The organism is Thioclava atlantica (assembly GCF_000737065.1).
Classification (GTDB): Bacteria; Pseudomonadota; Alphaproteobacteria; order Rhodobacterales; family Rhodobacteraceae; genus Thioclava; species Thioclava atlantica.
In genome coordinates this window covers 108,948-163,796 of record NZ_AQRC01000008.1, presented here as the reverse complement: position 1 = coordinate 163,796, position 54,849 = coordinate 108,948, and the positions used below count along the sequence as shown (strand labels likewise).

Here is a 54,849-nt window from a genome sequence, read left to right as displayed (position 1 = left end):
GCTTCATCTTCCTCGGATTCGCGATCGGGGCGGTATTGGTAGGCGCATTGATCTGGATCGGCCTGCTCGGCCATTCCATACCGGTGACGCTCGTGGTCTTTGCGGTGCTCTCGATCCTCGCCTGGCTGATCTTGCGCCGCGTGATGGGGGTGCGCCCGGGCCAGACCAAGCATTGGGATCGCGACATCAACGAGAACTGAGGCGGCGCCGCACCGCTTTGCCCCTCCCGCCCACACGCCCGCGTGAGCACGGTTCCGCCGACCGATGGAACCGCCCGGAACCCGTGCAGCCTGATATCCGTTAGTGCCCCAGAAAGCAGTTTGCATGTGACGGGAGACAAACATGGCAGATACGGAAATTCATCACGAGAAGAGCGGCCTCGGTGGCGTCTATTTCGTCCTTGGCGCAATCGTCGTCGCGCTTGGCGTCGTCCTGTGGTTCATGATGGCCCCGGCCGATCACGATGCGGTCCCGGGTGATGCCGGCGGCAGCTCGACCTCGGTCACCATCGACAACACCGATACGACCCCGGCCAATACCGACAGCGCTCCGGCCACCGATTCGGGTGCTGCTGCCGGTGGCGCAGCCTCGACCGATGGCGCGGCCCAGACCGGCACCGCCAACTAAACCGCGAGCACTCACGCTCAAGTGAAGCGGCGCTCTCAGGGGCGCCGTTTCTCATGCGCCATCCGCCGCCTATCCTGAGACGCGAGGAGGAACGTGCGCCGAACGACACGCGTTTCGATTCGGACATCATGAATGACAGGAGCAGTCATGGCGCGCGACCCTTCCCGGCAAACCAGTCTCGGCGGACTGATCTTCACGCTTCTCGCGCTCGTGGTGGCGCTCGGCGTGGTGGTCTGGCTGGTGGCGGACACGCCCTTCGACGGCGGCTCCGATACGGCCACCGATCCGCCCCCCCTCACCCCGCTGAAGGATCCCAATGCCGCAGAGGTGAAAGTGGCGCCCTCGGCCAAAACCTCGGGTCCGGCCACGGGGGGCTCGGGGAACTGACCTAGCGGCGCAGTTCCGCGACGATTGCCTCGGCCGCCTCGCGCGGGTCGGACGCGCGGTGGATCGGGCGGCCGACGACGATATGGTCGGCCCCGGCTTCGATCGCCGCTGCCGGGGTCGCGATCCGTTTCTGGTCCCCGAGCTCGGCGCCCGCCGGACGCACGCCCGGCGTGACGATGAGCTTGCCCTCCGCCTGCGGCAGTTCGCGGATCATCGCCGCTTCCTGCGGCGAAGCAATCACGCCATCCGCCCCCGCCTCGAATGCGCGGCCCGCGCGCTCGGCCACCAGATCGCGGATGTCGCCGGGCTTGATCAGCGCACCGTCGAGATCTTCGCGATCGAGCGAGGTCAGGATCGTCACCGCGAGGATCTTGAGATTCTTGCCCGCAGCGCCCTCTTTCGCGGCCTTCACCACATAGGGGTCGCCATGGACGGTCAGGAAATCCAGGTCGAACTGCGCCAGCCCGCGCACCGCGTTCTCGACCGTCGCGCCGATATCGAACAGCTTCATGTCGAGGAAGATGCGCTTGCCCTGATCCTGCTTGAGCTCGGTCGCGAGTGCGAGCCCGCCCCCGGTCAGCATCCCGAGCCCGATCTTGTAGAAGGACACCGCATCGCCGAGCTGGTTGGCCAGGATCAGCCCTTCATAGGCGCTGGGCACGTCGAGGGCGACGATCAGGCGATCATCGGCGGGCGAAATCAGGTCGGTCATCGGGGCGCTCCTTTTTCGGTCCGCCCCCTGATGCGGATCAAACGCCCCAAGGTCAAGCGGCCGATCGGCTCAGAGCCCGCCGATCCCCCGGCGTTGCGCCTCGCGCGTCAGCACGCGGGCGAGTTGCCGGTGACTGATCCGCTGATCAGCTTCGACCCGGACCGGCACGCGCAACGGCTGCGCGATCCCGGGGGCGAAAAACTCCACCACCGCCTCGAAGCGGCGCTGTGCGGCGTTGTAGATCACGCGAACGATCCGCGTGGCGGTTCCGTGATGCATGGCGATGGCCTCCGAAGGCAGGGGTGTCGCAGGGTCAACGCAAAGTCTTGAGGTTTGGTTTCCCGATGCGGCGAAATGCTCCGCGAATGCCTCTTGAAGCGCCCCCGCGCTGCGCCCATTTTCATACCGAGACCCGGACAGATGGGCGCCTCTTCAGGGCCTGACGCATACCGGGGGCTTTGAAAAAAGGAGATTGCCGATGAACATGGAGAAGTTCACGGAACGGTCGCGCGGCTTTCTGCAGGCAGCGCAGACCATCGCGATGCGCGAGGGGCATCAGCGTGTGGTGCCCGAGCACCTTCTGAAAGCATTGATGGATGACGACCAGGGGCTGTCCGCCAACCTGATCTCGCGCGCGGGCGGCGAACCCAAACGCGTGCAGGAAGCGGTCGATCTGGCCGTCTCGAAACTGCCGAAAGTGTCCGGCGGCGACGGGCAGGTCTATGTCGAGCAGAGCCTCGTGCGGGTTCTCGACGAGGCCGAGAAACTCGCCAAGAAGGCGGGCGACAGCTTCGTGCCGGTCGAACGCATCCTGATGGCGCTGGCGATGGTGAACACCCGCGCCAAGGACGCGCTCGATGCGGGCGCGGTGACCGCGCAGAAGCTCAACGCCGCGATCAACGACCTGCGCAAGGGCCGCACCGCTGACACCGCTTCGGCCGAAGAGGGATACGACGCGCTCAAGAAATACGCGCGCGACCTGACCGAGGCCGCCGAGCAGGGCAAGATCGACCCGATCATCGGCCGCGACGAGGAGATCCGCCGCGCGATGCAGGTGCTCTCGCGCCGGACCAAGAACAACCCCGTGCTGATCGGTGAACCGGGCGTCGGCAAGACCGCGATCGCGGAGGGCCTCGCGCTGCGCATCGTCAATGGTGACGTCCCCGAGAGCCTGCGCAACAAGCGGCTTCTGGCGCTCGACATGGGCGCGCTGATCGCGGGCGCGAAATACCGGGGCGAATTCGAGGAACGTCTGAAGGCGATCCTCAAGGAAATCGAGGCGGCGGCCGGCGAGATCATCCTCTTCATCGACGAGATGCACATGCTTGTCGGCGCGGGCAAGACCGATGGCGCGATGGATGCGGCCAACCTGATCAAGCCGGCGCTCGCGCGCGGCGAGCTGCACTGCGTCGGTGCGACCACGCTCGACGAATTCCGCAAACATGTCGAGAAGGACGCCGCCCTTGCCCGCCGGTTCCAGCCGCTGGTGGTCGAGGAGCCCACGGTCGAGGACACGATCTCGATCCTGCGCGGCATCAAGGAGAAATACGAGCTCCATCACGGGGTGAAGATCTCCGACTCGGCGCTGGTCTCGGCTGCGACGCTGTCGCATCGCTACATCACCGACCGTTTCCTGCCCGACAAGGCGATCGACCTCGTGGACGAGGCCGCCTCGCGCTTGCGCATGGAAGTGGACAGCAAGCCCGAGGAGCTCGACCAGCTCGACCGCCAGATCCTGCAGCTGCAGATCGAGGCGGAGGCGCTGAAGAAGGAAGACGACGCGGCCTCGAAGGACCGTCTCGAGAAGCTCGAGAAGGAGCTGGCCGAGATGCAGGAGCGCGCCTCGGAGATGACCGCCAAATGGCAGGCCGAGCGTGACAAGCTCGAATCGGGCCGGAACCTGAAGGAGCAGCTCGACCGGGCGCGCGCCGAACTCGACCAAGCCAAGCGCGAGGGCAATCTCGCCCGCGCGGGCGAGCTGAGCTACGGCATCATCCCTTCGCTCGAGAAACAGCTGAACGAGGCCGAGGAAGCCGAGGGCGAGGACCTGATGGTGTCGGAATCGGTGCGTCCGGAGCAGATCGCCGAGGTGGTCGAACGCTGGACCGGCATTCCGACCTCGAAGATGCTGGAAGGCGAACGCGAGAAGCTCCTCAAGATTGAAGAGGAGCTGCACAAGCGCGTCGTGGGCCAGGATGCGGCGATCACCGCGGTGTCGAACGCCGTGCGCCGGGCGCGCGCGGGGCTCAATGACGAGAACCGTCCGCTGGGCTCGTTCCTGTTCCTCGGCCCGACCGGCGTGGGCAAGACCGAGCTGACCAAGGCCGTCGCGGAATATCTCTTCGACGACGATCAGGCGATGGTGCGGATCGACATGTCCGAGTTCATGGAGAAACACTCCGTGGCCCGGCTGATCGGTGCGCCCCCCGGCTATGTCGGCTATGACGAGGGCGGCGTGCTCACCGAGGCGGTGCGGCGCCGGCCCTATCAGGTGCTGCTCTTCGACGAGGTCGAGAAGGCGCATCCGGACGTGTTCAACGTGCTCCTGCAGGTGCTCGACGATGGCGTGCTGACCGATGGTCAGGGCCGCACGGTCGATTTCAAGCAGACGCTGATCGTGCTGACCTCGAACCTCGGCAGTCAGGCGCTCAGCCAGCTGCCCGAAGGGACCGATGCGGCGCAGGCCAAGGCTCAGGTGATGGACGCGGTGCGGGCGCATTTCCGTCCCGAATTCCTGAACCGTCTCGACGAGATGGTGATCTTCGATCGGCTGAACCGCGACGAGATGGACGGCATCGTGGCGATCCAGCTCAAGCGCCTCGAGAAACGCCTGGCGCAGCGCAAGATCACGCTCGTGCTCGACGACGCGGCGCGCAAGTGGCTCGCGGATGCGGGCTATGATCCGGTCTATGGCGCGCGTCCCCTGAAGCGGGTGATCCAGCGGTCGCTGCAAAACCCGCTCGCGGAGGCGATCCTCGCGGGCGAGGTGATGGACGGCGCGACGGTCGAGGTCACCGCCGGGCCCGACGGGCTGGTCGTGGGCGATCATGTGGTCCCGCCGGCCGGGACCAAACCCGCCGACGGCGTCCCGCTGCACTGAGCCGCAGACAACCCGAACGCGACGGGGCGGAGCGATCCGCCCCGTCTTTTTGACGAGAGGGGCTCCGCCCCCGCGCGCCCTGCGCGCTCCCCCGGGGTATTTGGCTCTAGGTGAAGAGGGCGATATAACACAGCTCTCGACTCCCGGAAGCCCGAGCCCATGCCCGCCCTTTGCCGCGATTGCCTCACCACGTTCGACACCGCCCCCGCCCGATGCCCGCGCTGCGGCAAGGCGCGGGTGATCTCGCATCCCGAGCTGTTCGATCTCGGCATCGCGCATATCGATTGCGACAGTTTCTACGCCTCGGTCGAGAAGCGCGACGATCCCTCCCTGTCCTCGCGGCCGGTGATCGTGGGGGGCGGCACGCGCGGGGTGGTGACCACCTGCTGCTATATCGCGCGGATCTCGGGGGTCCGCTCGGCGATGCCGATGTTCCAGGCGCGCAAGCTCTGCCCCGAGGCGGTGATCATCGCGCCGCGGCTGGAGCATTACGCCGCCGTCTCGCGCGAGATCCGGGCGAAGATGGCCGCGCTATCCCCCCTCGTCGAGCCGCTTTCGCTCGATGAGGCCTTCCTCGACCTGACCGGCACCGCGCGACTGCATCACGCGCCGCCCGCGGTGCTAATGGCGCGGCTGGCGCGCGAGATCGAGACCGAGATCGGGGTGACGGCGTCGGTCGGGCTCTCGCATAACAAGTTTCTCGCGAAGATCGCCTCCGATCTGGACAAGCCGCGCGGGTTCTCGGTGATCGGAAAGGCCGATACCGAGAGCTTCCTTGCCGAAAAGCCGGTCTCGATCCTCTGGGGGGTGGGCGCGGCGACGCGGAGCGCACTCGGGCGGGCGGGGATCCGGACATTGGCCGATATCCGGCGGGCTGGGCTTGTTCGCATGGAAGACCGGTTCGGCGCGACCGGGCGCCGGCTCCACGAGCTCGCGAACGGGCTCGATGCGCGGCGGGTCTCGCCCGATTCGCCGATCAAGTCGGTCTCCAACGAGACGACCTTCGACCGGGACATCGCGGATCGTGACACGCTTCTGGCGCAGCTCTGGCGGATGGCCGAGAAGGTCTCGGCGCGGATGAAGGCGCGCGAACTCGCCGGCCGGGGCGTGACCCTCAAGCTCAAGCGGGCCGATTTCTCGACCGTGACGCGGCAGAGACGGCTCGACGAGCCGAGCCAGCTGGCCGATACGCTCTACCGCGCGGGCGAGGCGCTTTTCGACAAGCTGCCTGCGGGCGTCGCCTATCGGCTGATCGGGATCGGGTTTTCCGATCTCAGCCCCGCAGACGGGCGCGACCCGGCGGGCGACCTGCTCGATCCGCAGGCGGGCAGGCGTGCGGGGGCGGAACGCGCCGCCGATGCGATCCGTGCGAAATTCGGCCCCGAGGCGATCCGGCATGGGCGCGGCTGGTCGGGCTCGGATGGCGAGGACAAGAAGCGGTCGTGAGCGCGGGCGGCGCGGCTATTCGGCGGCGTGGCGCAGCGGTTGCGACCCGATCGCGGCGATTCGCTCGGTGACGCGGCTCATCAGGGCCTTGAAGGCCATGAAATCCCCGTTCGGCGCGATCGCCTTCTGATCCATGTAGAGCGCCCGGTCGATCTCGATCTGGATCACATGCACGCCCTCGCGCGGGCGGCCATAACGCTGCGCGACGAAGGCACCGGCAAAGGGGCTGTTGCGCGACACGCGCAGGCCTTCTTCCTCGAAGGCGGCCTCGATCTCGCGCATCAGGGCACGGTCGGCGCTCGTGCCGTAGCGATCGCCGAGCACGATGTCGGGCCGATGGGGACCGAGCGCGTCGAGCGCCTCGGAGGGCATCGAATGGACATCGAGCAGGACCGCCTGTCCGAAGCGCCGATGGGCGGTGAGGAGAAGCTCCGCGATCTGGGCGTGATAGGGATGCCAGACATGCGCGAGGCGCGCCTCGGCCTCCATCCGCGGGATCTTGCCCCGATAGATCGCCCGTGCGCCGGACACCACCCTTGGGATGACACCGAGCCCGGCGGCCACGCGCGGGCCCGGATGCGAGCGCTCGAGCCCCGCGATCAGCGCCGAATCGAGCTCGTCCGGGGCGCGGTTCAGATCGACCCAGGCACGCGGGTAGCGTGCAGCGAGAAGCGGCGCCCCCTGCTCGGGCACGTCAGCGAGAAGCCGGTCGACGAAAGCATCCTCGGACGAACGCAGGCGCGCCATGTCGAGCACGGAGCGGTCGATGAGGCTTTGCGGATAGTCCGCCCCCGAATGCGGCGAGGCGAATACCGCGGCCGTGCGCAGCTCCGCGGGACGGATCAGCCGGAACGGCGGCGGAGAGGCGGGGCTGTCGCTCATGGAACCTCGTGCTATCGTCCCGTATCCTACACCGGATCGCTTTCGCGCCAAAAGCCTCTTGAAAGCCGATCCGAGTCTTTATATAGACCCCCAGACCGACGCGGCACCGCGCGCCTCGGCTCCCTTCCGGCAACTGGCCGTGAAAGAGAAACGGGCGCGGCAAACGGTACCGAACGGGCGTGGGCGGTTAGCTCAGCGGTAGAGCACTACGTTGACATCGTAGTGGCCACTGGTTCGATCCCAGTACCGCCCACCATTGTTTCGCCGCCCCCGGCAAATGCCCGGGGCATTCGTTTTTCAAGGCGCACGCGCGCCGCGAATAGGAGAAGACCGATGAAGGTCCGTAACTCGCTCCGCTCGCTCAAGCAGCGTCATCGCGATTGCCAGGTCGTGCGCCGTAAAGGCCGCGTCTACGTGATCAACAAGACGCAGCGTCGCTTCAAGGCCCGCCAGGGCTGAAGCAGACCGAGCCGAAACGAAAAGGGCCGCGCCAGGGATTTCCCGGCGCGGCCTTTTTCTTTGTCTCAAGACCTGCTGGCGCAGGGGATCAGCGGAAGCCGATCGCCCCGGCCAGAAGCTGCGCGACGGTCGCCTGATCGAGATAACCGGTCACGGTCAGCCCGCCCGCCTTCTGATAGCGGCGAATCGCCTTGCGGGTATTCTCGTCGAAGACGCCATCGACGCGGCCGGGGTCGAGCCCCATCTCGGCCAGCCGACGTTCCACGAGGGTCTTGGCGACACCGGGCAGACCAAGCGCGTCTTCGCGCGCCTTCGCGGCCGCGGCTTGATCGCTGTCGGCGCTCTGCTGCTGCAACTCCGCAATGCGCGCCTCGGCCTCGGCCTTGAAGGCCGGCTTGTCGCGGCTCGCGAGATAGTCGCGATAGGAGGCAATGGTGTCGGCCTTGCTCGCGGCATCCCAATCGGCGCGGTCGGCCGCCTGCGCCTCCGCGCGGCGATCGGCCTCGATCTTGTCGAGCCGCTCCTGCGCCAGATCGGCGAAGAGCCCGTCGGGATATTTCTTGAGATAGGTCCGCAGGCCCGCCTCGTCGCCCGCCTTGCCGGTCTGCTCCCAATAGGCGCGGTCCTGACGGTCGATCTCGGCCTGGCGCTCCTTGGCCTTGGCTTCGAGCTCCGCTGCACGTTTCTCGCCCTGGGCCGAGAGCGCGGTCATCTCTGGACGGGTCAGGTAGCCCGTGGCGTCGAAATTGTTCGCCTCCTGCCAGCGCTTGATCGCCCCGCGCGAGCCCGGACCGAAGATGCCGTCCACGCCTTTGGGATCGAAATTCAGGATGGTGAGGTTCTGCTGCACCTCGCGGCGCTGATCGCGCGTGAGGTTGAGCGCCTCTTCCGCCGCCTTGGCCTGCCGTTCGGGCTGGGTCTTGAGATCCGCGATGCGCGCGCGCGCCGCATCGGCATTCGGCCCGTCGGGATAGCGGTCGAGGTAGAGCTGATAGGCGTCCACGGTGTCGCGCGAGCGTGCGAGATCCCAATAGGGCGCAGACGGATCGGCCTGCGGGGTCTTCACCGGGGCGGGGGCCGGGGCTGCCGTCGCCTGGGCCATGATGAACGCATGGCTGCGCGGCAGATAACCGTTCGCTTCGAGCCCCGCATCCTGTGCCGCGCGGGCAAGCGGCGCGCCGGCCTTCGTCAGATGCCCGGCCATCAGCGACGCGACCTGCTTGGGCGAGCCGCGAAGGACGGTCACGCCCTGCGGAATGTCGAGAGTTCCGAGCCCGGGCTGGGTGAGCCCGTCACCGCTGCTCTTCTCGGCCTCCGAACCCAGAAGCAGGACGGCCTGCCCGGGATGCGCGGCCAACACGCTCATCACCGCCGAAAGCGGCAGCGCCTCGCTCACCATTTCGGGCAAGGTCGCATCGCGCGCGTCGACCGGGACGAACCAGGTCTCGGTGCCCGAATGAACGAAACGGCCCGAGAGCGCGACGGCGACCCGGTCGGCCCCTGCGGCGCGCGTGACGAAGTCGCGGAATCGCGCACGGATTTCGCCGGCATCGGCATCGTCCTCGGACAGGATCGAGAAGCCTGCATCCTGCAGACCCGATTCGGCCTTGGTGGGCGCGTCCGCGCCGCGCAGATCATCGAGGCGCTGGTAATCGGAATTCCCCAGCACCAAGGCGAGATCCCCGGCATGAGCAGGCAGTCCGAGCGCTGCAAGGGCAACGCCTGTAAGTAGCAACTTTCGCATTGCGGTCCTCCATCTCTCTTCCACGGGAAACCCGCGACGGAGGCGCAGGGTTCCTCAATCGTATTTCCGCTGGTCGTCGATCACCTTGCCATCATTGGGCAGACTGCCCGGTGCGACAAGCTCGATCACGCCCTTCATCTTCAGCGCCTCGCGGATCCCCGCCTCGTAGCGCGCGGGCTCTGCAACCTCGGTTTCGATCTGGACCGTCATCACGTCCATCTCGCCCTCGCGCGTCGCGACGACGCGGGCTTTCCGGACCTCCCCATGGGCGGAGACGAAGGCCGCGACCTGTTCGGGGCGCACGAACATCCCCTTGATCTTCGTGGTCTGGTCGGCGCGCCCCATCCATCCCTTGATGCGCATATTCGTGCGGCCGCAGGGGCTTGCACCCTCCAGAACCGCGCTCAGGTCGCCGGTGGCGAAACGCACCAGCGGGTAATCGGGATTGAGGGTGGTGACGACAACCTCGCCCACTTCGCCCGGCGCGACCGGGTCCCCGGTGCCGGGCCGGACGATCTCGACGATCACGCCCTCATCCACGATCATGCCCTCCATCGCCGCGCTCTCATAGGCGACGAGGCCGAGATCCGCGGTCGCATAGCATTGCAGGCAGGCGATGCCGCGATCGGCGTAGTCCTGCCGCAGAGAGGGGAACAGCGCGCCGCCCGAGACCGTCGCCTTCGCGATCCTGAGGCGCTCGCCCATTTCCTCGGCCTTTTCGAGGATGATTCGCAGATAGTCGGGCGTGCCCGCATAGACGGAGGTCCCGATATCGGCTGCCGCGCGCACCTGCAGCTCGGTCTGGCCGGTGCCCGCCGGCAGCACGGCCGCGCCCACGGCGCGCGCCGCGTTCTCGAACATCATCCCCGCCGGGGTCAGATGATAGCCGAAGCAGTTCTGCACGATATCGCCGGGGCCGACCCCCGCCGCATGGGCGAAGCGCCCGAGCCGCCACCAGTCGCGGCTCACATCGCCGGGTTCGTAGATCGGCCCCGGCGACTGGAAGATATGGGCGAAGGCGTGGGCGGGCTTCGTGGTCAGTCCGCCAAAGGGCGGGGCGCCTTTCTGCGCCGCCCCCAGATCGGATTTTCGCAGCACCGGAAGCGAGGCCAGCGCCTCACGCGAAGTGATCCGGGCCGGATCGACTCCCTCCAGATGGGACGCGATGCCGGGAGCCTCCATCGCCTTTGCAATCACGCCGGGCAGAGCCTCGGCGAGTGCCGCCTCGCGCGCGTCGGCGCTGCGGGTTTCCAAATCGTCGAAATGCTCGCCCATCTCTCGACCCTCTTTCATTCACCGGGCAATCCGCCCTCACGCCGCGCAGAAAATGCTGCGCAGCAATTGTTTTGTTTCAATGCGTTATCGTCAGGCCAGCCAGCGCTTGCGGCGGCGATAACTGCGCACGTCGCGGAAGCTCTTGCGCCCCTCGTCCGACATGCCGAGATAGAATTCCTTCACGTCCGGATTCTCGCGCAGTTCCGCGGCCGGACCGTCCATCACAATGCGCCCGCTCTCGAGGATGTATCCGTAATGGGCATAGCGCAGCGCGACATTGGTGTTCTGCTCGGCCAGGAGGAAGGTCACGCCTTCGTTCTCGTTGACCGATTTCACGATCTCGAAGATCTGCTCCACCAGCTGCGGCGCGAGACCCATCGACGGCTCGTCGAGCAGGATCGTCTCGGGGCGGCTCATCAGCGCGCGACCCATCGCGACCATTTGCTGCTCCCCGCCCGACGTATAGCCGGCCTGCGATCTGCGGCGCTCCTTGAGGCGCGGGAAATAGCTGTAGACCATCTCCAGATCTGCCTGGATCGCGGCGCGCCCATCCTTGCGGGTATAGGCGCCGGTCAGCAGGTTCTCCTCGACGGTCAGGTGTTCGAAACAATGCCGCCCCTCCATCACCTGGATCACGCCCTTGCGTACCAGATCGGCGGGGGAGCCATCCTGCACCCGCTCGCCGCGATAGGTGATCGAGCCTTTCGTCACCTCGCCGCGCTCGGATTTGAGCAGGTTGGAGATCGCCTTGAGGGTCGTGGTCTTGCCCGCCCCGTTGCCGCCCAGAAGCGCGGTGATGCCGCCCTTGGGCACGTTGAGGCTGACGCCCTTCAGCACGAGGATCACGTGGTTGTAGATCACCTCGATATTGTTGACCTCGAGAAGGGTCGTATCGGATTTCGACGCGTCCAGCATGGCTTTCTCCGGGACTTGGGTGTGGCTCCCGGCGCGCACGCCGGGAGCCCTGTCGCTTAGTTGCAGCGTTCGGTGATGTTGTTTTCCTTGGCGAAAGCCGCGGAATCCTCGGCGATCAGCGGGCCAAGCACGTCCTTGTCCGACTCGATCCAGTCCGAGGCCTCGGTCCATTTCTTCGCAGCGGCATCCCACTGGAAGACCTTGGCCGAACCCGGGCCGCCATGGTTGTCGCAGCTCGCCTTGATCGGCTGGGCGAAGTTCGGCAGGCCAAGCTCTTCGAGACGCGCCTCGGTCAGGTCGAGATTCTCGAAACCGTCACGCACTTCCGCCGCATTCACGTTCGACTTGCCGGACATCTCCTGCGCCTTGCGGATCGCTTCCGAGATGATCATCGCCGCATACATGCCGCGCGAATAGAGCATCGTGCCGACCTGATCGCCCGCTCCGCTCGCCTTTCCGGCGTCGATCACGTATTGCTTCAGATCCGCATAGACCGGGTAATCCATGCCGGTGCCGTGGAACGAGAGCGCCTTGTAGCCATTGGCCTTGTCGCCGGCCGGGGCCACGTCGTTCTCGGAACCCGACCACCAGACGCCGATGAAGTGATCCATCGGGAAGCGGATGTTCACGGCTTCCTGGATCGCGACCTGGTTCATCACGCCCCAGCCCCACATCAGCACGTAATCGGGCTTGTCACGACGGATCTGGAGCCATTGCGATTTCTGCTCCTGACCGGGGTGATCGACCGGGATGGTGCTGAGTTCGAAGCCATGCTTCTTCGCCAGCTCCTCAAGCGTGCGGATCGGCTCCTTGCCATAGGCGGAGTTGTGGTAGATCAGCGCGATCTTCTTGCCTTTGATGTCGCCGCCTTCCTGGTCGAGGATGTATTTCATCGCGACCGATGCGCCGTCCCAGTAGTTGGCGGGGAAGTTGAAGACCCACTCGAAGACCTTGCCGTTGGCGGCGGAGGTTCGTCCATAGCCGGGGGTATAGAGCGTGATGCCGTCGGCGGTCACTTTCGGGATCAGCTGGTAGGTGATGCCGGTCGAAAGCGGGTTATAGGCCAGCGCGCCGTTCCCCTTGGTCGACTCGTAGCATTCCACACCCTTCTCGGTGTTGTAGGCGGTCTCGCATTCCGGGTTCGCGACCTTCTCGCCGCCGATCCCGCCATCGCGTTCGTTCAGAAGCGTGAAATAGTCGTTGAAGCCGTCGGCATAGGGAATGCCGTTCGCGGCATAGGGGCCGGTACGATAGCTGAGATTGGGCACGACCAGCTCGGCGAATGCCGGGGCCGTGGTCAGCGTCAGCGCCGCTGCGACCAAAGCAGTCAAGGTCTTCTTCATTGGGTTCTCCTCCCAGAGCGGTATCGATTATGTGCCGGGCTTGTCCCGGTTCTTGGACTTGTTGGGCGGCCCCGCCTCAGTGCGGGAAGGGCCAAAGCCGGAGCTTCTCTTTCGCGACGCGCCAGAGCTGGGCGAGGCCATGCGGTTCGGCGATCAGGAAGACCACGATCAGCCCGCCCACGATCATCAGCTCGATATGGGCGGCAAGATCGGTCGGCCATCCGAGCGTGCCCACGAGCACGTTCTTGAGGAAGACCGGCAGCAGCACGAGGAAGGCCGCTCCCGCGAAGCTGCCGAAGATCGAGCCCAGGCCGCCGATGATCACCATGAAGAGGATGAGGAAGGACTTCTGGATGCCGAAGGCCTCGCCCACCTCGGCCGCGCCGAGATAGACCGCGAAGAACAGCGCGCCCGCGATGCCGATGAAGAAGGACGAAACCGCGAAGGCGGAGAGCTTCGTGGTCAGCGGATTCACCCCGATGATCTCGGCCGCGATATCCATGTCGCGGATCGCCATCCACTTCCGGCCCACGGTGCCGCGGGTGAGGTTGCGCGCGACCAGCGCCACGAGCGTCAGCATCACCAGGCAGAACAGGTATTTCGCCATCGCGGAAGTCTGTGCCCCCGTGACGAAGACGCCGAAGATCGTCCGGTCCGGGGCGTTGATCTGGCCCGAGGCCGAGTAGTTGTAGAACCACGGCACCTTGTTGAAGAGCCAGACGAGGAAGAACTGCGCCGCCAGTGTCGCCACCGCGAGATAGAAGCCCTTGATCCGCAGCGACGGCAGCCCGAAGAGCACGCCGACCGCGGCGGTGATGCCGCCCGCGAGAATCACATGGATGAAGATCGAGACTTCGGGGAAGGCGGTCATCAGCTTGTAGACGGCATAGGCGCCCACGGCCATGAAACCGCCGGTCCCGAGCGACACCTGCCCGGCATAGCCGACGAGGATGTTCAGCCCGATCGCCGCGATCGCGTAGATCAGGAAGGGCACCGCAACCGCGTTCGCCCAGTAATCGTTGATGAAGAGCGGCACGACACCGAAGGCGATGGCCAGCACCGCGAAGTAGCGGAGCCGGTCGAACTTGATCGGAAAGGTCTGGCTGTCCTCCCCGTAGGACGTCTTGAAATCACCTGCTTCGCGGTAGAACATCAGCCTCTCCCTTTCCCGAGGGAGAGTGCGATCCCTCCCGTCAGCAGCCGCGCCGAATCCTCAGCCAGGACCAGAGCCCGGCTCCGGCGCCGAGCGCCGCCAACGCGATATTGAGTGTTTGAAGTTGCGTGGGCTCCTCCGGCGGAGCGGCCAGAGCGATCCAGCCGAAGGCAAGCGCTGCCCCCCAGCCGATCGTGAATATGGTGGCACAGACTTTCACGGGTAACGGTCCTCCCAATGCTCGTCACGCGCACGCGACAGCGGGCTCCCTCCCCGTTTACGCCGCGGCATGTGACAGCTTGTCGCACCGCCATTAACCGATCAACATCTTTTTCACGCTGCAATTGCATCATCGCTCAGACCCTCTCGATGATCTTCTCGCCGAACAGGCCTTGCGGACGGAACACGAGGAAGACGAGGGCAAGCACATAGGCGAACCAGTTCTCGGTCGCCCCGCCGAGGAAGGGCGCGCCGATCAGCAGTTCGAAGAGCTTCTCGCCCACGCCGATGATCAGACCGCCCACGATGGCGCCCGGGATCGAGGTGAACCCACCCAGCATCAGCACCGGAAGCGCCTTCAGCGCGATCAGCGAGAGCGAGAACTGCACGCCCGATTTCGAGCCCCACATCACGCCCGCGACCAGCGCCACGAAGCCCGCGATCGACCAGACGAGGATCCAGATGAAGCGCAGCGAGATCCCGACAGAAAGCGCCGCCTGGTGGTCATCGGCCACCGCGCGCAGCGCCCGGCCCTGTTTCGAAAATTGCGAAAACAGCGTGAGCGCCGTCACCAGCAGCACCGCCACGACGGAGGCGACGATGTCGAGATTGTCGATGAAGAAGCCGTAGCCGAACCAGTTATAGGTGGTGTTGTCGATCATCTCGTTGAGACCCTGCGGCAGGCCGACGTCGAGCGTCTTGATGTCCGAGCCCCACATCACGTCCCCGAACCCTTCGAGGAAATAGGCCATTCCGATCGTCGCCATGAAAAGGATGATCGGCGCCTGGTTCACCAGGTGTTTGAGCACAAGCTTCTCGATGATGATCGCGAGAACCACCATCACCGCCGCGGTCAGCAGGATCGCCAGCAGAGCGGGAATCTCCCATGGGAAATTGGTGTAATGCTTGCCGGTCATCGCGTTGATGAGATGGGCGAAGGGCACCTGCCCCCTCTGGATGCCCACCAGCGTCAGCGCGGCGAAGAGGGCGAGCACGCCCTGCGCATAGTTGAAGATGCCCGACGCCTTGAAGATCAGGACGAAGCCCAGGGCCACGAGCGCATAGAGCACGCCCGCCATCAGCCCGTTGAGCGTCACCTCGGCGGCATAGAGAACGATATCAGGCATGGCGGGCCTCCGATGTCTGAGTTGCGATGCGGATGGTCTCAGTCATGGGCCACCCCCAGATAGGCGTCGATCACGTCTTGATTGGTGCGCACCTCGTCGGGTGTGCCGTCACCGATCTTCTTGCCGTAATCCATCACGACGACCCGGTCGGAGAGGTCCATCACGACGCCCATATCGTGTTCGATCAGGACGATGGTGGTGCCGAACTCGTCATTCACGTCGAGGATGAAGCGGCTCATGTCCTCTTTCTCTTCGACGTTCATCCCGGCCATCGGCTCGTCGAGCAGCAGGATCTTCGGCTCGGCGGCAAGCGCGCGCGCGAGTTCAACCCGCTTCTTGAGACCATAGGGAAGACGGCCCACGGGCGTTTTCCGGATATTCTGGATCTCGAGGAAGTCGATGATCTTCTCGACCTTCTCGCGATGCTCGTACTCTTCCTGAGCCGCGCCCGACCACCACCAAGCGGCCTGGCTCAGGAGCCCCTTCTTCATCAGGGTCAACCGGCCGGTCAGGATGTTGTCGAGCACCGACATGCCGTCGAAAAGCGCGATGTTCTGGAAGGTCCGGGCGATGCCGAGCCGGGCGACCTGATAGGGCCGCATCGGCCCGCGCTTGACGCCCTTGAACCAGACCTCGCCCTCGGTCGGGACGTAGAATCCCGAGATGACGTTCAGCATCGAGGATTTCCCGGCCCCGTTCGGGCCGATGATCGCGCGGATCTCGCCCGCGCGGACATCGAAGGAGATATCCTTGATCGCCGTCACGCCGCCGAATTTCAGCGTGATGTTCTTCATCTCCATGAGAACGCCACCGATCTGGCGGCCGTCGGCGGTGACGTAGCCGTCGCTCATATCGTTCATTCCGCAGCCTCCGCCATTGGTCCCGCCGGAACGGTCTTCGCATCCTCGATCCGCAGGGTGGCCTTGATCTTGCCCTTGCGGCCGTCCTCGTAGGTGACTTCCGTTTCGGTGTAGATCTCGTCGCGCCCGGCATAGAGCGCCTCGATCAGATCGCCGAACTTCTCGGCGATGATGTTGCGGCGCACCTTGCGGGTCCGGGTCAGCTCGCCGTCATCCGCGTCGAGCTCCTTGTGCAGGATCAGGAAGCGGTGGATCTGGCAGCCCGAGAGCATCGGGTCCTCGGCCACGCTCGCATTCACCTCCTCGACATGCTCGCGGATCATCTCGTAGACGCGCGGATGCCCGGCGAGCTCCTGATAGGAGGCGTAGGAGATGTTGTTGCGCTCGGCCCAGTTCCCCACCGCCGTCAGGTCGATATTGATGAAGGCGGTGCAGCGATCCTTGCCCGCGCCGAAGACCACCGCCTCGAGGATCGAGGGGTAGAATTTCAGCTTATTTTCCATGTACTTGGGCGCGAACAAACGGCCGTCGGCCAGCTTGCCCACATCCTTCGCACGGTCGATGATCCGCAGATGGCCGGTATCTTCCTCGAAGAAGCCCGCATCGCCGGTCGCAACCCAGCCTTCGGGATCCTTGGTCGAGGCCGTGCTCTCGGCATTCTTGTAATATTCCACGAAAGTGCCGGGCGAGCGGTAATAGACCTCGCCATTCTCGCCGATCTTCACCTCGACGCCCGGGCTCGGCACGCCGACCGTATCCGCGCGCACTTCGCCATCGGGCTGCTGGGTGATGAAGACCGAGGCCTCGGTCTGACCGTAGAGCTGCTTCAGGTTGATGCCGAGCGAGCGGTAGAAGGAGAAGATCTCCGGCCCGATCGCCTCGCCCGCGGTGTAGCCCACGCGGATGCGCGAGAAGCCGAGCGTGTTCTTGAGCGGCCCGTAGATGAAGAGATTCCCGAACGCGTAAGAGATACGTCTGCCGAAGCTCACCGGCTTGCCGTCGAGAATGTCGGGCCCCACGTCGCGGGCGACTTTCATGTAGTGATCGAAAAGCCGTTTCTTCAACTTGCCCGCATCTTCCATGCGGATCATCACGCTCGTGAGCTGGTTCTCGAAGACCCGCGGCGGAGCGAAGAAATAGGTCGGCCCGATCTCGCGCAGGTCGATCATCATCGTCTCGGGGCTTTCCGGGCAGTTCACGGTGAACCCGGACCAATAGGCCTGCCCGATCGAGAAGATGAAATCGCCCACCCATGCCATCGGAAGGTAGGCGAGCACCTCGTCATTGTGGTTGAGATGGTCGAATTCGCTCGACGCCTTCGCGGTCTCGATGATGTTGCGGTTCGACAGAACCACGCCTTTCGGCTTGCCGGTGGTGCCCGACGTGTAGAGCATCACGCAGGTGCTGTCGTAATCGAGCTCGGCGATCCGCTTGTCGAGTTCCGTCTCGTAACGGTGATGCCCCGCACGGCCTTCCCGCTGCACATCCTCGAGCGCGTTCATCCGGGCATGGTCGTATTTCCGCATCCCGCGCTTGTCGGTATAGGTCACATGGGTGATCGTGTGGATCCGGTCCTCGATCTCGACGATCTTGTCGACCTGCTCCTGATCGCCGCAGACCACGAAACGCGCGCCGCAATGCTCCATCACATAGGCCATCTCGTCGGCGGCCGCGTCCTGATAGAGCGGCACCGGCACCGCGCCGCACATCTGCGCCGCGACCATCGCCCAGTAATGCGCCGGACGGTTGCGTCCGATGATGGCGATGTAATCCCCGCGCTCCACGCCGAGACTCAGGAAACCGAGCGCCATCGCGCGGATTTCCTCCGCGGTCTCGGCCCAGGTCCAGCTTTGCCAGATTCCGAATTCCTTTTCGCGATAGGCGGGATAGCCGCCATATCGGGCTACGTTCCGCGCCAAGAGCGCAGGAATCGACTGGGCAGAATCCTGCCCCTTCGCGACTGCGTCAGCCAAATTTTCCTCCCTCGCGCCGGTTGACCGGCGTCCCTCTCCGCAACGGGGCGAATCCTCCGCGCCCAGTTCGGCATGGGGTGAGGCTGGCTGTCAAAGTTTTCGTGATCTTTTCGCGATTGTAACGAATTCTTTCCGCGCATCGCTGCGCAGCGAAACGGGCTTTGCGCGCGCGCGCCCCGGTGCTACGCAAACAGGATGCCGGGGAGGAAAAGGTGATCGAGACGAGCCGGGAAAGGCTGACCCAGGCGGGGTTGAACCTGATCGGGCAGGCCCTGTCGATCTTCGACAGCGACCTGCGGCTCGCGGTGTCGAACCGGCAGTATCAGCTGATGTTCGACCTTCCCGACGCGCTTACGCAACCGGGCGCCACCTTCGAGGATACGATCCGCTACCTTGTCACGCGCGGCGAATACGGCCCCGTGGAGGATGTCGAGGCGTCGGTGCGCGATCGCGTGGAGACCGCCAGCGCCTTCGAGCCGCATTACATGGAACGCACCCGCCCCAACGGCCGGACGATCTCGGTCGAGGGGGCGCCACTGCCGCAGGGCGGCTGGGTCACGGTCTATACCGACATCACCGAGATCAAGCGACAGGAAGCGCTGCTGCGCGGGCGTTCCGAGGAACTCTCGGACCAGCTTCTCGATCACGCGGAGGCGCTGGCGGCCGCGAACCGGGCGCTCGCGGCGACCAATGCGGCGCTTGAGGAAACCTCGCGGGAGCTGGCGCGAACCGAGGCCCGCACCCGGCAGGTGACCGAGATGATGCCGGCCCATATCGCCCATGTGGACCAGGACTTCGTCTATACATTCTCGAACCGGCGCCTGTCCTCGGTGATGCCGGGTTCGCTGGCCGATGTGGTGGGCCACCATGCGCGCGAGGCGCTCGGCCCCGAGACCTTCACCAAGGTCGAGGCGAATTTCGAGCGCGCGCTCGGGGGCGAGGCAAACGTCCTCGAGATCACCCACGACCCGTCGGGCCGCCGCATCCGCGTGGCGCTCACACCCGATCGCGGCGCGGATGGAGAGGTGCATGGCGTCTTCATCCTGTCGACGGACGTGACCCATGAGGCCCAGGCGCGCGCCGCGCTCGCGCAGGCGAGCAAGCGCGAACTGGCGGCGAAGCTTTCCTCGGGGCTCGCCCATGATTTCGCCAATCTCCTCACGATCATCCTCGGGCTTCAGGGCCGGCTCGAACGGATGGAGGGCCTGCCTGCGGATGCCAATGAAGCGATCCGCGCGACCCTTGCGGCGGCGCGCCGCGGCGGCACGCTTCTCGACCGGATCGCCGCGATATCCGGCCCGCGCGAGCTGCGTCCGCAAGCCGTGATCCTCGCCGATATGCTCGACGATCTGGCCGCGATGGCGGGGCCGACGCTGCACGAGCCGGTGACGCTCGATATCGAGATCGCAGGTCTCGAGGCGCCTATCCTGCTCGATCCCGGCCCGTTGCAGGACAGCCTGTTGAATCTCATCCTCAACGCGAATGACGCGATGCGCGAGACCGGCGGCACGATCCGCATCGCCGCGCATCCGGTCCGCGACACCTGGGTCGAGATATCCGTGCGCGACGAGGGGCCGGGCTTTTCGCCAGAGGCGCTCGCCCACGCGCTCGATCCCTTCTTCACCACCAAGGGCAGCGAAGGCTCGGGGCTAGGCCTGTCGATGGTCTATGACCAGACCAAGCTCGCCGGCGGTACGGTCCGGCTGCGCAACACCGCCGATGGCGCGCAGGTCACGCTACGCCTGCCGCTTCGGATCGCGGAGGCGCAACCCGCGCCGCTGCTGGTGCTTCTGGTGGAGGATAACGAGGAGATCCGCGCCGTGACCCGCGACATGCTGCGCGGGCTCGATCATACCGTCGTCGAGGCCGGCTCGGTGGCCGAGGCCGAGGCACTTCTGCAACTGCCCGATATCGGCGCGGTGCTCTCCGATATCCAGCTTCCCGGAGGTCGAACGGGGGTGGACCTCGCGCGCGCCATCGGCGATCAGATCCCGGTGATCCTGATGACCTCGCTGCCGCCCGGTGATGCCTTGCGCGCGCAGGCGCCCTGCCCGGTCATCCAGAAACCCTTCTCCGCGGGGCAGCTCGCCGCGCATCTGTCCGGAGTCCGTCGATGAGCGCAGACCAGCCTCTTGTCGCCATTCTCGATGACGAGCCGGAAATCCGCCGGATGCTCGCGGATGCGCTGGAGGAGGCGGGGTTCCGGACCACCAGCTATGCGCGCGCGACCGAGTTCGAGGCGGGCCTCAAGCGCTCTTCGCCCGATGTCTGCCTCGTGGATCTCGGACTGCCCGACCGGGACGGGCTCGCGCTCGTGCACCGGCTGGCGCTCGAATCCGGAGCCGCGATCATCATCATCTCGGGGCGCGCGCAGGTGCAGGACCGGGTGACCGGGCTCGAACTGGGCGCCGACGACTACATCATCAAGCCCTTCGACCCGACCGAGGTGGTCGCCCGGATCCGGGCCCGGCTGCGCAAGGGACGCGGCGAGGCGCAACCCACCGCGCAAACCGCGCGCTTCGCCGGCTGGACCGCGCATTTCGACCGCTTCCTTCTGGTCGACGAGGCGGGCCACGAAACCTCCTTCTCCCATGCCGAGGGCGAGGTGCTGCGGCTGTTCCTCGAAAGCCCCAACCGCCTGATCACCCGGGCGCAGATGCAGGAGAGCCTCGGCGGGGCCGCGGGCGAGAGTTTCGACCGGGCGATGGATGTGCGGATCTCGCGGCTCCGGACCAAGCTCGGCGAGGACCCGAAGAACCCCCGGCTCATCAAGACGATCTACGGGGCGGGCTACATCTTCCTCGGCGATGTCCGCTGGGGCTGAGCCACGGCGCGTTAACTCTTTTTTCCTAGCCAAGCGCCGGCACGTCTGATTCAATTCACGAAACCGCGATCTCGGAGCACTGCCATGCTCAACCTCATTCTTCACCGGCCCGGCGCACGGCGTTTCTACCGCGTCGAGGTCTCGGACAATCTCTTCGGGGAATACACCGTGCTGCGCGAATGGGGCATTCGCGGCCATGACGGGCGGCAATGCCTGCGCTGGTTCTCGAATCTCCGCGACGCGGTCGCGGCAGCCGAAACCTTCCGCCGCAAGGCCCAGAGACGCGGCTATTGCCTGAGCGAAGCGCTGGCAGCGCAAGGGCTCCGGCGCGCGCCGCGGTGACGCCTGCGGCAGCCCTGCGGCCTCACTCCTTGCCCTTTTCCTCGCGCTTGATCTTGGAGCGGATCTTCTCGAGCCGCGCCTTGAGCCGCGAACGGCGGCGGTTCTGATAGGCGGTGATGATCGGCAGCGAGACGTAATAGCAGACCGTCGCCGCGATCACGCCGGGGATGATCCCGCCCACCAGATAGGGCAACCAGACATCCGCGAAGAACCGTTGCAACCCGCCCCATTCGGCGCGGTCGGGCGTGAACATGGCCCAGAAATTGTGGAGCAGATCGTGGCTTGCGGCCTGGAAGGTCTGCAACAGCCCCTCGGGCGGGCCGCCGCGATCGAACCGGTCACCGAGGATCTTGTGGCCGAGCTTGACCGAGAAGACCGCGATGATCGGAAAGGTGATCGGATTGCCGAAGAAGGTGGCAAGGATCGCCGCGAGGATGTTGCCGCGCATGATCCAGGCAACCGTGGCGGCGGTCACGAAATGGAAGCCGAAAAGCGGTGTGAAGGACACGAACACCCCGGCCCAGACGCCGCGCGCGATACGGTGAGGCCGATCGGGCAGCCGGTTCACGCGATGCTTCACATATTGGAAGGCACGCGACCATCCCGAACGGGGCCAGACCGCCTCGCGCAGGTTCGCCCATAACCCCCTCTTCTCGCGCCGCCTGAAGACCAAGTCTTGTGTCCTTTCCCCCCTCCCCCGACGGCGTTTTGCGTCAGGGTTTGCGCGACAGCTCCCTGACGCGCTCCACCTGCGCGACGTCGCTCTCCGCCTCGAGCGCCGTCAACAGGCGGTGCATATGCTCTGCATCGCATAGCTCGACCTCGGCCAGAAGCGAATAGAAATCGGGCTTCCGGTCGGTAAATTTGAGGTCCGAGATATTGGCCTTCTGCTGGCCGATCAAGGTACAGATCCGCCCCAGCACCCCCGCGTCGTTCGCGATCGTGATCTTGAGCATCGCGGTATAGACCGGCGGATGGCGGCCCGTCTTCCAGTGCAGATCGACCCAGCGTTCCGGCTGGTCCTCGAATTCCTCGAGCGCCGGACAGTCGATCGCGTGGATCACGACGCCCCGCCCGCGATAGGTGATGCCCACGATCCGCTCACCGGGCAGCGGCTGGCAGCAATCGGCGCGGCGGAAGGTCTGGTCGGCGCCGAGACCGAGCACGGCGCGGGTCGGCTCGACCTCGGTCTCGCTCTGGCTCGAAGCCAGTTCGGGATAGAGCGCCTCGAGCACATCCGATGCCGCAAGCTCGGCGGAACCGAGCCGGGCGAGCACCTCGTCCTCGTCGGCGAGCCCGAGCGTTTTGGCCGCGGTGCGCAGCGCCTTGTCCGAGACCTTGCGCCCGACATGTTCGAAAGCCACCCGCGCAAGCTCGTGGCCGAGCTTGATGAAGCGGTCGCGGTCTTCCTCGCGCAGGCTCTTGCGGATCGCGGCCTTCGCGCGACCCGTCGCCACGATGTCGAGCCAGGTCAGCTGCGGGCGCTGACCGGCGGCCGTGATCACCTCGACGGACTGGCCGTTCTTGAGCCGGGTCCAGAGCGGCACGCGGATCCCGTCGACCTTCGCGCCGACGCAGGAATTGCCGATCCGCGTATGGATCGCATAGGCGAAGTCGATCGGGGTCGCGCCCTTGGGCAGTTTCACCACGTCCCCCTTGGGGGTGAAGCAGAAGACCTGATCGGAATACATCTCGAGTTTGACGTTCTCGAGAAATTCGTCGTGGTCGCCCTCGCCCTCGGAAAACCGTTCATTGAGAGAGGCGAGCCATTTCGCCGGATCGACCGCGAAGGGGTTCTGGGCCCGCTCGCCATCCCGATAGGACCAATGCGCGGCGACGCCTGCCTCGGCCACCTCGTGCATCTGCCGGGTGCGGATCTGCACCTCGACGCGCTTGCCGTCGCGCCCCGACACGGTGGTGTGGATCGAGCGGTAGCCGTTCGATTTCGGCTGGCTGATGTAATCCTTGAACCGGCCGGGCACCGCGCGCCAGCGATGATGGATCAGGCCGAGCACCCGGTAGCAATCCATCTCGGTCCGGGTGATGACGCGGAAGCCGTAGATGTCGGACAGGCGCGAGAAGGTGAGCTGCTTCTCCTCCATCTTGCGCCAGATCGAATAGGGGCGCTTCGCACGGCCGAAGACATCGGCGTCGATCCCTTCCTCTTCGAGCAAGTGCCGGATATCGGCCGTGATCTTCGGGATGACGTCACCCGCATCCTTCTGCAGGCTCACGAAGCGGCGAATGATCGAGGTGCGCGCCTCGTGGTTGAGCACCTTGAAGGCGAGATCCTCGAGCTCCTCGCGCATCCACTGCATACCCATCCTACCCGCGAGCGGCGCGTAGATCTCCATCGTCTCGCGCGCCTTCTGGGCCTGCTTCTCGGGCCGCATCGCGCGGATCGTGCGCATGTTGTGCAGCCGGTCGGCGAGCTTGACGAGGATCACCCGCAGATCCTTCGACATCGCCATGAAGAGCTTGCGGAAGTTCTCGGCCTGCTTCGAGGCTGCGTTCGACAGTTGCAGATTGGTGAGTTTGGTAACCCCGTCGACCAGTTCCGCGATCTCCTCGCCGAAGATCCGCGCGACCTCGGAATAGGTCGAACGGGTATCCTCGATCGTGTCGTGCAGGAGGGCGGTGACGATGGACGCATCGTCGAGCCGCTGTTCGGTCAGGATCGCGGCGACCGCGACGGGGTGGGAGAAATAGGGCTCGCCGGAATGCCGGAACTGCCCGTCATGCATGTCCTTACCGTAGGCATAGGCCTTGCGGATCAGATCGGCATCGGTCTTCGGATTGTAATTGCGAACGAGCGCGATCAGGTCTTCGACGTCGATCATGCGCGCTCGTTCCGGATCGTAAGAGGATTACTCGCGGCCCTGCGCGTCCATCAGGGCGCGCAGCATGCGCTCTTCGGACATGTCGTCCTCGACGGCGCGATCGGGGGTCTCGCCACCCATCAGCATCGCCATCGAATCCTCTTCGGGCTCGTCGATCTCGATCTGGGTCTGGTTGCTCTCGATGAGACGCTCGCGCAGATCCTCGGCCGACTGGGTCTCGTCGGCAATCTCGCGCAGGGCGACGACCGGGTTCTTGTCGTTGTCGCGATCGACGCTGATCGGCGCGCCGGCCGCGATCTCGCGCGCGCGGTGCGACGCCAGCATCACCAGCTCGAAGCGGTTCGGAACCTTGTCAACGCAATCTTCAACCGTCACGCGGGCCATGGGTCTCTCCAGAAGAACTCGGATTGAACCGCCTACTTAGGCGCTGCAGGCGCGAAACACAAGCGGTCATTGGGCCGAATGGGCCTCGAGAAGCGGCCGGATCGCGGCTTTTTCATTCTCGGGCAGCGCTTCGAGCATCTCGACGACGCTCAGGCCGGACACGGGATGACGCCAGAGCGGGGCGATATCGGCGAGGGGAATCAGCACGAAGGCGCGATCCTGAAGCCGCGGATGCGGCAAAACAAGGTGATCGGGCGCCTCGACGAGCTGCGCCTGCGGTGAAAGGTCACGCCATTTCGCATAGACCGTCGGATCGGGCAGAACCGCGTCACCCATCGCGATCAGATCGAGATCGATGCCCCGCGCCTGCCAGCGTCCCTCGCGTACCCGGCCGAATTCCGCCTCGATTTCATGCAGGATCTGGAGCACCTCGCCCGGGGACCTGTCGGAGGCCAACCTGCAGCAGGCATTGAGGTAATCCGGCCCGGACCCCGACGGGACCGCGGGTGTGGCGAAGAACCGACTGACCGCCTGCAGGGACAAGCCGCGCGCTGCCATTTCGCCCAACGCGGCCCGGAGCGTCGCGTCGGGCAATCCTGCATTGCTCGGCATATTCGCGCCGAGCGCAATATACAAATCATTGTCCATATAGACAGTTTTCGCTCCGGTCGCAAAATGCGATATGTCGAATGTTAAATCGTGGAGCGCCCAGCTCATACGTGCTGAGTTGATTATGTTCAATTGGTTCGCACATTCAAACTGATTTCGGGCGCCGACTTCACCTGTGTATGAGGACTTAATGTTCTACAAGGACGAACGGCTGGCCCTGTTTATCGACGGCTCCAATCTTTACGCGGCGGCGAAAGCCCTGGGTTTCGACATCGACTACAAATTGCTGCGGCAGGAATTCGAACGCAGGGGCAAGCTCCTGCGGGCCTTCTACTATACCGCGCTTCTCGAGAACGAAGAGTATTCGCCGATCCGCCCGCTGGTCGACTGGCTGAACTACAACGGCTACGCGATGGTGACGAAGCCTGCCAAGGAATACACCGACTCGATGGGACGCAGGAAGGTGAAGGGCAACATGGATATCGAGCTGGCGGTCGATGCGATGGAACTCGCACCGCGCCTCGACCATATCGTGCTGTTCTCGGGCGACGGCGATTTCCGCCCGCTGGTCGAAAGCCTCCAGCGTCAGGGCTGCCGCGTCTCGGTGGTCTCGACCATCCGCAGCCAACCACCGATGATCGCGGATGAGCTGCGTCGCCAGGCCGACAACTTCATCGAACTCGACGCGCTTCGCGAAGTGATCGGTCGCCCGCCGCGCGAGACGCGCGAAGAGGAAACCGCCGAAACGGTCTGATCGAGGCCTGACGCCGGATCAAAAACATGCTTGAAGGGGCGCGCGGGCAAACCGCGCGCCCTTTTCGCTCAACCGGAGCCACGCTCGATGCTCGAGAACGCTTCCCTGATCGGCCTCTTCGTCTCGGCCCTGCTGGCCGCGACCCCGATCCCGTTCCAGTCCGAGATCGTCTTCGTCGGACTGCAGACGGCCGGAACCGCGCCGATCTGGCAGCTGATCCTCGTGGGGGCGGTGGGCAACACGATCGGCTCGCTCGTCACCTACGCGCTCGGCTATGGGGTGACGCATTGGCGCGACCGCAAATGGTTTCCCGCGACCGAGGCGCAGCTTGCGCGCGGGCATCGCTGGTTCGAACGCTGGGGCATCGGGCTCCTTCTGCTGAGCTGGGCGCCCGGCGGCGATCTGATCTGCCTCGTGGCGGGCATTTTGCGCATGTCGCTGTGGATCTTCGTGCCGCTGGTCTTTGTCGCCAAGGCGGGCCGCTACGCCGTTCTGGCCTGGTTGACCGCGGGTGCGATCGGCCTGGTGAACTGATCGAACACTGGACGCGGTGGCCTCGGCGTTTTAGGTCTGGGGCCAAGACAAAGGAGAGCGCGATGAAACCGTCCCTGACCCTCTATCTCGCCGCGCCCCGCGGATTCTGCGCGGGCGTCGATCGCGCGATCAAGATCGTGGAAATGGCGCTCGAGAAATGGGGCGCGCCGGTCTATGTCCGCCACGAGATCGTCCATAACAAATACGTCGTGGACACGCTGCGCAAGAAGGGTGCGGTCTTCGTCGAGGAGCTCGACGAATGCCCCGATGACCGGCCGGTGATCTTTTCGGCCCATGGCGTGCCGAAATCGGTGCCGGCCGAGGCCGAGCGGCGCGAGATGATCTTCGTCGATGCGACCTGCCCGCTGGTGAGCAAGGTCCACAAGGAGGCGGAGCGCCACTCGCAGAGCGGCCTACAGATGGTGATGATCGGCCATGCCGGACATCCGGAAGTTCTGGGCACGATGGGCCAGCTGCCCGAGGGCGAGGTGCTGCTGGTCGAAACGGTCGAGGATGTCGCCACGATCACCCCGCGCGATCCCGAGCAGCTTGCCTTCATCACCCAGACCACGCTCTCGGTCGACGATACCGCCGCGATCGTCGCCGCGCTTCAGGCGCGCTTCCCCGCGATCGTCGGCCCGGCCAAGGAAGACATCTGCTACGCCACGACCAACCGTCAGGCCGCGGTGAAGGAAATGGCGCCGCGGATCGACGCGCTTCTGGTGATCGGTGCGCCCAATTCCTCGAATTCGCGTCGTCTCGTCGAGGTCGGCCGCGCCGCCGGCTGTGCCTATGCGCAACTCGTGCAGCGGGCCGAGGATATCGACTGGCGCGCGCTTGAAGGCGCGAAGGCCGTGGGCGTGACCGCAGGCGCAAGCGCCCCCGAGGTCCTGATCGACGAGGTCATCGACGCGTTCCGCGCGCGCTTCGACCTGACCGTCGACCAGATCGAGACCGCGCGCGAGGATATCGAGTTCAAGGTGCCGCGCGTATTGCGGGAGGTCGCGTGATGCGCGGGCTCGGCCCGAAGATCCCGGGCACGGCGCTCGTGCTCGGCCTTGCCGGGCTGATCCCCTTCGTCTGGGGCGTGCTCGCGGTGCAGACCGGCGCCTTCGCGCTCGTGGCGCAGCCCCGCGTCGCGGTTCTGGCCTATGGTCTGATGATCTTCTGCTTCATGGCAGGAAGCCTCTGGGGCTTTGCCGCGAAGGGCGACTGGGACATGGCCTATATCCTCGCCGTCACGCCGGTCCTCGCCTTCATCGCTCTGGTCGCTTTCGGTGTCCCGGTGAATTTCGTGCTGTTGATCGGCTTTCTCGCACTGCTGCCGCTCGACTGGCTCTTCCAGCGCGAGGGGCTCGCGCCTGGCTGGTGGCTGAAACTGCGCATCGGGCTGACCGCGGTGGTCGTGGCCTGTCTGATCGCGCTTGTGCGGGTGTGATCCGATGAAACTCTATTCGATGCCCTCCTCGGGCAACAGCTACAAGCTGCGGCTGCTGCTCGCGCTGCTCGGGCAGGCATATGACCGGATCGACGTGGAATATGGCAGCGCCGCGCTGGCCGAGGCCCATGCGAGCGGCGCGCTCCCCTTCGGCAAAGCCCCCGCCCTGCATCTCGATGACGGGCGTGTGCTCGCGGAATCGAACGCGATCCTGTGCTATCTGGGCGAGGGTACCCCATACATCCCCGCGGATGCGTTCGAGAGGGCGCGGATGCTCAGCTGGATGTTCTGGGAGCAAAACCAGCATGAGGGCGTGATCGCGGTGCGTGCGGCGCTGCTCCAGTATCCCCATCGCAAGGCCGACGCGACGCCCGAGGCGCTCGCGCGCCTGCTCGATCGCGGCAACGGCCTGCTGCAGATCATGGACGACCGTCTGGCCCGGCACGACTGGCTTGCGGGGACCGCGCTGAGCCTCGCGGATATCTGCCTCTATGCCTATACCCACACCGCCGAGACGCGTGGCGGCTATGACCTCTCTCCCTTCCCCGCGCTCCGGAACTGGCTTGCGCGGATCGCTTCTCTCGACGGATATATCGGCCTTCATGACTAAACTCTTCGCCTGGACCGACGGTGCGTGCAGCGGCAATCCCGGCCCCGGAGGCTGGGGTGTTCTGATGCGCGCGATGGATGGCGACCGGATCGTCAAGGAGCGCGAGCTCTCGGGCGGCGAGGCCGAGACCACGAACAATCGCATGGAGCTTCTCGCCGCGATCAACGCGCTCGAAGTGCTGGCGCGTCCGGCCGAGATCACGATCACCACCGACTCCGCCTATGTGAAGAACGGGGTGACCGGCTGGATTCACGGCTGGAAGCGCAATGGCTGGAAGACCGCCGCCCGCAAGCCGGTGAAGAATGTCGATCTCTGGCAACGGCTCGACGAGGCGCAGCGCCGCCATCAGGTGACCTGGGAATGGATCAAGGGCCATGCCGGGCATCCTGAGAACGAGCGCGCCGACGAACTCGCGCGCGCCGGGATGGAGCCCTTCAAGCCGGGCAAGGCCGGATGAGCGCCCTGCCCGCCTGGGCGGCCGATCTGCCGATCGGAGCGGGGCTCGATTATGCGGCGGTTCTGGTCTTCGCGCTCACCGGGGCGCTGGTCGCCTCGCGCCAGCAGCTCGACATCGTCGGCTTCATCTTCATCGCGGCGCTCACCGCCGTTGGCGGCGGCACCCTGCGCGACCTGCTGCTGGGCCGCGACCCGGTCTTCTGGGTCGGCGATCCGACCTATGTTCTGATCGCGGCCGGCGCGGCGGTGGCCGTGTTCTTCACCGCGCATCTTCTGGAGAGCCGCTACCGCGCGCTGCTCTGGCTCGATGCCTGCGCGCTTGCGGTCGCGGTGCCTGCCGGGGTCGCGGTGACGATGCGGCTCGGCCACGGGCCCTCGATCGTGCTGATCATGGGCGTGGTGACCGGCACCTTCGGCGGGCTGATGCGCGATGTCGTATGCAACGAGGTGCCGCTGGTTCTCAAGCAGGGCGAGCTCTATCTCACCTGCGCCTTCGCGGGTGCGGCCTCGGCCTTGATCGCGAGCGGGGCGGGGCTGGACAGTTTCACCGCGCTCCTGATCTGCGGCGGGGTGACCTTCACCCTGCGTGCGGGCTCGCTGTGTTTCGGCTGGCGGCTGCCGGTCTACAAGGCGCGCCCGCCGCGGAATTTCTAACCGAACAGGCTGAGCAGGACGGGGGCGAGAAAGGCGGTCAGCACCGCGTTCAGCCCCATCCCGATCGAGGCGAAGGCGCCTGCGGTCTCGTGCACCTGAAAGGCGCGCGCCGTCCCGATCCCATGCGCAGCCACGCCCACCGCGAGCCCCCGCGCGCGCCAGTCGCGAAAGCGCAGCGCATTGAGCATCGGCGTCACGGTGATGGCCCCGATCATTCCGGTGAGGATCACGAGCGCCGCGGTCAGCGAGGGCTCGCCCCCGAGCTCCTGCGAGATCCCGATCGCGACCGGCGCGGTCACCGATTTCGGCGCGAGCGAGGCCAAGAGTTCCGGCCCCGCCCCCATCGCCTTCGCGATCGCGAGCACCGAGACGATCGCGGTGGCAGAGCCCGCCACCAGCGCCGCGAGGATCGGCAGGGCCGCGCGCCGCACCTTCGGCAGGTTCGCATGGAGCGGCACCGCCAGGCAGACCGTCGCGGGGCCGAGCATGAAATGCACGAATTGCGCGCCGTCGAAGTAACGGTGATAGGGCGTGCCGGTCGCCAGCAGCACGCCCCCGAGCAGGATCACCGCGATCATCACCGGATTGGCGAAAGGATTGCGCCCGACGGCGCGGAAGATCGTGTCGCCGATCCAGTAGGCGACCAGCGTGGCCCAGAGCCACAGGAGCGGCGTTGCGGACAGATAGGACCAGAGCTTGAACGGATCAGTCATCGGCCTTGCTCCCGGTCAGCTTCGCCACCCAGACGAAGGCCGCGGCGCCGACCACGATGGCGAGCATGGTCGAGCCGATCAGCGCGACCAGAACCCCCACCCCATGCGCGCGGAGCGCGTCGAGATGGGCGACGATCCCCACCCCCGCCGGCACGAACAGCAGCGACAGGTGCGAGAGGATGAATTGCGCCACCGGCCGGACGATAGCCTGTATCCGCTCCGAGACGCTCATCGCGACCAGCAGGAAGATCATCCCCAGAACCGGGCCCGGAAGCGGCAGGCCGAGCCCGCGCGAAATCGTCTCGCCGGCAAGCTGGGAGAGAAGGATCAGGGTCAGGGCGGGGATCATGGAAGCCTCCTTGCACGCTGTCCCGATGCTACGGCAGCCGCCGTAAAAGGAAAGGTCGAAGCGGCGCTCGTCTCCACCCGAGATCAAGCTTTCCTGCGCCGCGGCCGACCTTGCGTCACCCGCTCCTGAAGGCCGGTTTGGGCGGGAATACGCCAATATCTTGTGGATAACGGGCGGGGCCCTCCCAGATGAAGGGTGTTTTCGTTGACTCGAAGACCTGCTCTACGGACACTTCCCTAATCGCATCCGAGATTCGGAAAGGAACGGCATTTGCGCTTCACCCGGCTTCGTCTCAATGGCTTCAAGAGTTTCGTGGACCCCACGGATCTCGTGATCCATGACGGGCTGACGGGCGTGGTCGGCCCGAATGGCTGCGGCAAGTCGAACCTGCTCGAAGCGCTGCGTTGGGTGATGGGCGAGAACCGCCCCTCGGCGATGCGCGGCGACGGCATGGAGGACGTGATCTTCGCCGGCGCCTCGTCGCGCGGGGCGCGCAATTTCGCGGAAGTGTCGCTGCAGATCGACAATACGGAACGTCTCGCACCCTCGGGCTTCAACGACAGCGACGGGCTCGAGATCGTGCGCCGGATCACCCGCGATGCGGGTTCCGCCTACAAGGTCAACGGCAAGGATGTGCGGGCGCGCGACGTGCAGATGCTCTTCGCGGATGCCTCGACGGGCGCGCACAGCCCCGCGCTGGTGCGGCAGGGCCAGATCTCCGAGCTGATCAACGCCAAGCCGAAGAACCGCCGCCGCGTCCTCGAGGAGGCCGCCGGGATCTCCGGGCTCTACCAGCGCCGCCACGAGGCCGAGTTGAAGCTGAACGGGGCCGAGCAGAACCTGACCCGCGTCGATGACGTGATCGAACAGCTCGCCGCCCAGCTCGCGACGCTCGCGCGGCAGGCCCGGCAGGCCGCGCGCTATCGCACGATCGGCGAAGAGCTGCGCCGTGCCGAGGGAATGCTGCTCTATCGGCGCTGGCGCGAGGCCGAGAATGCCCGCGTCGAGGCCGAGGAAGGCCATCGCGAGAAGATCACGGCCGCGTCTCAGGCCGAACGCACGGCGCGCGAGGCCGCGACGACGCGCCAGACCCACGAGGACACCCTGCCGCCGCTGCGCGAGGAGGAGAATATCGCGACCGCGATCCTCCAGCGTCTCACCGTGCAGCGCGACGCGCTCTCCGATCAGGAGGATCAGGCGCTCGCCCGGATCGAGACCCTGCGCGGCCGCATCGAACAGCTGGTGCGCGACATGGAGCGCGAGGCCGGGCTCAACCGCGACGCGGGCGAGACGATCAGCCGTCTCGAATGGGAACAGGACCAGATCACCAAGGCGTCGGAAGGCCATGACGACCGGCTCGCGATGGCGGCCGATGCCGCTCATGAAGCGGCGCAGATCCTGCAGGAGCGCGAGGCCCAGCTTTCCGAGCTGACCGAAGACGTGGCGCGCCTCGCCGCCCGACACCAGTCGGCCCAGCGTCTTGTCACCGACAACCGCGCCACCGCGGAGAAATCCGAAGCCGCCGCGGCGCAGGCGAAAGCCGCGGCCGAAGCGGCCGAAGCCGCGCTTGCCACCGCGAGCGAGGATTACGCGACCGCCGAGGACGCGCAGGGCGAGGCGCAGGAGGCCGCCGAGGCCGCCGAAGAAGCTCTGGCCATCGCCGACGAGACCCGCGCCGAGGCGCAATCGCGCGAAAGCGCGGCCCGCGCCGCGCGGTCCGAGGCCGAGGGCGAAGCCGGCGCGCTGCGCGCCGAGGTCAACGCGCTGGCCCGCCTGGTCGAGCGCGAGGCCGCGAGCGGCCATCAGCTTCTCGACCGGGTGCGGGTGGACAAGGGCTTCGAGGCGGCGCTTGGCGCGGCACTTGCCGATGACCTTCGCGCGCCCGAGGTCGGCGAGGACACCCCCACCGGCTGGCGCGCCCTGCCCGATTATGCCGCGCCGCAACCGCTGCCTGCCGGGGCCGAACCGCTCTCGGCCCGGGTCGATGTGCCCGATGTTCTGGCGCGCCGGATTTCGCAGATCGGCCTCGTCGCGGATTACGCGGAGGGCGTGCGGCTCCAGCCCGAACTGCGCCCCGGTCAGCGGCTGGTCTCGCCCAAGGGCGATCTCTGGCGATGGGACGGGTTCCGCGCCGGAGCCGAGGACGCCCCGACCGCTGCGGCTCTGCGCCTGCAGCAGCTCAACCGGCTCGTCGAACTCAAGCACGATCTCGAGGAGGCGACCGCGCGCGCGGAAGGGGCCAAGCAGGCGCATGAGGCACTGACCACGCAACTGGCCGAGGCGACCCGGGCCGATGCCGCCGCCCGTGAAGCCCGCCGCGAAGCCGACCGGCGCCTTGCCGAGGCCGGACGCGCGCTGAGCCGCGCCGAGGCGGATCGCTCGATCGCAGGCTCGAAGCTCGAGAGCGCGCGGCTCGCGGTGGCACGCCACGAGGAAGAGGCGAGCGCGGCCCGGATGGCGCTGCGCGAGGCGCAGAACGCACAAGACGCCCTTGCCGATCTCGACGCCGCACGCGGCGAGGTCGAGGCGGTGAAGATGACCGTCGAGGCCGCGCGGATGACGATGCTCACCAAGCGCTCGAGCCATGACGAGATCCGCCGCGAAGGCGAGGCGCGGCTCAAGCGCCGGCAGGAGATCACCAAGGAGATCTCGGGCTGGCGGCACCGCCTCGAGACCGCCGAGAGGCGCTCGGCGGAACTCGCGACCCGCAAGGCCGAAACCGAAGCGGACCTGAAGGAGGCCAATGCTGCGCCCGAGGAGCTGGCCGCCAAGCGTGCCGAACTGTCCGAGGCGATCGCGGATGCCGAGGCGCGCAAGGCCGATGCGACGGACAAGCTCTCGACCGCCGAGAGTGCGTTGCGCGAAGCTCAGCTGGCCGAGCGCGAGGCCGAGCGTCTGGCCGGCGAGGCGCGCGAATCCCGCGCCCGCGCCGAGGCCCGGGTCGACGCCGCCCGCGAGACCGTCGCCTATGCCGCCGAGCGGATCGCGGAAGAGACCGAGAAGACCCCGAAGGAACTGCTCGAAAGCCTCGACACCGATCCCGACAAGATGCCCGATGCGGTCACGCTCGATGCCGATGTGAACCGCCTCAAGCGGCAGCGCGAAAGCCTCGGCGCGGTGAACCTGCGCGCCGAGGAAGACGCGCGCGAAGTGCAGGAAGAGCATGACGCCCTGGTCAAGGAAAAGGCCGATCTCGAAGAGGCGATCCGCAAGCTGCGCGCCGGGATTTCGGGGCTGAACCGCGAGGGCCGCGAAAGGCTGCTGACCGCCTTCGAGCAGGTGAACGAGAATTTCCGCACCCTCTTCACCCACCTCTTCGGCGGCGGGACGGCCAATCTGCAACTGGTGGAAAGTGATGACCCGCTGGAAGCGGGCCTCGAGATCATGTGCCAGCCGCCGGGCAAGAAGCTCTCGACGCTGTCGCTCCTCTCGGGCGGCGAACAGACCCTGACCGCGATGGCGCTGATCTTCGCGGTGTTCCTCGCCAACCCGGCACCGATCTGCGTGCTCGACGAGGTGGACGCGCCGCTCGACGACGCGAACGTGACCCGCTTCTGCGACCTGCTGGACGAGATGACCCGGCGCACCGACACCCGCTTCCTCATCATCACCCACCATGCGGTGACGATGAGCCGGATGGACCGGCTCTTCGGCGTGACGATGCAGGAGCAGGGCGTGAGCCAGCTCGTCTCGGTCGATCTGAAGAAGGCCGAAGCGCTGGTGGCCTGACGCCGCGCGCGGCTCAGAGCCGGGCGGCGAGCCGGGTTCCCTGGTCGATCGCCCGTTTCGCGTCGAGTTCGGCGGCCACATCCGCCCCCCCGATCACATGCGGATTGCGCCCCGCGGCGATCAGCGTATCCGCGAGGCTGCGCTCCGAGAGCTGGCCCGCGCACAGCACAACAGTATCGGCCTCGATCAGGGTCGGGTTCTCGCGCGCCTCGCCGAAACTGACATGGAGACCTTCGGGGGTGATCTTTTCGTAATTCACCCCTCCGATCATCTGCACGTTCTTCATCTGCAGCGCCGCACGGTGAATCCAGCCGGTAGTCTTGCCCAGCCGCCGCCCCAGCTTCTCGCGCTTGCGCTGCAGCAGGGTGACGGTCCGAGCCGGCGGTTCGGGATGGGGCTCGGTCAGCCCGCCGGGCGTGTGCGCCGGATCGCCCACGCCCCATTCGCGCTTCCACTCCTCGAGATCGAGCGTCGGGCTGTCGGTGACGGTCAGGAACTCGGCCACATCGAAGCCGATGCCGCCCGCGCCGATCACCGCGACACGCTTTCCAGCCGTGACGCGGCCCTTGAGGATGTCGATATAGCTCACGACCTGCCCTCCCTCGGTCGGGATCTCGGGATCGCGCGGGGTGACTCCGGTGGCGATGATGATTTCGTCGAAGGGCGCGAGGGTTTCAGCGGTCGCTTCGGTCTCGAGCCGCAGCGTCACCCCGGACTTCACGACCATCGTCGCGAACCAGTCTGTGAGCCCGTGGAATTCCTCCTTGCCGGGGATCTCGCGGGCCATCGTCAGCTGCCCGCCGATCTCCGAGGCGCGATCGAAAAGCGTCACGTCATGGCCGCGCTCGGCCGCGGTGATCGCCGCCGCAAGCCCCGCGGGACCCGCCCCGACCACGGCAATGGATTTCCGTACCTCGGCCGGACGGATCACGATCTCGGTCTCGTGCGCCGCACGCGGATTGACGAGACAGGTCGAGACCTTGCCCTGGAATGTGTGGTCCAAACAGGCCTGGTTGCAGGCGATGCAGGGCGCGATCTCGTCCGCGCGATCCTCTTGCGCCTTCACCACGAAATCGGGATCGGCAAGGAAGGGGCGCGCCATCGAGACCATATCCGCCGCCCCAGAGGCCAGAACCTCTTCGGCGACATCGGGCGCGTTGATCCGGTTCGAGGTGATCACCGGGATCGACACTTCGGGCCGCAGCCGCCCCGTCAGCCAAGTGAAGGCCGCGCGGGGCACGGAGGTCGCGATGGTGGGCACCCGGGCCTCGTGCCAGCCGATCCCGGTATTGAGGATGCTCGCGCCCGCCGCCTCGATCGCCTTGGCCAGCGTCACGACCTCGTCCCAGCTCGAGCCATCGGGCACCAGATCGATCAGCGAGATCCGGAAGATCACGATGAAATCGGGCCCCACGGCCTCCCGGACGCGGCGCACCACCTCGACCGGAAGGCGCATCCGGTTCTCGAAGGCCCCGCCCCAGCGGTCCTCGCGCTTGTTGGTGTGGCGCACGAGGAACTGGTTGAGGAAATAGCCCTCCGATCCCATCACCTCGACGCCGTCGTAACCCGCCTCGCGGGCGCGCGCGGCGGCGGTGGCGATATCGGCGATCTGCTTCTCGATACCGGACTCGTCGAGCGCCTTGGGCGGGAAGGGCGAGATCGGCGACTTGATCGCGGAAGGGGCCACGCAATCGGGGCCGTAGGCATAGCGCCCCGCATGCAGGATCTGCATCGCGATCCGCCCGCCATTGTCATGGACGCGATCGGTGATCAGCCGGTGGTTCGCGAGGTCTTCGGGAGTGAAGAGACCCGCAGCGCCGGGGAAAACGCCTCCCTCGGCATTGGGCGCCATCCCGCCCGTCACCATCAGCGCCACGCCGCCGCGCGCGCGCTCGGCATAGAACTCGGCCACCGCATTCCAGTCGCCGCGTTCCTCGAGATTGGTGTGCATCGAGCCCATAAGAACCCGGTTGGGCAAGGTCACATGGCCCAGCTCGAGCGGCGTGAAGAGATGCGGGTAACGATGCATGGTGTCCTCCCTCTTTGGCGGCACTGTGCGAAGCGCCCCGCGCCTTGTCACGTCAAACGCGGCGTCAGAATGCGGCAATTTTCGGGACGAACCACCCTCCCCCTCCGAGGCAGAGCGCCGGGTGATCGAGCAAACGCCTTTACGTTCTGGTCAGCTTCGGCGTTTCCGAGGAGTAACCAACGCATGACAATTCCCCCGTATTGTCCCCCCTAGGCCCCAATTGCGCCCGAATTCGAGCCCAGAACTTTCAGCCAAAGAGCAACAAAACCGAGTTCCGGATAGGTGCGCGTATGGATCGCCTGACTGAAATGGAAGCTTTCGCGATGGTCGTGGATCAGGGCGGCTTCACAGACGCGGCAAAGAAGATGGGCATCTCGAAATCGGCCGTCTCGAAACATGTCTCCGCGCTCGAGGCACGGCTTGGCGCCCGCCTTCTCAACCGTACCACGCGCCGCGTCTCTCCGACCGAGATCGGGCTCGCCTATTACGATCGCGCCCGCCGCGTGCTCAACGATGCGGGCGAGGCCGATGCGCTCGTCACCTCGATGCAGACCGCGCCCTCGGGCCTCCTGCGGATCTCGGTCGCCACCGATTTCGGCGTGAATCTCCTCTCCCCGGTGTTGGGTGACTTCCTTCAGGAATTCCCCGAGATCACCGTGAACATGGTGCTCAACAACCGCTATGTGGAACTGATCTCGGAAGGCTTCGACATGGCGATCCGCGTGGGCGAGCTGGAAGACAGCAGTCTGCGCGCGCGCAAACTCACCGACACCTCGCGCCGGATGATCGCCGCGCCCGGCTATTTCCAGAAATACGGGCGTCCGCAAAAGATCGACGATCTCAACGAGCACAAGCTCCTGCACTATTCCAGCCAGTCGGCGGGCAATGTCTGGAAACTGACCGCGCCCTCGGGCGAACGCCGGCAGGTGCGCTCGAATGGCTGGCTCACGGTCAATGACGGGCAGTCGCTGCTGCATGCCTGCATCGCCGGGCTCGGCATCGCCTACCTTCCCTCCTTCCTCTACGCCGACGCGATGCGCGAGGGGCTGGTGGAAGAGGCGATCCCGGATCTGCCGATGGAGACGCTCGGCATCTACGCGATCTACCCGCCGGGCCGGTTCACCCAGCCCAAGGTCCGCGCCTTCATCGACTTCCTCGCGACGACCTTCGCCGAGAAGGGCCCGGACAACTGGTGATCAGAGTTTCCGCGTGGCGACCGCTCCGTCCGGTCGCTGTCAACTGCGGGTCGAGGTGAGAACCGCCTCGACCCGTCTGTTTTTCTCGCGCCCCTCCTTCGTCAGGTTGCTGGCGCGCGGTGCGAGGAACCCGGCCCCTTCGGCGCTGATCTGGTTCGGGTCCACTCCGTAATCGGATACCAGCTTGCTGCGGACCGCTTCGGCGCGCTTTTTCGACAGCGCGATATTGGCCGCGAGCGAACCGACCGCATCGGTATGACCGACCAGCATGACCTGCATCGCGGAATTGGCCTTGAGATAGTCGGCAAGGGCCTTGAGCGAGCCGAATTCACCCGGGCCGAGATCCGCCGCGCCGGACGGGAAATCCAGATCGTCGAGCGCCACGGAGCCCTGCGCCTCGAGAGCCTGCGCGAATGCCGTGGGAGTCGTGGGGGCCTCGGCGGTCGTGGGCAGCGGCGCTGCGGTCTGCGGCGCGGCAAGCGGGTTGTCGGGCTGGGCGGGCGTGACGTCCTGCACGCTCATGTCGGTGACCTGCACGAAGCCCGATTCCGAGGAGCGCGAGACGGTGATCGCGACGTAATCGCTGCCGTTGCGCGCCGCGAGATAGCGGAAATCGCCGAGATCGACATGCATCGAAGGCTCGGGCAGCAGATCGAGCCGGTAGCGGAAATCGAACCCGCCGCAGGCATCGGTCGCGCATTCGAAGAGGATCGTGTAGCCGGCCTGCTGAAGCTGGTCGCGCAGCGGGGCGAGGATCTGCAGGGTCGTGTTCTGGTTCGACCGCAGCCGCCAGGCGGTGTCCGAGCGCGCCCCCTCCAGCGTGAGGCTCTTGACCTCGTCATCCTGCCAGGGCCCGATCGCCAGCTTGTAGCTCGTGGCGGGGCTCGCCTCCTGCGCGGACTGGGAGGCTCCGCCCGGAAGCTTGAGCGTGACCGGCTCGCCCTGTGCAGCGCTCGCGAGCAGCGCAAGCCCGAAGGCGATGGCGGCGCGCGCGTACATCACGCCGCTCCCTTGCAGCGATAGTGATAGCTTTGCCGGACCGTCATTCCGAGGCTTTTGGCCAGCGAGGTCGAGGCGTCGTTCGCCTCCACCACCAGCATCTCGAATTGCGTCGCCCCCTGCTCCTTGGCCCAGCGGGCAGCCTCGTAGATCAGCGCGCGGGCGAGCCCCTTGCGGCGGAACGCCGGCGCGACGGCCAATGCGTGCACCATCGCGATGCCCTCATGGAGCGTCACGAAGGCCGCCCCGGCGGCGCGATCGTCGCGGCGCCCCAGCACGCAGGCCTTGGGCTCCGTGATCCTCTCCATGATCGCCTGCCGCTCGGGGCCGACCTGCAATTCGGACCAGAGATCGCGCACGATCTGCAACGGCGGCCAATGCGCGAAAGCGGTCACCGGCGGCACCTCGCCCTGCACCCGCGCGATCGGCGCCGACCAGATCCGCGTGGGATCATGAGCCACATAGCCGCGCGCCGCGAGCGCCGCGTCGAGCGCCTCCTCGCCTCCCCGGATCATGAAGCGCGGGACCTGCCCAAGGGCAACATGCGCGGCCTCGGCGGCGGGAATATCGGCCTCCTCGAGCGGGACTTCGAGCGTCGCGCAGCTCACCCGCGAGCCGCCGCCCTTGCCCTCGCGGATCAGGAAACCGCCGGCCCGGCGCAGGCTCGCGGCCGGCCAGGACGCGTCGATGATCCCGAACGGCTCCGTCATTGCCCCTCCGGGAAGGCATCCTTGAGCGCCTGCCAGCCCGCCTCGACCAGCGCGGGATCGGTGCCGCGCGCGACGAGGTTGGTGCCGTAGCGCCCCTCCTGGATATAGGGGTAGGAGCCAAGGGAGAGATCGGGAAACTCGCCCGCGATCCGGCGCAGCTCATCGGCCACGGTGGCTTCGGGCCGCGGCACCTGCCAGTTGCGCGAGAGCAGCGGCGCCCCCCCGGTGAGGCGCGGCAAGAGCCCCTCGACCATCGCCTGGAAGATATTGGGAACGCCAGCCATGACATGGACATTGCCGCAGCTGAAACCGGGCGCGCCCGAGACCGGATTCTCGATCAGCGTCGCGCCCTCGGGGATCCGCGCCATCCGCAGCCGGGCGGCGGTGAACTCGACCCCGCGCGCGGCGTAATAGGCCGCAAGGATCTCGCGCGCATCCTCGCGCACATCGAGCGCCGCCCCCATCGCCTCGGCCACCGCATCGGCGGTGATGTCGTCATGGGTCGGGCCGATGCCGCCGCTCGTGAAAAGATGATCGTGGCGCGAGGAGAGCTCGCGCACCGCGGCGACGATCACGTCATTGTCGTCCGGCACGATGCGGATTTCGCGGCAGGTGATGCCCTGTTCGACGAGCTTTCCCGCCAGAAAATGCGCGTTCCCCTCGCGGGTGCGTCCGGTCAGGATCTCGTCGCCGATGATCAGGATGGCTGCGGTCGGATTGGGCATCTTCGGGCTCCTTTGCCTTTGGTATAGGGCGGGGCGCGGAGCGGGGAAAGAGCGGGCACTGGCCAAGCCCGGATTTTGTGACTATCTAAGGCGCGCAACTTCTAGGAGTGGACCCTTGGACGACAGCCAGGCCCGAGTGACCAAAGACGGCATCCGCATCTACGACGCGAGCGATTTCGCGGGGATGCGTGCAGCCTCTCAGGTGACCGCGCAAATCCTCGACGAAGTGGCCGATCTGGTGAAACCGGGCGTGAGCACCGGCGAGCTCGATGCCTTCATCGAGAAGCGCGTGGGCGAACTTGGCGCGACCTCGGCGACGATCGGCTATCGCGGCTATCAGCATGCGAGCTGCATCTCGGTCAATCACGTGGTCTGCCACGGCATTCCCGGCGACAAGCGGCTCAAGGATGGCGACATCCTCAATATCGACATCACCGTGATCCTCGACGGCTGGTATGGCGACAGCTCGCGCATGTATGTGGCGGGCAGCCTCAGCCGCAAGGCCGAGCGGCTGATCCAGGTCACCCATGACGCGCTGATGATCGGGATCGAACAGGTCAAGCCCGGCAATACTTTCGGCGATATCGGCCACGCGATCCAGAAATATGTCGAGGGCCACCGGATGTCGGTGGTGCGCGATTTCTGCGGTCACGGCGTGGGCCGGGTGTTCCACGCGCCGCCGAACGTGCTGCATTACGGGCGGGCGGGCTCGGGCGCGCGTCTCGAGGAAGGCATGATCTTCACCATCGAACCGATGGTGAATCTGGGCCGGCCCGAGACCAAGGTTCTGGCCGATGACTGGACGGCGGTGACGCGCGACAAATCGCTGAGCGCGCAGTTCGAGCACTCGGTCGGCGTGACCGCCGATGGCTGCGAGATCTTCACCAGTTCGCCCGGAAACCGCTTCCACCCCACCTGGCGCTGAGCGCACCCATCGGAGGGGGCGCTGCCCCCGCTCGCTTCCGCGAGCCCCCCGGGGTATTTCCGTCCAGGTGAAGGATCAGGGATCGAGCCCGATCAGGCGCGGCACCTGTCTCATATCGGAGAAGAGTTCGGCCCCTTCGGCCTCCAGACGCGGATTGGGGCCCTGCGGCGCATAGCCCAGGCACCGCATGCCGGCAGACTTCGCCGCGCGCGCGCCGGTCGGGCTGTCCTCGATCACGACGCAGGCCGAGGGCTCGGCGCCGAGCGCTCGGGCGGCCTTGATGTAGAGATCGGGGGCGGGTTTCGGACAGCCGAGATCCTGACCCGAGAACAAGAGCCCCTCGAGCCGCGCCCGGATCGTGGGGTGCTGGCCCAGTGTTGCCTCCATTTTCGCCATCCGGCCGTTCGAGCCGACCGCGAAGGGAATGCCGACCGCATCGAGCCGTGCGAGCAATTGCGGGATACCGGGCATCAGCTCGGTCCCTTCGCGCAGCCGCGCATAGAGGGTCTCGTAATAGGCGTCGATCCAGCCCTCGGGAAGGTCGGCGCCATGGGCCCGCCCCCATTCGGCCACGCGTTCCATCGTCGCGCCGATGAAGGCCTCCTCGAGTTCGGGGATTTCCTTGTGCAGACCGTGCCGGGCGAATTCCGCCTGGATCAGGTCGAAGGTCGCGGGCTCGCTGTCGACGAGCACGCCGTCGCAATCGAAGAGAACGGCCTGGGGGATCATTCGGGCATCCGTGCGAGGGTGACAAAGGTATCGCCGTAGCGGCGCTGGTCGAGCTGGATCAGCGGCGCGGGCAGGAGGGGCGGGGTGCTCTCTTCCCAGACGATCGTCGCGCCGGGAGCCAGCCAGCCGCCTTCGAGACACGAGGCGATCGCCTTCTCGCCCAGACCCATTCCGTAGGGCGGATCGAGAAAGACGAGATCATAGCCGGGGCCGCGATTGGGGCCCATCCGGGTCGCGTCGCGCCGCCAGACATCGGTCACGCCCATCGCCTGCATCGCCTCGATATTGCGGCGCAGCAGCGCGCGGGAGACCGCACCGTCATCGACGAAGGCCACGCGGGCGGCGCCGCGCGACAGCGCCTCGAGCCCGAGCGCGCCGGTGCCCGCGAAGAGATCGAGCACCCGGGCGCCGGGCACGGGATTGCCGTGGCTGCCATTGATCAGCAGGTTGAAGATGCTCTCGCGCACCCGGTCAGTGGTCGGGCGCAGATGGGCGTTTGTATCGCCCTCGCCCACATCCGCCAGCTTGAGCCCGCGCCGCGCGCCGCCGATGATCCTCATTTCATCAGCGCCTTCAGTTCGGGCGTGGTCTCGACCTGTTCGGGCGTGACGACCTTGCCGCCCTCGATCACCCGTTTGCCGACCATATAGGCGCGTGCGTCATTGATCGCATCGACCGCGATCAGCCGGCCGTCGCGGAAATACCAGAAGCTCTCGCCCTCGTCGTTTCGGGTGACGATCCGGTCGTATCCTGCATTGAGCCCCGCGATCTGGAGCTTCGCATCGAACTGATCCGACCAGAACCACGGTTTCGGGAGGTAGTCCTTGCCTGCGCCGCAGATGTTCTCGGCGACCAGTTCGGCCATGTCGATCGCATTGCCCACCGATTCGAGCCGCAGCCGCCCGTCGGCGCCGGGGCCGGGGAAGGAGGCGCAATCGCCCGCCGCCCAGACATGCGCGGCGGAGGTCCGGCCCTGCGCATCCGTCGCGATCCCGTTCTCGCAATGAATGCCCGCCGCGCGCGCGATCTCGTCCTCGGGGGTGACGCCGATCCCGATGATGACGAAATCGGCCGGGAGCGTGCGGCCGTCCTCGAGCAGGGCGCCGGTGACGCTGTCCTCCCCGGTGAGCCGGGAAAGCCCGATCCCTTCGAGGATCTCGACGCCCTGGCGGCGATGCAGGTCGCGGATCGCGGCGGCGGTCTCGGCGCAGGCGACGCGGCCGAGGATGCGCGGCGCGGCCTCGATTAGCGTGACCTCGAGCCCGAGCTTGCGCGCGACCGCGGCCGCCTCGAGCCCGATATAGCCGCCGCCCACCACGAGAAGGCGCTTGCCCGGCGCGAAGAGCGGGCGCATCGCATCGACATCGGCGAGGCTGCGCACGGTGAAGACATTGCCCAGATCGCCGCCGATCGCCGCGGGCAGACGGCGCGGGGTGGCGCCGGTGCAAAACGCGAGCTCGGCGTAATCGAGCGTGGCGCCATCGGACAGCGTGACGCGCTGCGCAGCGGTGTCGATATCGGTGACCGCGGTGCCGAGCCGCAGCTCCACGCCCTGTTCGGTCCACCAGTCTTCAGACCGCAGCGTCAGCCGCTCCACCCCCATCTCGCCCAGGAGATAGGCCTTCGAGAGCGGCGGGCGCTGATAGGGCGCGACGGGCTCATCTCCCACCAGAGTGATCTGCCCGTCATGTCCGAGCGCACGCAACTTGGCGGCCATCGAGGCCGCGGCCTGCCCTGCCCCGACGATCACGATCCGGTTCATCACTCTCTCCACTGGCGCGACACGCGCCCGACCCTATATCGTCGCAGGCAGGAAACGCAACGCGACAGCAACGGAGCACTTCATGACCATCACGACCGGCGATGCCCTTCCCGGCGCCACCTTCCTCGAAATCGGGGCCGAGGGCCCGCAACCCGTGAGCCTCGGCGAGAAGATGAAAGGCCGCAAGATCGTCGTCTTCGCCGTGCCGGGCGCCTATACCGGGGTCTGCACCACCGCCCATGTGCCGAGCTTCATCCGCACCAAGGACGAATTCGCCGAGAAGGGCGTGGCGGAAATCGTCTGCGTCGCGGTCAACGATCCCTTCGTGATGAAGGCCTGGGGCGAGTCGACCGGTGCGAGCGAGGCCGGCATCACCATGCTCGCCGATCCCGAAGCCGCGTTCACGCAGGCGATCGGCATGGATTTCACCGCGCCGCCCGCAGGGCTGATCAACCGTTCGAAGCGGTATGCGATGCTCGTCGATGACGGGGTGGTGAAGGTGCTGCACGTCGAGGAAAGCCCGGGCACCTGCGAGGCTTCGGCGGGCGAGGGCCTGCTGGCCGCGCTCTGAACGCGCGCCCCCTCATGCAATCGAAAACGCCCGGCGCAGGACCGGGCGTTTTTCTTTGCGGACGGCGTGAGGGTCAGTCGGCCCTGCTCTCGGTCAGCCGCATCAGGGGCCGGCCGATATCGCGATCCACCTCGGCCACCCCTTCGGCCAGCGCGTCGAGGGCGCGGGCGAGCTCTATATCGAGCACGCTCACGCCACCGCAGTCATGGGTCGAGAGCGTGATCTCGAGCTTGTTGTAGACATTGCGCCAATCGGGGTGATGCTCCATCTTCTCGGCGCAGAGCGCCGCTTGCGACATGAAGCCCCAGGCCGCCGAGAAATCCGGAAACAGCAGCCGTTTGACCATCGCGTCCGCCCCCTCGGCGGCGCGCCAGCCGGAATCTTCGAGCGCACTGAGCAGAGCCTTGCGTTCTTCGGCATCGAGCTTGTCGGTCATGGTTCACTCCCTTCTCGCATTCCCGCAAGGTAGCACCGCACGCGCGAAGAGCCAGATCAAACCGCTCCGCGCCCGTTCATCGCCGGCGCGGTCTCGATCTGCGGCACCTGCACCACTTCGAGCGTGCGCGTGGGGAAGGGAATGCCGATGCCGTGGGCGTCGAACTCTTCCTTGATCCTGCGGGTGATATCGGCCTGCAACTGCCAGTAATCGGCGGTGTTCGCCCAGACGCGGAAGGTGAAATCGACCGAGCTGTCGCCGAGCTGCTTGACCCGGATCGTCGGCGCGGGATCGGCCAGCGCGCGTTCGTCCGAGCTCGCGATCCGCTCGAGCACCTCCTGCGTCTTCTTCAGATCGGCGTCATAGGCGACCCCGATCGTGAGATCCATCATCCGCGTCGGGTTCGCCGAGTAGTTGATGATCGGCTTCGACCAGATATCTCCGTTCGGCACGATGGTCTGGATCCCGTCATAGGTCTTGAGCACGGTATAGAAGAGCTGGATCTCGGTCACCGTCCCGCTCTGGCTCCCTGCCGCGATGTAATCGCCCTGCCGGAACGGACGGAACAGGATGATCATCACCCCCGCCGCGAGGTTCGACAGCGTGCCCTGAAGCGCGAGACCAACGGCCAGACCGGCGGCACCGACGAGCGCGGCGAGCGAGGTCGTCTGGATGCCGAAGCGGTTGAGGATGAAGATCACCCCGATCGCGAGGATCAGGTATTTCACCATGTTGCCGAGGAAGCCGAAAAGCGTGTCGTCGAGCCGCGCATATCGGTCCGAGAGCGCGAGGATGCGATGCTTCGCCCAGGCGGACATGGCCAGCGCGATCAGCAGGATCACCAGCGCGGCCAACACATTCACCGCGGCAAGGATCGCCGCGTCGATGCGGTCCTGCGTGAGCCAGCCATTCAGATGCGTCAGGTCATTGAGATTCATTCATCGCTCCCTCTTGAAGTCATGTCCCAAACGTTACGTCAGGTATCGGGTTCCCGGTTCATTCTGAAGGGGCCGAGTTCGGTCAGGATCTCGATATCCTCGTCCACCGCGGCCCGCTCGGCTTCGAGATAATCGGCCACGGCCCGGCGCAGGCCGGGATGGCCGATCCAATGCGCCGAATGGGTGACGACGGGCAGGTAGCCGCGCGCCAGCTTGTGCTCGCCCTGCGCGCCCGCCTCGACCCGGCCCAGCCCCTCGGCGATCGCGTAGTCGACCGCCTGATGATAGCAAAGCTCGAAATGCAGGAAGGGGTGATCCTCGATGCAGCCCCAGTAGCGGCCGAACAGCGCGTCCCGCCCGATCAGGTTGAGCGCGCCCGCGATCGGGCGTCCCTCGCGCAGCGCCAGCACCAGAAGAACATCCTCGCGCATCTCGTGGAGCCGGTCGAAGAAAGCCCGCGTCAGGTAGGGGCGGCCCCATTTCCGGCTGCCGGTATCCTGATAGAAAGCCCAGAAGGCGTCCCAATGTTCGGGGCGGATCGCATCGCCCGTCAGCTGCACGATCTCGCCGCTGAACTCCTGCGCCTTGCGGCGTTCCTTGCGCAGCGCCTTGCGCTTGCGCGAACTGAGCTCGGCAAGGAAATCCTCGAAGGCGCCGTAGCCGTCGTTGAACCAGTGGAACTGCTGCCCGACCCGGTGCAGCCAGCCTTCGCCCGCAGCCAGTTCGGCCTCGCCCTCGGTGCAGAAGGTGACATGGACCGAGGATACCCCGGCGCCCTCGGCGATCTGCGCCATTCCGGCAAGTAGGGCGCGCCGCCCCGCCTCCTCGAGCCCCGGCAGCACCAGCAGCCGCCGCCCGGTTACCGGAGTGAAGGGCACCGCGCATTGCAGCTTGGGATAATAGCGCCCGCCGGCACGTTCGAACGCGTCGGCCCAGCCGTGATCGAAGACATATTCGCCCTGCGAATGGCCCTTCACGTAGAGCGGCGCCACCCCGATCACGCGCCCTTCCAGCCGCGCCACGAGATGCCGCGCGTCCCATCCGGTGCCGGGCCCGACGGAGCCCGAAGCCTCGAGCGCCGCAAGGAACCTATGCGTGGTGAAGGGATCGAATGCCCGCGATCCATCTGCCGTTTCGGGACAGGCGCAGGCATTCCAATCCGTTTCGCTTATTTCGGAAATATCCGAATAAAGCGTGATTTCAAAGCCTTGATCCATGTGCCCCGAGAGATTGCGGTTCGGTATGCCCTGAATCTGTGGCCGAGGGACGCCCGGTCAAGCAGGCAGCGCCGAAAGATAGCCCTCGAAGGTCACGTTGTCGGCCACCTGACGCGCCAGCGCCTCGTCATCGACCGAGCGGATCGTCCAGCACAGGATCGGGACACCGAGCGCCTTCAGCTCCGCCACGCGCGCCGCGCTCAGATCCTTCGCCTCATGCGAGATGAAGGCCGCCTTCACACGATCGAAATCGGGGATGTGACGCAGCTCCTCGCCGCGCGCGACAGGCAGCAAGGCCCAGTCATCCTGCAGATAGGCAGAGGTGGTCAGCCCGACCGGGATGTCGGGGGCGTATCTCGAGAAAGCCTCGACCGCATGCGGATTGAAGGACATCACCGCGACCGGACCCTCATAGTCCTTCAAGAGCGCGGCGGCCGCCTCCTCGAGCGCTCCGACCGAAAGGCCAAGCGCGCCATCCTGATCCTTCAGCTCCACCAGAAGCGGCACCCGCCCGCCGACAAGCTCGAGGATCTCGGCGAAGGTCGGGATGCCTTCCTCCCCGCCCTTGAGCCGGATCGCACCGAGTTCCGCGGCGCTGCGCCCGCGCACCGGGCCGGTTTCCTCGGTCAGCCGGTGGAGCGAATAATCGTGGAACACGACCGGCACGCCATCGGCCGAGAGCTGCAGGTCGATCTCGATGCCGTAGCCCGCCTCGATCGCGGCACGGATCGCGGCGCGGCTGTTCTCGGGCCGCCCCAGGGAAAGGTCATGCAAAGCGCGATGCGCGATCGGCAGGCGCAGGAAATCCGGATGAAGCGCCATCACTCGACCTCGAAAATCGCTTCGATCTCGACCGCGACGCCGAGCGGAAGGGAGGCCGCCGAGACCGCGGAGCGCGCGTGCCGCCCTGCGTCACCGAACACCTCGACCATCAGATCGGAACAGCCGTTGACGACCTTGGGCTGGTCGGTGAACTCGGCGGTGGAGTTGACGAAGCCCACCAGTTTCACGACCCGTTTCACCCGGTCGAGATCACCGAGCGCCGCCTTGGCCTGCGCGATCAGCGCGAGACCGCAGAACCGCGCCGCAAGCGCGCCCTCCACCACGTCCATGCCGGCGCCGAGCTTTCCGACGATCAGCCCTTCGGGACCGTTCGAGATCTGCCCGGAGACGAAGAGGTGCTGGCCGCTGCGCACATAGGGCACGTAATTGGCCGCCGGGGCGGGCGCTTCGGGAAGGGTGATGCCGAGCTCCGCGAGCCGCGCTTCGATCCTGGACATGAAAGCCTCCATCGCTGTCGCGGGGAAGCTAGGCATATGCAGCATTTCCCGCAAGCGGAAAGGGGGCGCTTCGAGACCTCTCGCGAAGGGGTGAGGTGCTCAGGCCTCGCTCTCGGCGCAATGCTGCCGGAACGCCCGCTTCAACAGGTCGAGCTCGGCCCGCAGCAGGTCGATCTCCGCGCGCAGATCCTCGGCCAGCGGGGCGCCGGCGACGAGGGTGAAGCTGTCGATCGGCTCGCTTTCGCCCTTGCGGCAGACGAGGAAGCTCAACACGCCCTCGTTGAGCGCCGAAACCGGGATCGGCTGGGTGATGCGCCAGTCTCCGGGTTTGCCCGAAACGGCAAGCCCCTCGAGCACCTCGCCCAGGTGGCGCACCTCGAGATCGGGGGATTCGGGCATGCGGCTCGTGGCCTCCCAACAGCCGCCCCGTATCCGTGTCGCTTCCAGCATCCGTCCTCCGTCACAACTCCGCACGCGGATAGCGCGCGAAGGTCATATCGCGCAGAACGACTTCGTTCATGCGCGGGCTTTCGAAGATGATATCCACCCAGGCCTTCTCGAGCCGCCGCTCGTTCATCCGGGTATAGGCGAGATCGAATTCCACGAATTGGCCACCGCCGCCGGGCGGCAATTCCCGCACGAGCTGCTCGCTATTGGGACCGTGCTTGATGTTGAGCCGGCAGAAGATCTCCAGCGGCCGCTCCATCGCGACATCCATCTCCAGACGCAGCAGGTGATTGAGCTGCAACCCGCGCAGCGCGCTTTCGGGCAGGTCGAGCACGAAGGAGAGAAACGAGCCCTCGAAGCGCAGCACGTCCATCCGCAACCCGTAGGGTGCGACCGTGCCGGGGCCGCTGGTGCGGATCTGGCGCAGGGTGATCTCGGAGGCGGGGCAATCGTGAAAGAGCGTCAGCTCGCGCCCGAGCATCGTGCGGTTTTCCGCCCCCGCGATACCGACCGGCTGCACCGGGACGCGCCAGATCTCGGGGCGCCAGACCCAGTCACTCCCTGAGGGCCGGGGAAGCGCGGCCGTCCCTGGAAAGGCGCTGCGCAGGCGCGCCTCGCTCTGGCGCAGAACATCTTCGAGGGCGTTGCGCAGGAGCCGGGCGCGGCCGCGCAGGCTGCGCAGGGCCTCGGCATCCATCTGCTTGGTGGCGCGGGCGGCCCGGTTCCAGCGTCGCAGGGCGCGGCGTTCGAGCACCCGATCGAGCAGCGATGAGCCACGCATCCCAGCCATTGCCCCGATCGTCCCCCTTCGCCTCGCCGCGTTCCGGGCCAACGGACCCGGCCCAACGACACCACTTATTTCTTATCAAGCCCCTCACGAAAAGGGCAAATCTGCTGCGGTGGCTGGTCTTGTCGGGGGGGCGCTCAGTTCGCGGCGCGGATCGCCGCGACGAATTCGCGCAAAAGGCGACGTTGAGCGTCATAACTCATCTCGCCATCCTTGAGCGGCATCACCGAGAGCGCGACGATCCGCCCGCCGATATCGCTGATCCCGCGCAGATAGGTATCGGCGACGGGCGGGCCGCCCTGCTTCGAGCGGTCGGTCACGCGCAGCATCAGCACGTCGCCCGAGATCTCGGACTTGTCGATCGTCACGTCGCCCGCTTCCCCCGACCGCGCGAGCGCTGCCCGGCCAAGCTCGGAGCGGAAGAAGGTTCCGTTCTGGGGGAGCCGGTCCTTTCCGAACGTGCCGCTCGCATCCGTGACGGCGGGCGGACCGACCGTCACGCTCAGAAGCGCGGGCAGCGGGGCATGGGCATCATCGGGATTGCGGGAAATCGCGGCGCAATTGCCGAAGAGCGCAAAGCCCCCCGCGCCGGAATCGCGCAGGCTCTTGGGGTCGATGCACCAGCCTTTCGGCGCGGTCACGGTCAGCGCGCCATTGGCGAGCTTGGTGCGCGACTGGGCGACCTGGGCCGTGCCGAACTCCCCCGGCACGCAGCCGGAAAGCGTGCCGATCAGCGCCGTGAGAACGGCAAGGGCGCGGGCGTGGCGGAAGACGGGGTTTGCGAACATGCCCTTGGGAATAAGGCCTGTACCGGGGTCTCGCAAGCCTGCATGCGCGGAGATCCGCCGGTGCGCTCAGCGCCGCAGGGTCACCACCCGCGCCGCGGCCTGCGCGTCGCTCTCGTCATGACTCACCATCAAGGCGGGGATCGCGCGGGCCCGGATATGACCGAGCACGAAGGCGCGGATCTCGGCGCGCAGATCGGCATCGAGCGCGGCGAAGGGCTCGTCGATCAGGATCGCGCGCGGCTCGGCCAGAAGCGCGCGCATCAGCGCGACTCGTGTGCGTTGCCCGCCCGACAGCGTCGCCGGGTCGCGATCCTCCATTCCGGCAAGCCCCGCCTGCCCGAGCGCTCGCGCCACCGCCGCCTTGCGCGCCGACCGGCCCTTGAGATGCGCTGCGAGGCCGAAGGCGAGATTGTCGCCCACCGAGAGATGCGGGAAGAGCTGCGCCTGCTGGAACAGCATCCCGATCCCGCGCCGTTCCGCCGGCAGCCGCATCACCTCTACCCCCTCGAGCCGCACCGAGCCTGTCGTGCGAAACCCGCGCGGCAGGTGGCCGCCGATATGCGCAAGAAGGCTCGACTTGCCGATGCCGGAGGGGCCCATCACGCAGACCACCTCCCCCGGCGCGACGCGCAAGGAGAGCGGAGCGAAAAGCGGGGCGCGCGCGTCCGGCGCGGTCAGGCTCACGTCGAGCAGTTCGAGGCTCATGCCAGTCCTCCCCGAAGGCCCTTGCGGTTGCGATGCCACCAGGCGGGGAGCGCGAGCGCCAGCGCGAACCCGGCCCAGGGAAGCGCCGCCTGCATCAGTGCGAGCACCGCGGCGAGCCGCCGATCCGCCCCCGAGGCGAGCGCCACCGCCTCCGTCGCGAGCGCCTGAACGCGTCCCGCCCCCGGCAGCAGCACGGCGAGATATTGCGCGACCGACACCGCCACCCCGATCGCCGCCGCCGCCGCGAGCGGCCCGAGAAGAACCGGCAGTTTCACCCGCCAGAGCCTGCGCCCCGGCCCCGCACCCAGGCTCGCGGCACTCGCCAGCAGCCCCGGATCGAGCGCGCGCCACGGCCCCGCCAGCGCGATCATCACATAGGGAAAGACGAAGAGCAGTTCCGCCCATGTCACCGCCACCGCCCCGGGCGGCAGGCCCAGCCAGAGAAAGCCGGTCGTCAGTCCTTGCAGGAAGCCGATCTGCGGCAGCAGAAGCGGCAGCACGATCAGCGCACCGAGCGGCAGGCGCCTTCCCGCGCGATCCTCGCTTTCGAGCCACAGGACCGCGAGCATCAGCGCCAGCGCGGTCGAGGCGACCGCCAGAGCGAGGCTCGTGGCGAAGGGTCCGGCCCAGTCCGCGGCGGCCCATCGTTGCAGGCTCAGGCGCGCCGGGACCGCTTCGGGGAAGCGCCAGATACTCGCGAGGCTCCAAAGCACCAGCGCGCCCAGCGATCCGAGCGTGAGAACACCGCCGACGGCGGCGGGCCACCCCCCGATCCAGTTGCGCCGGGCATGTCCTCGCCGCCCCGCCGCGACCGCGCGCCGCCCGAGCGCGGCGATCGCCCGCTCTCCCGTCAGCCAGAGGCCGGCGCATCCCGCCATCACCGCCAGCAACAGCACCGCCAGCGCCGAGGCCGGCACCGCCTGCGCCGGATCGGGCGCGCCATAGAGCCGCAAGATCCGCACCGCGAGAGTCGGCGGGTTCGACGGCCCGAGGATCAACGCCATGTCCACCACCGATAGAGAGAAGGCGAGCACGATCAGCACCGGCAGCCGCAGCGCGGGATAAAGCTGCGGCCAGACGATCCGGGCCCAAGCACGCCCCGGCGCGTAACCCAGCGCCCGGCCTGCCGCCATCTGGGCCGCCAGCGGCTTCTGCGCCGCCGCGACCAGAGTCATCAGGGTCAGGAACGGCACTTCCTTCAGCATCAGCCCGAGGATCAGCGTGAGCCCCCACGGATCGCCCACGGTGACGATCTGCGGCGGCAGATCCCATCCCGTCGCCCAGGGCGAGATCAGCCGCGCGGTCCAGCCCGAGGGCGCAATGAGAAAGGCCAGCCCGATCGCCAGCGCCGCATGGGGCACCGCCAGCAGCGGCGTCAGCCAGCGCGCCGACGCCTCCCGCGTCACCAACCAGCGCGAGAGCGGGATCGAGGCCGCGAGCGACAGCACCGTCGCCCCGATCCCGGTCACCAGCGTCAGCCGCAGCGAGGTGTCGATCCCCGGCAGGGAAAGCGCCTCCATGACCCCGCCCCAGCCCGGTGTCACCCGCCCCAGCCCCGGCTGCCAGCCGAAACCGGTCGCGACGGTCAGCGCCGTGCCCAGCGCGACCGGCCCGCCGATCACCAGCGTCAGGATCAGCCCGGCAAGCCGCATCGCAACCTCACTTCGTGTAGCGCCGCGCCCAATCCTCGGTGAGCCGGGTCATCCAGCTCGGATGCGGCTCGGGAAGGGTCGGGCCGAGCGCCTCCAGCGTGGGCAGCGCCGGCGCCGTGGGCAGCCCCACGAAGGCCGCCTTCGCCCCATCGTCCAGCTTCGCCGGATCGAGCACCGAGAAGCTGCCCAGGACGCTGATATCCTGCATATGCGCCTGCGTGGCCGGGTCGAGCAGGAAATTCGCCACCAGCTCCGCCCCCGCCTTGTGCGCCGCGTTATAGGGGATCGCGACGAAGGAGATATTGCCGATCGTCCCGCCTTGCGGCACCCAGACCCGCACCGAAGGCGGCAGCACGCCCTGCTCGATCAACGCCGCCGGCGCGGCCGGGTCGAAATGCATCCCGAAATCGACCTCGCCATCGGCCAGAAGCTGCGCCTGAGCGCTCTCGTTTTCCGGGAAGGCCTCGCCCTTGCGCCACATCAGCGGCCGCAACTGGTCATACCACGCCCAGAGCGGTGCGGTTTCCTTGTCATAGGCCGCATCGGTGACCGGACTGGCCAGAGCCTCCGGGTCGGGCGCCATCTCGACCAGCGCCTGCTTGAGGAAAGTCGCGCCGATGAAATTCGACGGGTTGGGATGGGTGAACCGGCCCGGATGCGCCTGTGCCCAATCGAGCAGCCCCGCCATGTCCGCGGGCGGCGTCGTCACCCGTTCGGAATCGTAGTCGAAGACGAATTTCGCGAGCCGCCACGGCGCCTCAAAGCCTTCGGTCGGCACGGTGAAATCGGTGCTCGCCGCCGCGCCTTCGGAAAGGTCGAGATATTTCGCATTGGGCAGATCCGCCACGAAAGGCCCATGCAGCAGACCCGCCTCTTTCATCGCGAGGAAATTCGGCCCGTTGATCCAGATGAGATCGACCGCGCCGCCCTCGTCCTGACCCGCCGCCTTTTCCGCCTGTACGCGCGACACCGCCTCGGCCGTATCGGTGAGCTTCACCTGCTCGACCGTCACGCCGTATCTCTCCTGCATCCGGTCCGAGACCCATTCGATGAAGGCGTTTGTGCGGGGATCCCCGCCCCAGGCGTTGAAATAGACGGTCTGGCCTTTCGCCTCCGCCTGCGTTTGCGCCCAATCGGCAAGCGCGGGGGTGGCGAGCATTGGCAAGGCCAGCAGGGATAGCGCGGCGGTTCTGGTTCTCATACTCACTCTCACTCCGATTTACGAAAAGGCCCGCCAACCCATCAGCCAACGGGTCGCGGTGGTCACGAAACAGGCGGCGGAAAAGATCGCCGCAAGGATCGGGAAGGCCTGCGGGAACAGGCAGATCGCGGCGAAGAAGAGGATCGTCTCGGTCCCCTCGGTCAGACCGCCCAGATAGTAGATGCCCTTGGTGGGATAGCTCTCGGCACTCATCCCGCGCTTGGCCGCGATCGAGGCGAAGGCGAGAAAGCTCGACCCGGTGCCGACGAAAGCGGCGATCAGGATCGCGGCGGGCAGCGCGTTGCGCGCAGGATCGGCCAGCGCGAACCCCACCGGGATCAGCGCGTAGAACAGGAAATCGAAGGCGATATCGAGGAAGGCCCCGCGATCGGTCGGGCCGTTGATCCGCGCGATCGCGCCGTCGAGCCCGTCCGCGATCCGGTTGAGCAAGATCAGGACCAGCGCCGGCCAATAGGCCCCGAAGGCCAGCGCGGGGATCGCGAGAAGGCCCAGCGCGAAGCCCGCCACCGTGACCTGATCGGCGCGAATGCCGCGCGCGGCCAGGGCCTCGGCGGGCGGCTGCATCATCGCGCGCTGCAGGGGCAGGAGAGCGGCGTCGATCATCCGCGCCTCCGGGTCATGAAGCGCTCCGCGATGCGCAGCGTGCGCGGGTTCACATGCGCCTGCCGCCAGCGCCCGGCGGCGTTCTTCGCCGCCTCCGACCAGCTCGGATAGACATGCGGCGTGGCGAGGATCTTGCCCAGACCCAGCCCGTGACGCATCGCAAGCACGAATTCGGCCAGCACCTCGGCCGCATGAGCGCCCAGCACGGTCACGCCGAGGATCTTGTCCGACCCCTTCGCGGTCACGACTCGCACCAAGCCTTCGCCCGCGCCCTCCGCCAGCGCCCGATCCAGATCGCCGAGGGGATAGGTCGTGACCTCATGCGCGACACCCTCGGCCTCCGCCTCCGCCGCCGTCATCCCGACCCGTGCCAGTTCCGGCGAGGTGAAGACCGCATGCGGGATCGGCGCGCCATGGGCCTTGAAGCGCCAGAAGGGTGCCGCGAGCGCATTGGCCGCCGCGATCCAGCCCTGATGACCGGCGGCATTGGTCAGTTGCCGCGGCCCCGCGGCGTCTCCGGCGGCGTAGATATTCGGCATCAGCGTCTCGAGATAGTCGTTGGTCTCGATCACGCGGCCCGTCGGGATGCCCAGTTCCTCCAGCCCGAACCCCTCGAGCCGCGCCTTGCGCCCGACCGCGACCAGGAGCATGTCGAAACCGATCTTCGTGC

Annotated in this window: 57 protein-coding genes and 1 tRNA gene (2 of these 58 running past the window's edge); 21 read left to right on the top strand and 37 right to left on the bottom strand. The window is 66.7% G+C overall.

What is annotated here, in order from left to right; genetic code table 11:
* The 3 genes from DW2_RS11590 to DW2_RS11580 all read left to right on the top strand — a co-directional run.
* Nucleotides 1–200 carry the 3' portion of an NfeD family protein gene (locus DW2_RS11590; protein WP_038146653.1) on the top strand. 76 nt of this gene lie to the left of the window's left edge, so the window shows 200 of its 276 coding nt (coding positions 77–276); its start codon lies beyond the left edge, outside the window; it ends in the stop codon at nucleotides 198–200.
* A 142-nt stretch (nucleotides 201–342) separates the two neighbouring features.
* Nucleotides 343–627: a hypothetical protein gene (locus DW2_RS11585; RefSeq protein ID WP_038146651.1), complete on the top strand. Its 285-nt coding sequence runs from the start codon at nucleotides 343–345 to the stop codon at nucleotides 625–627.
* Between the two features lie 132 nt (nucleotides 628–759).
* Complete coding sequence (locus tag DW2_RS11580) at nucleotides 760–1,014, top strand: hypothetical protein (protein ID WP_156102954.1); 255 nt, start codon at nucleotides 760–762, stop codon at nucleotides 1,012–1,014.
* Nucleotide 1,015: 1 nt separating this feature from the next.
* Here DW2_RS11580 and pyrF read toward each other — a convergent pair whose 3' ends face one another.
* Nucleotides 1,016–1,726: an orotidine-5'-phosphate decarboxylase gene (pyrF, locus tag DW2_RS11575; protein ID WP_038146647.1), complete on the bottom strand. Its 711-nt coding sequence runs from the start codon at nucleotides 1,724–1,726 to the stop codon at nucleotides 1,016–1,018.
* Between the two features lie 69 nt (nucleotides 1,727–1,795).
* Entirely contained in the window at nucleotides 1,796–2,005 is a 210-nt protein-coding gene (locus tag DW2_RS11570) for a hypothetical protein (RefSeq protein ID WP_038146646.1), read from the bottom strand.
* A 199-nt stretch (nucleotides 2,006–2,204) separates the two neighbouring features.
* Between DW2_RS11570 and clpB the strand changes: the two genes are divergently transcribed.
* Nucleotides 2,205–4,826, top strand: coding sequence for an ATP-dependent chaperone ClpB (gene clpB / locus DW2_RS11565; RefSeq protein ID WP_038146645.1), 2,622 nt, complete (start codon nucleotides 2,205–2,207; stop codon nucleotides 4,824–4,826).
* Nucleotides 4,827–4,985: 159 nt separating this feature from the next.
* Entirely contained in the window at nucleotides 4,986–6,272 is a 1,287-nt protein-coding gene (locus DW2_RS11560; protein ID WP_038146644.1) for a DNA polymerase IV, read from the top strand.
* 15 nt (nucleotides 6,273–6,287) lie between these two features.
* On the opposite strand, the gene DW2_RS11555 is transcribed toward DW2_RS11560, so the two are convergent.
* Nucleotides 6,288–7,154, bottom strand: coding sequence for an N-formylglutamate amidohydrolase (locus DW2_RS11555; RefSeq protein WP_038146643.1), 867 nt, complete (start codon nucleotides 7,152–7,154; stop codon nucleotides 6,288–6,290).
* Between the two features lie 181 nt (nucleotides 7,155–7,335).
* Here DW2_RS11555 and DW2_RS11550 point away from each other — a divergent pair.
* Together DW2_RS11550 and ykgO are read left to right on the top strand one after the other, a co-directional pair.
* A tRNA-Val gene (locus DW2_RS11550) sits at nucleotides 7,336–7,410 on the top strand.
* Nucleotides 7,411–7,487: 77 nt separating this feature from the next.
* The gene (gene ykgO, locus DW2_RS11545; RefSeq protein ID WP_038065693.1) at nucleotides 7,488–7,613 is read left to right on the top strand and encodes a type B 50S ribosomal protein L36; all 126 of its coding nucleotides are present in this window, start codon (nucleotides 7,488–7,490) and stop codon (nucleotides 7,611–7,613) included.
* Nucleotides 7,614–7,701: 88 nt separating this feature from the next.
* Here the strand turns inward: ykgO and DW2_RS11540 are convergent, their stop codons facing one another.
* The 8 genes from DW2_RS11540 to DW2_RS11500 form a co-directional block, all read right to left on the bottom strand.
* Nucleotides 7,702–9,357, bottom strand: a complete 1,656-nt coding sequence (locus DW2_RS11540) for a peptidoglycan-binding domain-containing protein (RefSeq protein ID WP_038146642.1) — start codon at nucleotides 9,355–9,357, stop codon at nucleotides 7,702–7,704.
* Nucleotides 9,358–9,411: 54 nt separating this feature from the next.
* On the bottom strand, nucleotides 9,412–10,632 hold the full coding sequence (locus DW2_RS11535; protein ID WP_038146641.1) for a phenylacetate--CoA ligase family protein: 1,221 nt from the start codon (nucleotides 10,630–10,632) through the stop codon (nucleotides 9,412–9,414).
* Between the two features lie 90 nt (nucleotides 10,633–10,722).
* Nucleotides 10,723–11,547 carry an ABC transporter ATP-binding protein gene (locus DW2_RS11530; RefSeq protein WP_038146632.1) on the bottom strand — a complete coding sequence of 275 codons (825 nt, stop codon included), beginning with the start codon at nucleotides 11,545–11,547 and terminating at the stop codon, nucleotides 10,723–10,725.
* Nucleotides 11,548–11,603: 56 nt separating this feature from the next.
* Nucleotides 11,604–12,890 carry an ABC transporter substrate-binding protein gene (locus DW2_RS11525; RefSeq protein ID WP_051855925.1) on the bottom strand — a complete coding sequence of 429 codons (1,287 nt, stop codon included), beginning with the start codon at nucleotides 12,888–12,890 and terminating at the stop codon, nucleotides 11,604–11,606.
* A gap of 76 nt (nucleotides 12,891–12,966) precedes the next feature.
* Nucleotides 12,967–14,043 (bottom strand): branched-chain amino acid ABC transporter permease, encoded by a 1,077-nt coding sequence (locus tag DW2_RS11520; RefSeq protein WP_038146629.1) that lies wholly within the window; start codon nucleotides 14,041–14,043, stop codon nucleotides 12,967–12,969.
* Between the two features lie 356 nt (nucleotides 14,044–14,399).
* Nucleotides 14,400–15,389 (bottom strand): branched-chain amino acid ABC transporter permease, encoded by a 990-nt coding sequence (locus DW2_RS11510; protein ID WP_038146626.1) that lies wholly within the window; start codon nucleotides 15,387–15,389, stop codon nucleotides 14,400–14,402.
* 38 nt (nucleotides 15,390–15,427) lie between these two features.
* Nucleotides 15,428–16,249, bottom strand: coding sequence for an ABC transporter ATP-binding protein (locus tag DW2_RS11505; protein WP_038146624.1), 822 nt, complete (start codon nucleotides 16,247–16,249; stop codon nucleotides 15,428–15,430).
* On the bottom strand, nucleotides 16,246–18,222 hold the full coding sequence (locus DW2_RS11500) for a long-chain fatty acid--CoA ligase (protein ID WP_038146622.1): 1,977 nt from the start codon (nucleotides 18,220–18,222) through the stop codon (nucleotides 16,246–16,248). The genes DW2_RS11505 and DW2_RS11500 overlap by 4 nt, the downstream gene beginning before the upstream one ends.
* 212 nt (nucleotides 18,223–18,434) lie before the next feature.
* Here DW2_RS11500 and DW2_RS11495 point away from each other — a divergent pair, with 212 nt between their 5' ends.
* The 3 genes from DW2_RS11495 to DW2_RS11485 all read left to right on the top strand — a co-directional run bounded on the left by DW2_RS11495 (nucleotide 18,435) and on the right by DW2_RS11485 (nucleotide 21,388).
* Nucleotides 18,435–20,339 (top strand): hybrid sensor histidine kinase/response regulator, encoded by a 1,905-nt coding sequence (locus DW2_RS11495; protein WP_156102953.1) that lies wholly within the window; start codon nucleotides 18,435–18,437, stop codon nucleotides 20,337–20,339.
* A complete protein-coding gene (locus DW2_RS11490) occupies nucleotides 20,336–21,046 on the top strand; it encodes a response regulator transcription factor (RefSeq protein WP_038146621.1) in 711 nt (236 codons plus the stop codon). Before DW2_RS11495 ends, DW2_RS11490 begins: the two co-directional genes overlap by 4 nt.
* A gap of 84 nt (nucleotides 21,047–21,130) precedes the next feature.
* Nucleotides 21,131–21,388 carry a WGR domain-containing protein gene (locus tag DW2_RS11485; protein ID WP_051855922.1) on the top strand — a complete coding sequence of 86 codons (258 nt, stop codon included), beginning with the start codon at nucleotides 21,131–21,133 and terminating at the stop codon, nucleotides 21,386–21,388.
* Nucleotides 21,389–21,410: 22 nt separating this feature from the next.
* Here DW2_RS11485 and DW2_RS11480 read toward each other — a convergent pair whose 3' ends face one another.
* The 4 genes from DW2_RS11480 to folK all read right to left on the bottom strand — a co-directional run bounded on the left by DW2_RS11480 (nucleotide 21,411) and on the right by folK (nucleotide 25,260).
* Nucleotides 21,411–22,061 carry a DUF2062 domain-containing protein gene (locus tag DW2_RS11480; protein ID WP_038146619.1) on the bottom strand — a complete coding sequence of 217 codons (651 nt, stop codon included), beginning with the start codon at nucleotides 22,059–22,061 and terminating at the stop codon, nucleotides 21,411–21,413.
* Between the two features lie 40 nt (nucleotides 22,062–22,101).
* Nucleotides 22,102–24,228 carry a RelA/SpoT family protein gene (locus tag DW2_RS11475; RefSeq protein ID WP_038146617.1) on the bottom strand — a complete coding sequence of 709 codons (2,127 nt, stop codon included), beginning with the start codon at nucleotides 24,226–24,228 and terminating at the stop codon, nucleotides 22,102–22,104.
* Between the two features lie 27 nt (nucleotides 24,229–24,255).
* The gene (gene rpoZ / locus DW2_RS11470; RefSeq protein ID WP_038146614.1) at nucleotides 24,256–24,612 is read right to left on the bottom strand and encodes a DNA-directed RNA polymerase subunit omega; all 357 of its coding nucleotides are present in this window, start codon (nucleotides 24,610–24,612) and stop codon (nucleotides 24,256–24,258) included.
* A 66-nt stretch (nucleotides 24,613–24,678) separates the two neighbouring features.
* On the bottom strand, nucleotides 24,679–25,260 hold the full coding sequence (folK, locus tag DW2_RS11465) for a 2-amino-4-hydroxy-6-hydroxymethyldihydropteridine diphosphokinase (protein ID WP_038146613.1): 582 nt from the start codon (nucleotides 25,258–25,260) through the stop codon (nucleotides 24,679–24,681).
* Nucleotides 25,261–25,411: 151 nt separating this feature from the next.
* Here folK and DW2_RS11460 point away from each other — a divergent pair, with 151 nt between their 5' ends.
* From DW2_RS11460 to DW2_RS11430, 7 genes are all read left to right on the top strand, one after another.
* Nucleotides 25,412–25,975, top strand: coding sequence for a LabA-like NYN domain-containing protein (locus DW2_RS11460; protein WP_038146612.1), 564 nt, complete (start codon nucleotides 25,412–25,414; stop codon nucleotides 25,973–25,975).
* Nucleotides 25,976–26,062: 87 nt separating this feature from the next.
* Nucleotides 26,063–26,509 (top strand): YqaA family protein, encoded by a 447-nt coding sequence (locus DW2_RS11455; RefSeq protein ID WP_038146610.1) that lies wholly within the window; start codon nucleotides 26,063–26,065, stop codon nucleotides 26,507–26,509.
* Between the two features lie 62 nt (nucleotides 26,510–26,571).
* Nucleotides 26,572–27,519 (top strand): 4-hydroxy-3-methylbut-2-enyl diphosphate reductase, encoded by a 948-nt coding sequence (gene ispH / locus DW2_RS11450; protein ID WP_038146608.1) that lies wholly within the window; start codon nucleotides 26,572–26,574, stop codon nucleotides 27,517–27,519.
* Entirely contained in the window at nucleotides 27,519–27,947 is a 429-nt protein-coding gene (locus tag DW2_RS11445) for a DUF3429 domain-containing protein (protein WP_038146606.1), read from the top strand. Before ispH ends, DW2_RS11445 begins: the two co-directional genes overlap by 1 nt.
* A 4-nt stretch (nucleotides 27,948–27,951) precedes the next feature.
* Nucleotides 27,952–28,557, top strand: a complete 606-nt coding sequence (locus DW2_RS11440; protein ID WP_038146604.1) for a glutathione S-transferase family protein — start codon at nucleotides 27,952–27,954, stop codon at nucleotides 28,555–28,557.
* Complete coding sequence (rnhA, locus tag DW2_RS11435; RefSeq protein ID WP_038146601.1) at nucleotides 28,550–29,014, top strand: ribonuclease HI; 465 nt, start codon at nucleotides 28,550–28,552, stop codon at nucleotides 29,012–29,014. The genes DW2_RS11440 and rnhA overlap by 8 nt, the downstream gene beginning before the upstream one ends.
* Nucleotides 29,011–29,667: a trimeric intracellular cation channel family protein gene (locus DW2_RS11430; protein WP_051855919.1), complete on the top strand. Its 657-nt coding sequence runs from the start codon at nucleotides 29,011–29,013 to the stop codon at nucleotides 29,665–29,667. Before rnhA ends, DW2_RS11430 begins: the two co-directional genes overlap by 4 nt.
* Here DW2_RS11430 and DW2_RS11425 read toward each other — a convergent pair.
* Both DW2_RS11425 and DW2_RS11420 read right to left on the bottom strand, forming a co-directional pair.
* Complete coding sequence (locus DW2_RS11425) at nucleotides 29,664–30,380, bottom strand: LrgB family protein (RefSeq protein ID WP_038146599.1); 717 nt, start codon at nucleotides 30,378–30,380, stop codon at nucleotides 29,664–29,666. The genes DW2_RS11430 and DW2_RS11425 overlap by 4 nt on opposite strands.
* A complete protein-coding gene (locus DW2_RS11420) occupies nucleotides 30,373–30,729 on the bottom strand; it encodes a CidA/LrgA family protein (protein WP_038146597.1) in 357 nt (118 codons plus the stop codon). The genes DW2_RS11425 and DW2_RS11420 overlap by 8 nt, the downstream gene beginning before the upstream one ends.
* 270 nt (nucleotides 30,730–30,999) lie before the next feature.
* Here DW2_RS11420 and smc point away from each other — a divergent pair, with 270 nt between their 5' ends.
* Nucleotides 31,000–34,458: a chromosome segregation protein SMC gene (smc, locus tag DW2_RS11415; protein WP_038146595.1), complete on the top strand. Its 3,459-nt coding sequence runs from the start codon at nucleotides 31,000–31,002 to the stop codon at nucleotides 34,456–34,458.
* Nucleotides 34,459–34,471: 13 nt separating this feature from the next.
* Here smc and DW2_RS11410 read toward each other — a convergent pair whose 3' ends face one another.
* On the bottom strand, nucleotides 34,472–36,487 hold the full coding sequence (locus tag DW2_RS11410) for an NADPH-dependent 2,4-dienoyl-CoA reductase (RefSeq protein WP_038146592.1): 2,016 nt from the start codon (nucleotides 36,485–36,487) through the stop codon (nucleotides 34,472–34,474).
* Nucleotides 36,488–36,777: 290 nt separating this feature from the next.
* On the opposite strand from DW2_RS11410, the gene DW2_RS11405 reads away from it, so the two are divergent.
* A complete protein-coding gene (locus tag DW2_RS11405; RefSeq protein ID WP_038146589.1) occupies nucleotides 36,778–37,683 on the top strand; it encodes a LysR family transcriptional regulator in 906 nt (301 codons plus the stop codon).
* A gap of 39 nt (nucleotides 37,684–37,722) precedes the next feature.
* Here DW2_RS11405 and DW2_RS11400 read toward each other — a convergent pair whose 3' ends face one another.
* The 3 genes from DW2_RS11400 to DW2_RS11390 are packed head-to-tail and all read right to left on the bottom strand — an operon-like array spanning nucleotide 37,723 to nucleotide 40,117.
* A complete protein-coding gene (locus DW2_RS11400) occupies nucleotides 37,723–38,682 on the bottom strand; it encodes an OmpA family protein (RefSeq protein ID WP_038146587.1) in 960 nt (319 codons plus the stop codon).
* Complete coding sequence (locus tag DW2_RS11395; RefSeq protein WP_038146585.1) at nucleotides 38,682–39,392, bottom strand: GNAT family N-acetyltransferase; 711 nt, start codon at nucleotides 39,390–39,392, stop codon at nucleotides 38,682–38,684. The genes DW2_RS11400 and DW2_RS11395 overlap by 1 nt, the downstream gene beginning before the upstream one ends.
* Nucleotides 39,389–40,117 carry a competence/damage-inducible protein A gene (locus DW2_RS11390; RefSeq protein WP_038146583.1) on the bottom strand — a complete coding sequence of 243 codons (729 nt, stop codon included), beginning with the start codon at nucleotides 40,115–40,117 and terminating at the stop codon, nucleotides 39,389–39,391. Before DW2_RS11390 ends, DW2_RS11395 begins: the two co-directional genes overlap by 4 nt.
* A gap of 115 nt (nucleotides 40,118–40,232) precedes the next feature.
* On the opposite strand from DW2_RS11390, the gene map reads away from it, so the two are divergent.
* Nucleotides 40,233–41,042: a type I methionyl aminopeptidase gene (gene map / locus DW2_RS11385; RefSeq protein WP_038146581.1), complete on the top strand. Its 810-nt coding sequence runs from the start codon at nucleotides 40,233–40,235 to the stop codon at nucleotides 41,040–41,042.
* 75 nt (nucleotides 41,043–41,117) lie between these two features.
* Here map and DW2_RS11380 read toward each other — a convergent pair whose 3' ends face one another.
* Genes DW2_RS11380 through DW2_RS11370 form a run of 3 tightly spaced genes read right to left on the bottom strand, consistent with a single transcriptional unit; the run spans nucleotide 41,118 to nucleotide 43,533 of the window.
* Entirely contained in the window at nucleotides 41,118–41,771 is a 654-nt protein-coding gene (locus DW2_RS11380) for an HAD family hydrolase (protein ID WP_038146579.1), read from the bottom strand.
* Nucleotides 41,768–42,331, bottom strand: coding sequence for a 16S rRNA (guanine(966)-N(2))-methyltransferase RsmD (gene rsmD / locus DW2_RS11375; protein WP_038146577.1), 564 nt, complete (start codon nucleotides 42,329–42,331; stop codon nucleotides 41,768–41,770). The genes DW2_RS11380 and rsmD overlap by 4 nt, the downstream gene beginning before the upstream one ends.
* Nucleotides 42,328–43,533, bottom strand: a complete 1,206-nt coding sequence (locus DW2_RS11370) for an NAD(P)/FAD-dependent oxidoreductase (RefSeq protein WP_038146576.1) — start codon at nucleotides 43,531–43,533, stop codon at nucleotides 42,328–42,330. Before DW2_RS11370 ends, rsmD begins: the two co-directional genes overlap by 4 nt.
* Nucleotides 43,534–43,615: 82 nt before the next feature.
* On the opposite strand from DW2_RS11370, the gene DW2_RS11365 reads away from it, so the two are divergent.
* Nucleotides 43,616–44,104: a peroxiredoxin gene (locus tag DW2_RS11365; RefSeq protein WP_038146574.1), complete on the top strand. Its 489-nt coding sequence runs from the start codon at nucleotides 43,616–43,618 to the stop codon at nucleotides 44,102–44,104.
* Nucleotides 44,105–44,177: 73 nt separating this feature from the next.
* Here the strand turns inward: DW2_RS11365 and DW2_RS11360 are convergent, their stop codons facing one another.
* From DW2_RS11360 to DW2_RS11300, 13 genes are all read right to left on the bottom strand, one after another.
* A complete protein-coding gene (locus DW2_RS11360; RefSeq protein ID WP_063137149.1) occupies nucleotides 44,178–44,540 on the bottom strand; it encodes a 4a-hydroxytetrahydrobiopterin dehydratase in 363 nt (120 codons plus the stop codon).
* A gap of 56 nt (nucleotides 44,541–44,596) precedes the next feature.
* Nucleotides 44,597–45,478, bottom strand: coding sequence for a mechanosensitive ion channel family protein (locus DW2_RS11355; protein ID WP_081874960.1), 882 nt, complete (start codon nucleotides 45,476–45,478; stop codon nucleotides 44,597–44,599).
* 38 nt (nucleotides 45,479–45,516) lie between these two features.
* Nucleotides 45,517–46,695 (bottom strand): GNAT family N-acetyltransferase, encoded by a 1,179-nt coding sequence (locus DW2_RS11350; RefSeq protein WP_038146572.1) that lies wholly within the window; start codon nucleotides 46,693–46,695, stop codon nucleotides 45,517–45,519.
* 57 nt (nucleotides 46,696–46,752) lie between these two features.
* Nucleotides 46,753–47,517, bottom strand: coding sequence for a glycerophosphodiester phosphodiesterase family protein (locus DW2_RS11345; protein WP_156102952.1), 765 nt, complete (start codon nucleotides 47,515–47,517; stop codon nucleotides 46,753–46,755).
* Entirely contained in the window at nucleotides 47,517–47,975 is a 459-nt protein-coding gene (locus tag DW2_RS11340; protein WP_038146736.1) for a RidA family protein, read from the bottom strand. Before DW2_RS11340 ends, DW2_RS11345 begins: the two co-directional genes overlap by 1 nt.
* 99 nt (nucleotides 47,976–48,074) lie before the next feature.
* Nucleotides 48,075–48,374 (bottom strand): hypothetical protein, encoded by a 300-nt coding sequence (locus DW2_RS11335; RefSeq protein WP_238321314.1) that lies wholly within the window; start codon nucleotides 48,372–48,374, stop codon nucleotides 48,075–48,077.
* Nucleotides 48,375–48,435: 61 nt separating this feature from the next.
* Complete coding sequence (locus DW2_RS11330; RefSeq protein WP_038146567.1) at nucleotides 48,436–49,212, bottom strand: DUF6478 family protein; 777 nt, start codon at nucleotides 49,210–49,212, stop codon at nucleotides 48,436–48,438.
* Between the two features lie 134 nt (nucleotides 49,213–49,346).
* Nucleotides 49,347–49,997 carry a hypothetical protein gene (locus DW2_RS11325; protein WP_038146566.1) on the bottom strand — a complete coding sequence of 217 codons (651 nt, stop codon included), beginning with the start codon at nucleotides 49,995–49,997 and terminating at the stop codon, nucleotides 49,347–49,349.
* A 66-nt stretch (nucleotides 49,998–50,063) separates the two neighbouring features.
* The gene (locus DW2_RS11320; protein WP_038146564.1) at nucleotides 50,064–50,702 is read right to left on the bottom strand and encodes an ATP-binding cassette domain-containing protein; all 639 of its coding nucleotides are present in this window, start codon (nucleotides 50,700–50,702) and stop codon (nucleotides 50,064–50,066) included.
* Nucleotides 50,699–52,354 carry an ABC transporter permease gene (locus tag DW2_RS11315; RefSeq protein ID WP_038146562.1) on the bottom strand — a complete coding sequence of 552 codons (1,656 nt, stop codon included), beginning with the start codon at nucleotides 52,352–52,354 and terminating at the stop codon, nucleotides 50,699–50,701. Before DW2_RS11315 ends, DW2_RS11320 begins: the two co-directional genes overlap by 4 nt.
* 7 nt (nucleotides 52,355–52,361) lie before the next feature.
* Nucleotides 52,362–53,555, bottom strand: coding sequence for an ABC transporter substrate-binding protein (locus DW2_RS11310; RefSeq protein ID WP_038146559.1), 1,194 nt, complete (start codon nucleotides 53,553–53,555; stop codon nucleotides 52,362–52,364).
* Nucleotides 53,556–53,573: 18 nt separating this feature from the next.
* Entirely contained in the window at nucleotides 53,574–54,179 is a 606-nt protein-coding gene (locus DW2_RS11305; protein WP_038146557.1) for a CDP-alcohol phosphatidyltransferase family protein, read from the bottom strand.
* Nucleotides 54,176–54,849: the 3' portion of an FAD-dependent oxidoreductase gene (locus DW2_RS11300; RefSeq protein WP_038146554.1), read on the bottom strand. 1,441 nt of this gene lie beyond the right edge of the window; the window shows 674 of its 2,115 coding nt (coding positions 1,442–2,115); its start codon lies off the right edge, out of view; it ends in the stop codon at nucleotides 54,176–54,178. The genes DW2_RS11305 and DW2_RS11300 overlap by 4 nt, the downstream gene beginning before the upstream one ends.

Coding starts and splice junctions, on each gene's coding strand:
- DW2_RS11325 (WP_038146566.1), bottom strand. CDS start 49,997: ATGTTCGCAAACCCCGTCTTCCGCCACGCCCGCGCCCTTGCCGTTCTC.
- rnhA (WP_038146601.1), top strand. CDS start 28,550: ATGACTAAACTCTTCGCCTGGACCGACGGTGCGTGCAGCGGCAATCCC.
- DW2_RS11520 (WP_038146629.1), bottom strand. CDS start 14,043: ATGTTCTACCGCGAAGCAGGTGATTTCAAGACGTCCTACGGGGAGGAC.
- DW2_RS11540 (WP_038146642.1), bottom strand. CDS start 9,357: ATGCGAAAGTTGCTACTTACAGGCGTTGCCCTTGCAGCGCTCGGACTG.
- DW2_RS11535 (WP_038146641.1), bottom strand. CDS start 10,632: ATGGGCGAGCATTTCGACGATTTGGAAACCCGCAGCGCCGACGCGCGC.
- DW2_RS11410 (WP_038146592.1), bottom strand. CDS start 36,487: ATGCATCGTTACCCGCATCTCTTCACGCCGCTCGAGCTGGGCCATGTG.
- DW2_RS11365 (WP_038146574.1), top strand. CDS start 43,616: ATGACCATCACGACCGGCGATGCCCTTCCCGGCGCCACCTTCCTCGAA.
- DW2_RS11390 (WP_038146583.1), bottom strand. CDS start 40,117: ATGCCCAATCCGACCGCAGCCATCCTGATCATCGGCGACGAGATCCTG.
- DW2_RS11440 (WP_038146604.1), top strand. CDS start 27,952: ATGAAACTCTATTCGATGCCCTCCTCGGGCAACAGCTACAAGCTGCGG.
- DW2_RS11560 (WP_038146644.1), top strand. CDS start 4,986: ATGCCCGCCCTTTGCCGCGATTGCCTCACCACGTTCGACACCGCCCCC.
- DW2_RS11395 (WP_038146585.1), bottom strand. CDS start 39,392: ATGACGGAGCCGTTCGGGATCATCGACGCGTCCTGGCCGGCCGCGAGC.
- DW2_RS11405 (WP_038146589.1), top strand. CDS start 36,778: ATGGATCGCCTGACTGAAATGGAAGCTTTCGCGATGGTCGTGGATCAG.
- DW2_RS11475 (WP_038146617.1), bottom strand. CDS start 24,228: ATGATCGACGTCGAAGACCTGATCGCGCTCGTTCGCAATTACAATCCG.
- ispH (WP_038146608.1), top strand. CDS start 26,572: ATGAAACCGTCCCTGACCCTCTATCTCGCCGCGCCCCGCGGATTCTGC.
- DW2_RS11445 (WP_038146606.1), top strand. CDS start 27,519: ATGCGCGGGCTCGGCCCGAAGATCCCGGGCACGGCGCTCGTGCTCGGC.
- DW2_RS11335 (WP_238321314.1), bottom strand. CDS start 48,374: ATGCCCGAATCCCCCGATCTCGAGGTGCGCCACCTGGGCGAGGTGCTC.
- DW2_RS11525 (WP_051855925.1), bottom strand. CDS start 12,890: ATGAAGAAGACCTTGACTGCTTTGGTCGCAGCGGCGCTGACGCTGACC.
- DW2_RS11490 (WP_038146621.1), top strand. CDS start 20,336: ATGAGCGCAGACCAGCCTCTTGTCGCCATTCTCGATGACGAGCCGGAA.
- DW2_RS11370 (WP_038146576.1), bottom strand. CDS start 43,533: ATGAACCGGATCGTGATCGTCGGGGCAGGGCAGGCCGCGGCCTCGATG.
- DW2_RS11305 (WP_038146557.1), bottom strand. CDS start 54,179: ATGATCGACGCCGCTCTCCTGCCCCTGCAGCGCGCGATGATGCAGCCG.
- DW2_RS11430 (WP_051855919.1), top strand. CDS start 29,011: ATGAGCGCCCTGCCCGCCTGGGCGGCCGATCTGCCGATCGGAGCGGGG.
- rsmD (WP_038146577.1), bottom strand. CDS start 42,331: ATGAGGATCATCGGCGGCGCGCGGCGCGGGCTCAAGCTGGCGGATGTG.
- DW2_RS11350 (WP_038146572.1), bottom strand. CDS start 46,695: ATGGATCAAGGCTTTGAAATCACGCTTTATTCGGATATTTCCGAAATA.
- DW2_RS11425 (WP_038146599.1), bottom strand. CDS start 30,380: ATGACTGATCCGTTCAAGCTCTGGTCCTATCTGTCCGCAACGCCGCTC.
- folK (WP_038146613.1), bottom strand. CDS start 25,260: ATGGACAATGATTTGTATATTGCGCTCGGCGCGAATATGCCGAGCAAT.
- DW2_RS11485 (WP_051855922.1), top strand. CDS start 21,131: ATGCTCAACCTCATTCTTCACCGGCCCGGCGCACGGCGTTTCTACCGC.
- DW2_RS11345 (WP_156102952.1), bottom strand. CDS start 47,517: ATGGCGCTTCATCCGGATTTCCTGCGCCTGCCGATCGCGCATCGCGCT.
- DW2_RS11460 (WP_038146612.1), top strand. CDS start 25,412: ATGTTCTACAAGGACGAACGGCTGGCCCTGTTTATCGACGGCTCCAAT.
- rpoZ (WP_038146614.1), bottom strand. CDS start 24,612: ATGGCCCGCGTGACGGTTGAAGATTGCGTTGACAAGGTTCCGAACCGC.
- DW2_RS11570 (WP_038146646.1), bottom strand. CDS start 2,005: ATGCATCACGGAACCGCCACGCGGATCGTTCGCGTGATCTACAACGCC.
- DW2_RS11585 (WP_038146651.1), top strand. CDS start 343: ATGGCAGATACGGAAATTCATCACGAGAAGAGCGGCCTCGGTGGCGTC.
- DW2_RS11330 (WP_038146567.1), bottom strand. CDS start 49,212: ATGGCTGGGATGCGTGGCTCATCGCTGCTCGATCGGGTGCTCGAACGC.
- DW2_RS11400 (WP_038146587.1), bottom strand. CDS start 38,682: ATGTACGCGCGCGCCGCCATCGCCTTCGGGCTTGCGCTGCTCGCGAGC.
- DW2_RS11505 (WP_038146624.1), bottom strand. CDS start 16,249: ATGAACGATATGAGCGACGGCTACGTCACCGCCGACGGCCGCCAGATC.
- DW2_RS11320 (WP_038146564.1), bottom strand. CDS start 50,702: ATGAGCCTCGAACTGCTCGACGTGAGCCTGACCGCGCCGGACGCGCGC.
- DW2_RS11310 (WP_038146559.1), bottom strand. CDS start 53,555: ATGAGAACCAGAACCGCCGCGCTATCCCTGCTGGCCTTGCCAATGCTC.
- pyrF (WP_038146647.1), bottom strand. CDS start 1,726: ATGACCGACCTGATTTCGCCCGCCGATGATCGCCTGATCGTCGCCCTC.
- DW2_RS11340 (WP_038146736.1), bottom strand. CDS start 47,975: ATGTCCAGGATCGAAGCGCGGCTCGCGGAGCTCGGCATCACCCTTCCC.
- DW2_RS11555 (WP_038146643.1), bottom strand. CDS start 7,154: ATGAGCGACAGCCCCGCCTCTCCGCCGCCGTTCCGGCTGATCCGTCCC.
- DW2_RS11360 (WP_063137149.1), bottom strand. CDS start 44,540: ATGACCGACAAGCTCGATGCCGAAGAACGCAAGGCTCTGCTCAGTGCG.
- DW2_RS11355 (WP_081874960.1), bottom strand. CDS start 45,478: ATGAATCTCAATGACCTGACGCATCTGAATGGCTGGCTCACGCAGGAC.
- DW2_RS11455 (WP_038146610.1), top strand. CDS start 26,063: ATGCTCGAGAACGCTTCCCTGATCGGCCTCTTCGTCTCGGCCCTGCTG.
- DW2_RS11530 (WP_038146632.1), bottom strand. CDS start 11,547: ATGCTGGACGCGTCGAAATCCGATACGACCCTTCTCGAGGTCAACAAT.
- DW2_RS11380 (WP_038146579.1), bottom strand. CDS start 41,771: ATGATCCCCCAGGCCGTTCTCTTCGATTGCGACGGCGTGCTCGTCGAC.
- DW2_RS11315 (WP_038146562.1), bottom strand. CDS start 52,354: ATGCGGCTTGCCGGGCTGATCCTGACGCTGGTGATCGGCGGGCCGGTC.
- DW2_RS11510 (WP_038146626.1), bottom strand. CDS start 15,389: ATGCCTGATATCGTTCTCTATGCCGCCGAGGTGACGCTCAACGGGCTG.
- clpB (WP_038146645.1), top strand. CDS start 2,205: ATGAACATGGAGAAGTTCACGGAACGGTCGCGCGGCTTTCTGCAGGCA.
- DW2_RS11420 (WP_038146597.1), bottom strand. CDS start 30,729: ATGATCCCCGCCCTGACCCTGATCCTTCTCTCCCAGCTTGCCGGCGAG.
- DW2_RS11580 (WP_156102954.1), top strand. CDS start 760: ATGACAGGAGCAGTCATGGCGCGCGACCCTTCCCGGCAAACCAGTCTC.
- ykgO (WP_038065693.1), top strand. CDS start 7,488: ATGAAGGTCCGTAACTCGCTCCGCTCGCTCAAGCAGCGTCATCGCGAT.